The organism is Streptomyces sp. ICBB 8177 (assembly GCF_003144095.1).
Taxonomy (GTDB): domain Bacteria; phylum Actinomycetota; class Actinomycetes; order Streptomycetales; family Streptomycetaceae; genus Streptantibioticus_D.
Window position 1 is genome coordinate 89,996 of the sequence record NZ_NSKH01000024.1, and the last position, 44,257, is coordinate 134,252.

The 44,257-nt window shown below is 74.1% G+C and carries 41 protein-coding genes and 2 pseudogenes (1 of these 43 only partly in view); 27 read left to right on the forward strand and 16 right to left on the reverse strand.

Annotation, left to right across the window (positions count from 1 at the left end; translation table 11 throughout):
• On the forward strand, positions 1–515 hold the final stretch of the coding sequence (locus CK485_RS26610; RefSeq protein WP_109454491.1) for a deoxyribodipyrimidine photo-lyase. It extends 862 nt beyond the left edge of the window; the window shows 515 of its 1,377 coding nt (coding positions 863–1,377); its start codon lies beyond the left edge, outside the window; its stop codon occupies positions 513–515.
• A 12-nt stretch (positions 516–527) separates the two neighbouring features.
• Here the strand turns inward: CK485_RS26610 and CK485_RS26615 are convergent, their stop codons facing one another.
• The 3 genes from CK485_RS26615 to CK485_RS29890 all read right to left on the reverse strand — a co-directional run bounded on the left by CK485_RS26615 (position 528) and on the right by CK485_RS29890 (position 1,911).
• Complete coding sequence (locus CK485_RS26615) at positions 528–959, reverse strand: Immediate-early protein 2 (RefSeq protein WP_109454492.1); 432 nt, start codon at positions 957–959, stop codon at positions 528–530.
• A 51-nt stretch (positions 960–1,010) separates the two neighbouring features.
• On the reverse strand, positions 1,011–1,562 hold the full coding sequence (locus tag CK485_RS26620) for an inorganic diphosphatase (protein WP_109454493.1): 552 nt from the start codon (positions 1,560–1,562) through the stop codon (positions 1,011–1,013).
• 67 nt (positions 1,563–1,629) lie between these two features.
• Positions 1,630–1,911, reverse strand: coding sequence for a DUF2630 family protein (locus CK485_RS29890; RefSeq protein WP_275124681.1), 282 nt, complete (start codon positions 1,909–1,911; stop codon positions 1,630–1,632).
• 393 nt (positions 1,912–2,304) lie between these two features.
• Between CK485_RS29890 and CK485_RS26630 the strand changes: the two genes are divergently transcribed.
• Together CK485_RS26630 and CK485_RS26635 are read left to right on the forward strand one after the other, a co-directional pair.
• On the forward strand, positions 2,305–3,018 hold the full coding sequence (locus CK485_RS26630) for an amidase family protein (protein WP_241968629.1): 714 nt from the start codon (positions 2,305–2,307) through the stop codon (positions 3,016–3,018).
• Between the two features lie 128 nt (positions 3,019–3,146).
• A complete protein-coding gene (locus CK485_RS26635) occupies positions 3,147–3,539 on the forward strand; it encodes a rodlin (RefSeq protein WP_109454495.1) in 393 nt (130 codons plus the stop codon).
• Between the two features lie 189 nt (positions 3,540–3,728).
• Here the strand turns inward: CK485_RS26635 and CK485_RS26640 are convergent, their stop codons facing one another.
• Complete coding sequence (locus CK485_RS26640; protein WP_109454496.1) at positions 3,729–4,526, reverse strand: uracil-DNA glycosylase; 798 nt, start codon at positions 4,524–4,526, stop codon at positions 3,729–3,731.
• Positions 4,527–4,701: 175 nt separating this feature from the next.
• On the opposite strand from CK485_RS26640, the gene CK485_RS26645 reads away from it, so the two are divergent.
• The gene (locus tag CK485_RS26645) at positions 4,702–5,118 is read left to right on the forward strand and encodes a hypothetical protein (protein WP_146214591.1); all 417 of its coding nucleotides are present in this window, start codon (positions 4,702–4,704) and stop codon (positions 5,116–5,118) included.
• 230 nt (positions 5,119–5,348) lie between these two features.
• Here CK485_RS26645 and CK485_RS26650 read toward each other — a convergent pair whose 3' ends face one another.
• Complete coding sequence (locus CK485_RS26650; RefSeq protein WP_109454498.1) at positions 5,349–7,829, reverse strand: glycoside hydrolase family 15 protein; 2,481 nt, start codon at positions 7,827–7,829, stop codon at positions 5,349–5,351.
• Between the two features lie 223 nt (positions 7,830–8,052).
• On the opposite strand from CK485_RS26650, the gene CK485_RS26655 reads away from it, so the two are divergent.
• Positions 8,053–8,865, forward strand: a complete 813-nt coding sequence (locus CK485_RS26655; protein WP_109454499.1) for an SAM-dependent methyltransferase — start codon at positions 8,053–8,055, stop codon at positions 8,863–8,865.
• A 30-nt stretch (positions 8,866–8,895) separates the two neighbouring features.
• Here CK485_RS26655 and CK485_RS26660 read toward each other — a convergent pair whose 3' ends face one another.
• Positions 8,896–10,953, reverse strand: coding sequence for a SpoIIE family protein phosphatase (locus CK485_RS26660; protein WP_199239559.1), 2,058 nt, complete (start codon positions 10,951–10,953; stop codon positions 8,896–8,898).
• Between the two features lie 435 nt (positions 10,954–11,388).
• Between CK485_RS26660 and CK485_RS26665 the strand changes: the two genes are divergently transcribed.
• The 3 genes from CK485_RS26665 (at position 11,389) to CK485_RS26675 (ending at position 13,802) form a co-directional block, all read left to right on the forward strand.
• Positions 11,389–12,117 carry a 3-keto-5-aminohexanoate cleavage protein gene (locus CK485_RS26665; RefSeq protein ID WP_109454501.1) on the forward strand — a complete coding sequence of 243 codons (729 nt, stop codon included), beginning with the start codon at positions 11,389–11,391 and terminating at the stop codon, positions 12,115–12,117.
• Between the two features lie 51 nt (positions 12,118–12,168).
• On the forward strand, positions 12,169–13,179 hold the full coding sequence (locus CK485_RS26670) for a PHP domain-containing protein (protein WP_109454502.1): 1,011 nt from the start codon (positions 12,169–12,171) through the stop codon (positions 13,177–13,179).
• A gap of 116 nt (positions 13,180–13,295) precedes the next feature.
• Positions 13,296–13,802, forward strand: coding sequence for a methylated-DNA--[protein]-cysteine S-methyltransferase (locus CK485_RS26675; RefSeq protein ID WP_109454503.1), 507 nt, complete (start codon positions 13,296–13,298; stop codon positions 13,800–13,802).
• A gap of 42 nt (positions 13,803–13,844) precedes the next feature.
• Here the strand turns inward: CK485_RS26675 and CK485_RS26680 are convergent, their stop codons facing one another.
• From CK485_RS26680 to CK485_RS26690, 3 genes and pseudogenes are all read right to left on the reverse strand, one after another.
• The gene (locus CK485_RS26680) at positions 13,845–15,371 is read right to left on the reverse strand and encodes an APC family permease (RefSeq protein WP_241968665.1); all 1,527 of its coding nucleotides are present in this window, start codon (positions 15,369–15,371) and stop codon (positions 13,845–13,847) included.
• Between the two features lie 342 nt (positions 15,372–15,713).
• Positions 15,714–16,649, reverse strand: a complete 936-nt coding sequence (locus tag CK485_RS26685) for a L,D-transpeptidase family protein (RefSeq protein WP_342673505.1) — start codon at positions 16,647–16,649, stop codon at positions 15,714–15,716.
• Between the two features lie 52 nt (positions 16,650–16,701).
• Positions 16,702–17,859 (reverse strand): annotated as a pseudogene (locus tag CK485_RS26690) (ATP-binding SpoIIE family protein phosphatase); the annotation flags it as partial.
• Between the two features lie 495 nt (positions 17,860–18,354).
• Between CK485_RS26690 and CK485_RS26695 the strand changes: the two are divergent.
• Both CK485_RS26695 and polX read left to right on the forward strand, forming a co-directional pair.
• Positions 18,355–19,011 carry a phosphoribosyltransferase family protein gene (locus tag CK485_RS26695; protein WP_109454506.1) on the forward strand — a complete coding sequence of 219 codons (657 nt, stop codon included), beginning with the start codon at positions 18,355–18,357 and terminating at the stop codon, positions 19,009–19,011.
• A gap of 68 nt (positions 19,012–19,079) precedes the next feature.
• Positions 19,080–20,819 carry a DNA polymerase/3'-5' exonuclease PolX gene (gene polX / locus CK485_RS26700; RefSeq protein ID WP_109454507.1) on the forward strand — a complete coding sequence of 580 codons (1,740 nt, stop codon included), beginning with the start codon at positions 19,080–19,082 and terminating at the stop codon, positions 20,817–20,819.
• Here the strand turns inward: polX and CK485_RS26705 are convergent.
• Positions 20,816–22,645 (reverse strand): glycoside hydrolase family 15 protein, encoded by a 1,830-nt coding sequence (locus CK485_RS26705; protein WP_109454508.1) that lies wholly within the window; start codon positions 22,643–22,645, stop codon positions 20,816–20,818. The two genes, polX and CK485_RS26705, sit on opposite strands and share 4 nt — an antisense overlap.
• 224 nt (positions 22,646–22,869) lie before the next feature.
• Here CK485_RS26705 and CK485_RS26710 point away from each other — a divergent pair, with 224 nt between their 5' ends.
• The 8 genes from CK485_RS26710 (at position 22,870) to CK485_RS26740 (ending at position 33,957) form a co-directional block, all read left to right on the forward strand.
• Entirely contained in the window at positions 22,870–23,676 is an 807-nt protein-coding gene (locus CK485_RS26710) for an SAM-dependent methyltransferase (protein WP_109454509.1), read from the forward strand.
• Complete coding sequence (locus CK485_RS26715) at positions 23,673–25,814, forward strand: EAL domain-containing protein (protein WP_109454510.1); 2,142 nt, start codon at positions 23,673–23,675, stop codon at positions 25,812–25,814. The genes CK485_RS26710 and CK485_RS26715 overlap by 4 nt, the downstream gene beginning before the upstream one ends.
• Before the next feature lie 438 nt (positions 25,815–26,252).
• The gene (locus tag CK485_RS26720) at positions 26,253–27,083 is read left to right on the forward strand and encodes a glycosyltransferase family 2 protein (RefSeq protein WP_109454511.1); all 831 of its coding nucleotides are present in this window, start codon (positions 26,253–26,255) and stop codon (positions 27,081–27,083) included.
• Positions 27,080–28,450: a glycosyltransferase gene (locus CK485_RS26725; protein ID WP_109454512.1), complete on the forward strand. Its 1,371-nt coding sequence runs from the start codon at positions 27,080–27,082 to the stop codon at positions 28,448–28,450. The genes CK485_RS26720 and CK485_RS26725 overlap by 4 nt, the downstream gene beginning before the upstream one ends.
• 5 nt (positions 28,451–28,455) lie before the next feature.
• Positions 28,456–29,802, forward strand: coding sequence for a teichoic acid transporter (locus CK485_RS29895; RefSeq protein ID WP_241968630.1), 1,347 nt, complete (start codon positions 28,456–28,458; stop codon positions 29,800–29,802).
• Positions 29,799–32,753 (forward strand): glycosyltransferase family 2 protein, encoded by a 2,955-nt coding sequence (locus tag CK485_RS29900; RefSeq protein WP_241968631.1) that lies wholly within the window; start codon positions 29,799–29,801, stop codon positions 32,751–32,753. The genes CK485_RS29895 and CK485_RS29900 overlap by 4 nt, the downstream gene beginning before the upstream one ends.
• Positions 32,753–33,136 (forward strand): hypothetical protein, encoded by a 384-nt coding sequence (locus tag CK485_RS26735; RefSeq protein ID WP_109454513.1) that lies wholly within the window; start codon positions 32,753–32,755, stop codon positions 33,134–33,136. The genes CK485_RS29900 and CK485_RS26735 overlap by 1 nt, the downstream gene beginning before the upstream one ends.
• Positions 33,133–33,957 carry a polysaccharide deacetylase family protein gene (locus CK485_RS26740; protein WP_109454514.1) on the forward strand — a complete coding sequence of 275 codons (825 nt, stop codon included), beginning with the start codon at positions 33,133–33,135 and terminating at the stop codon, positions 33,955–33,957. Before CK485_RS26735 ends, CK485_RS26740 begins: the two co-directional genes overlap by 4 nt.
• Positions 33,958–34,005: 48 nt before the next feature.
• Here the strand turns inward: CK485_RS26740 and CK485_RS26745 are convergent, their stop codons facing one another.
• A complete protein-coding gene (locus CK485_RS26745; protein WP_158288250.1) occupies positions 34,006–34,842 on the reverse strand; it encodes a glycoside hydrolase family 16 protein in 837 nt (278 codons plus the stop codon).
• 225 nt (positions 34,843–35,067) lie between these two features.
• On the opposite strand from CK485_RS26745, the gene CK485_RS26750 reads away from it, so the two are divergent.
• Together CK485_RS26750 and CK485_RS26755 are read left to right on the forward strand one after the other, a co-directional pair.
• Complete coding sequence (locus CK485_RS26750; protein ID WP_109454516.1) at positions 35,068–36,300, forward strand: ATP-grasp domain-containing protein; 1,233 nt, start codon at positions 35,068–35,070, stop codon at positions 36,298–36,300.
• 80 nt (positions 36,301–36,380) lie between these two features.
• Positions 36,381–37,607, forward strand: coding sequence for an aromatic acid exporter family protein (locus CK485_RS26755; RefSeq protein ID WP_109454517.1), 1,227 nt, complete (start codon positions 36,381–36,383; stop codon positions 37,605–37,607).
• A 46-nt stretch (positions 37,608–37,653) separates the two neighbouring features.
• Here the strand turns inward: CK485_RS26755 and ligD are convergent, their stop codons facing one another.
• Positions 37,654–38,547, reverse strand: coding sequence for a non-homologous end-joining DNA ligase (ligD, locus tag CK485_RS26760; RefSeq protein WP_109454518.1), 894 nt, complete (start codon positions 38,545–38,547; stop codon positions 37,654–37,656).
• 241 nt (positions 38,548–38,788) lie between these two features.
• On the opposite strand from ligD, the gene CK485_RS26765 reads away from it, so the two are divergent.
• Complete coding sequence (locus CK485_RS26765; protein WP_109454519.1) at positions 38,789–39,106, forward strand: DUF3040 domain-containing protein; 318 nt, start codon at positions 38,789–38,791, stop codon at positions 39,104–39,106.
• A gap of 4 nt (positions 39,107–39,110) precedes the next feature.
• On the opposite strand, the gene CK485_RS26770 is transcribed toward CK485_RS26765, so the two are convergent.
• Entirely contained in the window at positions 39,111–39,395 is a 285-nt protein-coding gene (locus tag CK485_RS26770) for a hypothetical protein (RefSeq protein WP_109454520.1), read from the reverse strand.
• 196 nt (positions 39,396–39,591) lie between these two features.
• Here CK485_RS26770 and CK485_RS26775 point away from each other — a divergent pair, with 196 nt between their 5' ends.
• Together CK485_RS26775 and CK485_RS29180 are read left to right on the forward strand one after the other, a co-directional pair.
• Positions 39,592–39,948 carry a PRC-barrel domain-containing protein gene (locus CK485_RS26775; RefSeq protein ID WP_109454521.1) on the forward strand — a complete coding sequence of 119 codons (357 nt, stop codon included), beginning with the start codon at positions 39,592–39,594 and terminating at the stop codon, positions 39,946–39,948.
• 37 nt (positions 39,949–39,985) lie between these two features.
• The gene (locus tag CK485_RS29180) at positions 39,986–40,156 is read left to right on the forward strand and encodes a DUF2207 domain-containing protein (protein WP_146214592.1); all 171 of its coding nucleotides are present in this window, start codon (positions 39,986–39,988) and stop codon (positions 40,154–40,156) included.
• Between the two features lie 42 nt (positions 40,157–40,198).
• On the opposite strand, the gene CK485_RS26780 is transcribed toward CK485_RS29180, so the two are convergent.
• Positions 40,199–40,663 (reverse strand): MarR family transcriptional regulator, encoded by a 465-nt coding sequence (locus CK485_RS26780; RefSeq protein WP_241968632.1) that lies wholly within the window; start codon positions 40,661–40,663, stop codon positions 40,199–40,201.
• 337 nt (positions 40,664–41,000) lie between these two features.
• On the opposite strand from CK485_RS26780, the gene CK485_RS26785 reads away from it, so the two are divergent.
• Positions 41,001–41,375, forward strand: a complete 375-nt coding sequence (locus CK485_RS26785; protein ID WP_109454523.1) for a hypothetical protein — start codon at positions 41,001–41,003, stop codon at positions 41,373–41,375.
• 27 nt (positions 41,376–41,402) lie between these two features.
• On the opposite strand, the gene CK485_RS26790 is transcribed toward CK485_RS26785, so the two are convergent.
• Positions 41,403–41,636, reverse strand: a complete 234-nt coding sequence (locus tag CK485_RS26790) for a chaplin (RefSeq protein WP_109454775.1) — start codon at positions 41,634–41,636, stop codon at positions 41,403–41,405.
• 195 nt (positions 41,637–41,831) lie between these two features.
• Between CK485_RS26790 and CK485_RS26795 the strand changes: the two genes are divergently transcribed.
• The 3 genes from CK485_RS26795 (at position 41,832) to CK485_RS26805 (ending at position 44,053) form a co-directional block, all read left to right on the forward strand.
• Positions 41,832–42,794, forward strand: a complete 963-nt coding sequence (locus tag CK485_RS26795) for a helix-turn-helix domain-containing protein (protein WP_241968633.1) — start codon at positions 41,832–41,834, stop codon at positions 42,792–42,794.
• On the forward strand, positions 42,791–43,237 hold the full coding sequence (locus CK485_RS26800; protein ID WP_109454524.1) for a VOC family protein: 447 nt from the start codon (positions 42,791–42,793) through the stop codon (positions 43,235–43,237). The genes CK485_RS26795 and CK485_RS26800 overlap by 4 nt, the downstream gene beginning before the upstream one ends.
• A gap of 150 nt (positions 43,238–43,387) precedes the next feature.
• Complete coding sequence (locus CK485_RS26805) at positions 43,388–44,053, forward strand: transcriptional regulator (RefSeq protein WP_109454525.1); 666 nt, start codon at positions 43,388–43,390, stop codon at positions 44,051–44,053.
• A gap of 19 nt (positions 44,054–44,072) precedes the next feature.
• Here the strand turns inward: CK485_RS26805 and CK485_RS26810 are convergent.
• A pseudogene (locus CK485_RS26810) lies at positions 44,073–44,257 on the reverse strand (hypothetical protein); the annotation flags it as partial.

The window sequence follows — 44,257 nt, forward strand, 5'->3', positions numbered from 1 at the left end:
GGCCGCGGCACGACCGCTGGCGTTCACGGCGGTCGGCGCGCGAGGAGGTCGAGGCGTGGAAGGAGGGACGCACCGGGTATCCGGTGGTCGACGCGGCGATGCGCCAGCTTCTGCACGAGGGCTGGATGCACAACCGCGGCCGGCTGCTGACCGCCTCGTTCCTGACCAAGACGCTCTACGTGGACTGGCGGGTCGGTGCCCGCCACTTCCTCGATCTGCTGGTGGACGGCGACGTGGCCAACAACCAGCTCAACTGGCAGTGGGTCGCGGGCACCGGCACCGACACCCGGCCGAACCGGGTCCTCAACCCGGTCGCGCAGGGCCGCCGTTACGACCCCGAGGGCGCCTACGTGCGGCGGTGGGTTCCCGAACTCGCCGGGGTGGAAGGCCGTTCGGTCCACGAACCGTGGAAGCTGCAGGGCGAGGAGCGGGCGGCCTGCGGCGACTACCCGGAGCCCCTGGTCGACCTCGCCGACGGCCTGGCCCGGTTCCGGAAGGCACGGGGCAAGGTGTGATCCCGGGCGGCGTCACCCGGCCAGGAGTCTGCTCAGCACGCGACCGAACAGCAGTCGCCCCGACCACGCGGTCACGCCGTCGAGCGCCGCCGGCAGCGCGGCGACCCGCAGGTCCTCGCGCCACTGCACGGTCGAGCCGCTGGCACCGGGGCGGACCTCGATCTCGGCCCAGCCGGTGACCACGGAACCGCGCTTGTCCAGGCGGCACAGCCCCGGGCCGTCGCCCGGGGGCTGCCAGCGCGTCACCTCCATCGGGTCGTCGAACCCGACACGGCCGACGCAGGTCCGGGCGGTGAACCGGGTGCCCGGGCCGGTGGGCGGCGCGGTGGTCACCCTGATCGCGGTCAGCGGCACCGGGGCGGCGTGCCGCTCCCAGTCCGTCACCCGCAGCCACGCTTCGGCGGCGGTCAGCTCGGTACGGCGGGTGATCCGGAACAGGGCCATGGGCTGATCGTAGGCACGGTGCGTCCGTGGCGCGTGCGCTGGGATCGCCCCTCAACCCGCGCCCGGGCCGCCGCCTCCCGCCACCGCGCCCGGCTGGTGGTCCGTGCGGCCGCTGCCGGGGCGGTCCTGCGCGCGCCGGCGGGAGGCCGCTATCTCCTCGTAGGTGCGGTCCCGGCCCTCCCAGTGCGAGCCCTCGACCGACTTGCCGGGTTCCAGGTCCTTGTAGACCTCGAAGAAGTGGGTGATCTCCAGCCGGTCGAACTCCGGGACGTCGGTGACCTCCTGCACCCCGGCGTACCGGGGGTCGTGCGCCGGTACGCACAGCACCTTCTCGTCCGGTCCGTTCTCGTCCGACATGCAGTACATCCCCACCGCTCGGCACAGGATCGCGCAGCCGGGGAAGGTCGGCTCGCCGACCAGCACGAGCGCGTCGAGCGGGTCGCCGTCGCGGCCCAGGGTGCCGTCGATGAAGCCGTAGTCGGCCGGGTACTTGGTCGAGGTGAACAGCAGCCGGTCCAGCCGGATACGGCCGGTGTCGTGGTCCATCTCGTACTTGTTGCGGGAGCCCTGCGGGATCTCCACGATCACGTCGAAGTCGTCCATCGCGGCCTGACCGCCTCCTCGCGGGTCGTCGGTCCCCGTCGTCCGCGCGTGTGCGCCTGCCCGGTGCTCAGCCTTCGTACCCCTCGACCTGCCAGGACGGGCGCACCCGGGTCTCGTCGGGGTCCTCCCCGTACTGCGCCCTGGCCCGCCGCTGCCGCAGCAGGTCCCAGCACTGGTCGAGTTCCCGCTCCACCTCGGCGAGCCGCTCCTGTTCGGTGCGGCTGTCGATGCGGCCCTCGGCGAGCTGGTCGCGCAGGGACTTCTCGTCTTCGATCATCGAGCTGATCCGGCGCAGAATGCCCTCGTCCGTGGTCCTGCCGGGCTGCCGGAAGCTGTGCTCCTCGGACACGGGGCGCCTCCTCGGCTCGAGTCCGTGTGCCTCGGTTCCCATGCTTCCACCGTCGCCGGTCCCTCGCCTGCCGCACGGGCGGCGCGCGGCTTCCGCGACTGCGGCAGGGGCTACTGCGCGCGCCGGGCGGTGGATAACCTGCGGTCATGGACGATCTCGTACGGTCCCGGCCGCTGCTGGAGGAGACGCGGGACCTGCGGGCGGGGGGCGAGGCCGTCCTGGCGTCTGTGGCCCGCACCTGCGACCGGATCGATGCGGTCGACCAGCTGATCGAGGCGTTCGTGCCGGAGCCGGGCAGGCGCGAGCGGGTGACGGCCCGGGCGCGGGAGGTCGCCGAACGCTGGCCGGATCCCGCCGACCGGCCCGCGCTACCGGCCCGGGCACGACCGGGCGATGACGGACGGCATGATCGCCAATGCGCCCACGCTGGACACCGTGGGGTTCTTCGCGGCGCGCGTCGCGGACGTGGCGTACGCGGCGGAGGCGCTGTACGACGACTGGCGTCCGGCCGACGGCGGCCTCCCCGCGCCGGTGCTCGGCGTGCCGACCGGGGCGTACCTGCGGCGCGCCGAGCCGCTCGCGCTCGACGCTTTCGGGGCGCAGGTGAAGGCGCTGCGGGAGGCCGGGCTCACGGTGCGCGAGGTGCCGGTCCTCGACGACGTCGACGACATCAGGACGCAGCTGTTCACGGTCAACCGCTACGAGACGGCGCAGGTGCACGCGCGGTGGTTCGAGCGCTACGGCGACCTGTACCGCGAGCAGAGCGCCCGGGCGGTCCGCGAGGGGCGGGCGATCGGGCGCGAGCGGTACGAGGAGGCGCTGCGGTGGCGGACCGCCTTCCGCGCGCGGCTGGAGTCGGTCATGTCCGACGAGGGCGTGGACCTGTGGATCGCACCGAGTGCGACCGGCCCCGCCCCGCACGGCCTGGGCCGCACCGGCGACCCGGCGATGTGCGTGCCGTGGAGCCTGGCCGGCATGCCCGCCGTGAACGTCCCCGCGGGCCGCACCGCGCAGGGCCTGCCCCTGGGCGTCCAGTGCGTGGCGAGGGCAGGCGCCGACGAACACCTGCTGACCTGGACCCAGCACGTCGAATCGGCGCTGGGATGATCACGGCGGCGTCCACCCCGGGGGCGCGCTGATCCGGGAGAGTGAACGACCGGAACCTCCTCTTGCGTTGCGAGTTGTTCAGTTTGCTCCGACAAAGGAGCCCTTGGGTACCGGAAGGAAACACTCGCGTGATCAAGAAGATTCTCGCCACGGCTGCAGTGGTGGTCTCCGCCGCCGGCGTCACCGCCGCCCCGGCGATGGCCGTCGGCAACCATCACGGTCCCAGCTCGGCCAACGGCAACGGTTCCAAGCAGGCGTACGGGAACACGACCACCGGCGGTCAGCTGAGCCCGCAGGTTGGCCTGGTCCAGGGCAGCGCCAACAAGCCCTGCCTCGGCATCCCGGTGAAGGTCGACGTCGGCTCCGTGGTCGGCCTGGTCCCGATCACCGTCCAGGACATCCTGACCCAGCCGCAGATCCAGCAGTGCACCGAGAACTCCAGCCAGGTCAAGGGCGACGACCCGCTGTCGCACCTGGTCGACGACATCCCGATCCTGTCGGGCAACGGCGCCAACCGCTGAGTCCCACCCCGGGGAGCCCGCCGTCCGCGACGGGCCCCCGGGGCCGCTCCCGCGGCCGGCCCACGGCTGGCACCGATCCGTCGGGCGTGGTCTCGTACCGGATACGGGAGCGCGCCAACCGCACCTTCGAGTTGGCACCGGCCGGTCCCCGCTTGCGCGGGGGCCGGCCGTTCCACGTCTCGCCGCAGCTCACCGCAGGCCCGCCGCCCGCGCCGCGTCCGCGAGCACCTCGCGCAGCATGGCCGGGGTGAGAGTGCGGGTCGAGATGTTGCGCCGGCTCGGGTGGTAGCAGCCGAACAGCCGCAGAGCGGCGGCCGGTTCGCCCGGGCCCCGGGAGAGCAGGACCTGCCGCCCGTGCCCGAAGACCGGCCGGGGACGGGGCACCGCCCAGCCCGCCTCCCCGAGCACCGGCAGCAGCGCCTGCCAGCCGAAGCCGCCGAGCACGACGACCGCGCGCAGCGTCGGCCGCAGCAGTTCCAGGTCCCGGGCGAGCCACGGGCGGCAGGTGTCGCGTTCGGCAGGTGTGGGGCGGTTGTCGGGCGGGGCGCAGTGCACCGGCATCGCGATCCGCACGCCGTGCAGGCGCAGGCCGTCGCCGCGGTGCGTGGCGGTCGGCTGTGAGGCGAGTCCCACGTCGTGCAAGGCGGCGAACAGCACGTCCCCGGAAGGGTCCCCGGTGAACGCCCTGCCGGTGCGGTTGCCGCCGTGCGCCGCCGGTGCGAGGCCCACGACGGCCAGCGCGGCGTCCGGCGGGCCGAAGCCGGGCACCGGCCGGGCCCAGTACTGCCAGTCGCGGTACGCCCTGCGCCTGACCCGGCCGACCTCCTCGCGCCAGGCGACCAGGCGCGGGCAGGCCCGGCAGGTGGTGACCGCTTCGTCCAGTTCCGCCGAATTCCGTGCGCGAGGGGCGCGTTCGGCGGGGAAACCGGGATACTCGGTAGGGGGCGGCCCGGACGCGTCCGGGCCCTCGCTCGCACTCGCGTTCATCGCCACTGCCCTCCTCGCCGAGCACCACGCCCGGTCCCGCCCACCGATCCGTCGTGGCGCGGGTGCCGGACCCCAGGGCGACCCTAGGCCACGACCGCGGCCCGGGGCCGTGATCGACTTGCCGAGCCGGTCGGCCGGGTGTGCCCTGGTGGGAAGGGGAGAGAGGAGTTCCGCCATGCCCAGTCACACTTCGGCGCTCCGACACCAGGGGGCTCGTGCGTCGGCGCGGCCCGCTTCCGGCCGTTCCATGGCCTCCTGGGCGGTTCCGGCCTCCCTGGCCGTGGTCTACATGCTGTACACGGTCTTCCTGGCCGGGAACAACGGCTACACCGGTGGCCAGGGCTGGTTGATGGGCTTCATCTCCGCGATCGTCGTCTTCGCGCTGTGCTTCGCGATCGGGCGGCTCCAGCACCGGGTGCAGCCGGAGACGGCCTCGGCGCTGTACGCGGTCGTCTTCGGCTGCGCGATGGGCTGGCTGCTCAGCCTGAGCGGCCAGACCTGGCTCAAGGCGGGTCTCCTCGGCCTGGCCCTGGCGATCTCGATGGGGGTGGCGATCTTCTACATCGACCACTCGCACCGGCGCGCCGTCTGACCGGGGCGCGGCGCCCCGGATCCGGTCAGGACCATGTCGGCCCCGGCCGCCGCGCAGCACCCGGTCGAGGACGGAATCCCAGTGCTGACGACACCGTCGGCGTGCGTGCGCCGGACGGCCGGACGGGACGGCGCCCCGGTGATGGCATGGCCGGACGGCAGGCGCGCAAGGGGTCGGGGACGGAGTCGGCACCGCCCGGCCCGTTCACGGACCGGGCGGTGCCGACTCCCTTACCGCCAGGTGTCGTTGAGCGTGACGGATCCGGAAGCGCCCGTGGTGTACGAGCGGTTGGGGTCGCTCTCCCAGGTGATCGAGCCGTCCGGGTTCTTCTTGATGTACTTGTACTGGAACGCGGTGTTCGCCGGCAGACTCACCGTCCCGCTCCACACCGGGTAGCCGGCCGAGGACAGCGGCACGGCGGCGCCGGTGTTCCAGTCGCCGAGCGCGGGGATCGAGCCGACGACGTAGATGTTCTGCCCCCAGGTGGTGGTGGCGTTCTCGTCGAAGGTGACGGCGACCTGGGCGGTGGGGTTGCCGTTCGCGTAGCGCTGGGCCACGATCGCCGGGGTCTCCACCGTCTTGCCCGCCGAGATGTCGATCGCCAGGCGCACGTACTGCGCCATCGCCCACATCAGCGGGGTGGCGGAGTTGTCCGGCTTGCCCTGGGTGAAGCCGTCGGCGCTCGCGGTCGGCCATATCTGCTCGGAGATCTGGTAGCCGTCGTTCGCGGCGTTTGCCATGCTGGAGAGCATCGCCTTGGCGTCGGTCGCGTCGCCGGTCTGCACGTCGTACTCGCCGCGTTCACCGCTGAGCACCGGCCACACCCGGCCGATGCCCTGGCCGGTGTAGTCGCCGCCGGTCGAGGTCTCGCCGTAGCCGTCGTGGTTGTAGCGGCCCCAGTAGGTGCCCTCGCCGGGGATGGTGGTCTTGATGGTGGCGTCCACGGCCGCCAGCGAGTTGGTGATCCGGGAGGAGTCGGCGGGCTTCACGCCCAGCCGGGACAGCTCCAGGAACCCGGCGTCCACGATGGAGCGCTCGTCGTAACCCCCTCCGCCGTTGGCGATGTTGACGGTGTCGCCGTTGTCCGGGTTGCCGTTGGGCGTGATGCGCACGTAGTACGAGCCGCCCGCGAGGGAGCCGGTGGTCGTGTAGGTGTCGGTGTCCACGGCGGCCTGGATGGAGTCGGCCTTGGCGAGGTAGATCGTGGCCTTGGCGGACGCGCCGTTGGCGGTGGCGATGTTCGCGGCGCAGACCAGGCCCGCGACCTCCGCGGCCATGGTGGAGGGCGAGTAGCCGCCGTTCTCCTCCCAGCGCTCCTCACCGGTTGCGGGGCCGTTGGCGACGAGGTAGTCGGCGAGCAGCTGGACCTTCGACCAGGTGGCGGCGTCGGACCTGCCGAGCTGGTAGGCGAGGACGATGGGGAAGGCGACCTGGTCCTCCTGGACGCCGCCCCACTCCTGGGTGCCGTCCAGCCAGCTGTTCTGCTTGACGTAGCCGGTGGAGGTCTCCTCGTACTGGAAGATGTAGTTCAGCGCGTCGTTGGCGTCCGTGCTGTCGCCCGCGGCCAGCAGCGCGGTCGCCATCTGGTACTCGTCGCGTGTCCACACCAGGTGGTAGCCGTGCTGTCCCGCGCTGTCGGCGCTGACGCTCGCACCCCACGGCGTGACGGGCGCGGCGACGAAGCCTCCGGTGTACGTCTTGTCCTCGTCGGCCTTGACCTCCATCAAGGAGACCTCGTACTGCTCCTTGAGCTTGGGATCGCCGGTGACGGAGGACGGCGGGGCGTGCAGCCCGGACTGCCAGCTGTGCCAGCCGGAGCGGAAGGCGCTCTCGGCGGCGGAGAAGCCCGCGTTCAGCGAGGCGGTGGCGGCGGAGACCGCGGCGCTCTGGCTGGTGTCGAAGGCGAGCGCGAGCGTGAAGGTGGTCGTGCCGCCGGAGGCCACCGGGATGCGCGCGGTCTGCGTGATGTGCCCGGCGCTGGTCGCCGACTGGCCTGCCGTGGTCAGTTGATGACTGGCCGTCAGTTCCTGTGCGCCGTCGCCGGAGGTTCCCGCGTAACCGGTGGAGGTCTGGGTGAAGCCGGTGGAGGCGGCGAGCGCGCTCGACACACCGTTGCCGGAGGCGGTCAGGTCGCCCGAGGCGCTGTCGGTGCCACCGGTGTTGCCCATGCCGTCGTTGCCGAGCGCCGGGTCGTACTGCGCGTACAGCGACAGCGGGGAGGAGGAGAGGTTGTCGAAGGTGGTCCTGACCAGGATCACCGAGCGGGCCGGGTCGGCCACGTAGGTCTTGGTGATCGTGTAGGCGCCGTTCTTCGCGGTGTTGGTCTGCGTCCACTCCAGCGAGGTGGGGTCGGCCAGCGCGATGGCGTGGCTGGTGTCGGACACCTCGTCACCGGTGAAGGTGGAGCCGTCGGTGACGTAGTACTGGAGGCCGAACGTGTCGGGGTTGTCCGGCCGGGGGTAGAAGGCGTTCTCCAGTTCGCCGTCACCGACGGTGTACCAGACCTTGGAGGCGGTCGCGTTGCCGGACACCGCGTCGGCGAAGCCCTGAACGCTGGGTTCGTTCCAGTACGCGTCGGCGCCCGGCGCGCCGGGGGCGGAGGCCGCGGCGGCGGGTGCCGACGAGGCCACGAGGGCGGCGGCGGCCACACTGACCGCCGCCGTGAACAGGGATGTCGCGCGACGCCATTGCCGCGTCCCGTGTGTGGACATGGAGGGGTAAGCCATCCTCTCGGTCGCCGTGCTCGGCGGGGCTGCGGGCGTGAGCGTGCTCCGGCGGCGACCAACTGTCAAGGCTTGAAGCGAACATCACCCTGCGGCGAGGTCATGCGTTCACGAGATGGAGACAAGGGTCGGGGCCGCCGAGTGGTACCGGCCGGGCCGCCCCGGCTCCTATGATTGCGCCGTACAACACCGCGAGTCGAAGGGGCAGTTGATGGCTGACGAGCATTCAGAGGTGGACCAGACCCGGCCGAGCATCGCTCGCGTCTACGACTACCTGCTGGGCGGCAAGGACAACTACGCCGTCGACCGGGTGATCGGCGACCGCTTCAAGTACGACCTGCCGGGATCGGTGGCGATCGCGCACGCCAACCGCCAGGCGCTGGTTCGCGGAGTGCGGACCATCGCCCTGGAGACCGGGGTGCGGCAGTTCATCGACATGGGAAGTGGTCTGCCCACCGCCGACAACGTCCACCAGGTCGCCCAGCGGCACGCCCCCGGCTCTCGCGTGGTGTACGTCGACAGCGACCCGATCGTGCTCGCCCACGGCCGCGCGCTGCTGGTGCAGAACGACGACACCCGGGTCATCCGCGGCGACATCCGCGACTACGAGGCCATCCGCCACAACCCGGAGACCACCAAGCTCATCGACTTCGACCAGCCGGTCGCCGTCGTCCTCAGCGCCGTGCTGCACCACCTCAACGACGACGAGAACCCGAACGAGGTGGTCGCGTACTGGCGGGAGCAGGTGGTGCCGGGCAGTTACGTCTTCATCAGCCACTTCCGCAGCGGCCACAACGAGGAGACCGCCGAGGCGGAGCGGCTGCTCCAGGAGACCTTCGGGCGCGGCCGGTGGCGCACCGACGAGGAGATCAGGGACCTGTTCGACGGGTTCGAGCTGCTGCCCCCCGGCGTCGTGCAGGCGTCCCACTGGCGCCCCGACGAGGAGGCGGACATCCCGCGGATCGGCCAGGAGGCCTCCGTGTGGGAGCAGTTGATCGCGGCGGGACTCGCGGTCAAGCGGTAACGCCGCCGGGTGGTCACGCGGTAACCGGCGCTATTCCTGCGGCAGTCGTTCCATCCGGGAGACCAGCAGCGCCACGTCGTCCGGGTCCGCCGCGTGGCGCAGGCTGTGCAGCAGCACGTCGCAGGTGTCCTGGAGCGGGCGCCGCGGCCGGTCCAGCAGCCGCAGCAGTTCCGCGAGGCGGTCGTCGAGCGGCTGGTCGCGGGTCTCCACCAGCCCGTCGGTGTAGAGCACCAGCTGGTCGCCGGGGGCGAGTTGGAGTTCGACCGACTCGAACGGGACGCCGCCCACGCCCAGCGGCGCGCCGGTGGGCAGCTCCAGCAGCTCCGGGGGGCGTCCCGGCCGGGCCAGCACGGGCGGCAGATGGCCCGCGTTGGCGATGTGGCAGCACATGGTCCGCGGGTCGTAGACGGCGTAGACGCAGGTCGCGATGGGGCGTTCGAGGCCGTCGGTGATGCGGTCGAGGTGGGTGAGGACGGCGGCGGGCTCCAGGTCGAGTTCGGCCAGGGTCCTGGTGGCGGTGCGCACCTGGCCCATCGTGGCGGCGGCGCCGATGCCGCTGCCCATCACGTCGCCGACGACCAGCGCCGTGCGGTCCCCGGACAGCGAGATGACGTCGAACCAGTCGCCGCCGACCTGGCTCGGTCCCTGCGCGGGCTCGTAGCGGTAGGCGATCTCCAGGCCGGGCCGGTCCGGCGGCTGGTGCGGCAGCAGGTGCCGCTGGAGGGTCAGCGCGGCCTGCCGCTGGCTCTGGTACCAGCGGGCGTTGTCGATGCAGACGGCGGCCCGGGCCGCGAGTTCGCACGCGAGCGCGACGTCATCACTGGTGAACGGCAGCGGGTTGCGGGCCCGCTTCAGGTCGAGCGCGCCCAGCACCTCGCCGCGCGCGATCAGCGGCACCGCCAGGTAGGAGTGCACGCCCGCCTGCTCCAGCAGCGCCACCGCGTCCGCGTCGCGGGCGATGCGCCGCAGGTCCGCATCGGTCACCTGCGACACGAGCACCGGCCGGCCGGTCTTGGCGCACCGGGTCACCAGCCGGTCGGGACCGTACTTGGCGACCTCGCCCGGAGGGTCGGCGGCGCGCACGGCGAGGGTGGGGTGCGCGGCGGCCACCGCCAGCGCCCGGAAGACGGTGGCCTCGCCCTCCTCGGTGGCGTTCACCGCGAAGGTGCGCTGCCCGCCCAGGACGGTGTCCAGCACGTCCACCGCGGCCACGTCCGCGAGCGCGGGCACGCACAGGTCGGCGAGTTCGTGGGCGGTGCGGTCCAGATCCAGGGTGGTCCCGACGCGCTTGGAGGCGTCGGCGATCAGCGCGAGCCGCTGCCGGGCCTGGGCCGCCTCGGTGGCCGCCCGGTGCCGTTCGCTGACGTCGATGACGGAGGTGGCGAGGCCCAGGACGCGGCCGGTGGAGTCCTCCAGCCGGTAGTACGACACCGACCAGGCGCGGTCGCCGCCCGACGCCTCCGGGTCCATCCGGCCGACCGCGTACTGGTCCAGCAGCGGTGTGCCGGTGGCCAGGACGTGGCGCATCGCGGCCTCGATCGAGTCGACGTCCAGCCCGGAGAGCACCTCGCGCACGTGGCGACCGACGTGTGCCTCGGCGGGCTTGCCGTTGATGCGTTCCAGGGCCGGGTTGACGGTGACGTACCGCAGGTCGGTGTCGAGGACGGCGAGCCCGATCGGGGACTGGGAGACCAGCCGGACCGACAGCGCGAGGTCGGTCTCCACCTGGCGGACGGTGACCTCGGCGGCGGCCAGGCCCAGGGCGTAGCGGCGGCCGCCGGCGTCCTCCAGGCGCATGTTGCGGAACTCGGCGAAGCGGGTGCTGCCGTCCTTGTGGCGGATCGGGAAGACGCCGGCCCAGCTGCCGCTGCCGCCCATCACACGTTCGAACAGGCCGATGGCGAGCTGAAGGTGTTCCTCGCCGACCATGATCTTCCCGGCGAACTGGCCCAGCGCCTCCTGGGCGGTGTAGCCGAACAGGTCCTCTGCCTGCGGGCTCCACAGCTCGATCCGCCCGTCGGCGTCCAGCACGACCGCGGCGACGCCCAGGACGTCGAGCAGTCCTCCGGGTGCGTCGGTGCCGAGCAGCGGGGCCTCGGGGCTCGCGAGCGCTCCGGAGGCCGGGGGCCGTCCGCGGCCGGGCGGCGGGTTGTCGTCGCCCTCCCGGCCGGTCCGGAGCGGTTCGGTGGCACCCAATGTCCCAGGACCCCCATCCGTCTGCGGCGACGCCTGCGCGGATCGGCACGGACCGGCCCGGTCCGAACCGGTCGTCCCCCTCTCGGTCGCGCGGACGCGGGTGGGCCGGCGGGCCGGCGTGGCCCGCCGCCTCCCATGGTGCTCCGCGCCACGCCCGGACGCAGCCCGGGCGATCGGTAAATTCTGCGCATGGTGACCGTCCTGGTCAACGGTCCGTCCGGGGCGGGCCACCGCGCGCCGGACGGGCCGGGGGCCGCCGGGCCGCGCGCAGGCGTTCGTCCCCGCGCGCACTCGCAGCGCGTCGGGGCGCCTGGCATCGTCTGAGGCATGTTGCAGGTGTGTCTGAACGGTGCCCGTACCCGGGGCGACTTGCGGCGGCTGCCGGTGTCGGCGGACGAGCTGGCCGCGCAGGCCGCGCGGGCCGTCGCGGCGGGGGCCCGGGACGTCCACCTCCACCCGAAGGACGAGGACGGCGCCGACTCGCTCCAGCCGCGCGACGTGGCCCGGGCGGTCGAGGCGGTCCGGCGCGCCGTGCCCGAGGGCGTGCCGGTCGGCGTCACCACGGGCGCGTGGGCGGTACCGCAGCCGCAGGAGCGGGCGGCCCTGGTGCGGTCGTGGACCGTGCTGCCCGACCACGCCTCGGTCAACTGGCACGAGGACGGCGCGGAGCCGGTCGCGCGGGCCCTGCTGGAGCGCGGCGTGGGCGTCGAGGCGGGCGTCTGGTCCGGCGGCGACGCGGCCGATCGCTTCCTGCGCTCGCCGCTGGCCGGCCAGGTGCTGCGGGTGCTGGCCGAAGTCGTCGACACCGATCCGCGGACCGCGCCGCAGACCGCTTCGGCCCTGGTGTCGAAGCTCGCGGCGGCCGTCGCGGCGCCGATCCTGCTGCACGGTGAGGGGGCGGGCGCCTGGCCGGTGCTGCGGCTGGCGGTGCGCATGGAGCTGGACACCCGGATCGGCCTGGAGGACGTCCTCGAACTGCCCGACGGGTCGGTGGCCAAGGACAACGCGGCGCTGGTGGCGGCGGCCCGCGACCTGATCCGCACCGGGGGCCGCTAGCCCGGCTCCCGCGCGTCCTCGCCTGTCCTGCGGCACCCTGGGGGGATGGGCATGGACCCCGTCGACGCGCTGGACCGGATCGCCTTCCTGCTGGAGCGGGGGCAGGCGGCCACGTACCGCGTGAAGGCGTTCCGTACGGCGGCCAGGGCCGTGGCGGGCATCCCGCGCGACACCCTGCGCCGGCAGGCCGAAGTGGGAACACTGGCCGCGATGGAGGGGCTGGGGCCGAAGACGTCGCATGTCGTGGCGGAGGCGCTGGCCGGGCAGACGCCCGGCTATCTCGCCCGGCTGGAGGCCGACGCCGCCGAGCCCCTGACCGAGGACGGCCAGCGGCTGCGAGAGGCGCTGCGCGGCGACTGCCACACGCACTCCGACTGGTCGGACGGTGGCAGCCCGGTCGAGACGATGGCCCGGGCCGCGGCCACCGAGATCGGCCACGAGTGGACCGTGCTGACCGACCACTCCCCCAGGCTGACGGTGGCGAACGGGCTGTCCTCCGCGCGGCTGCGCGAGCAGCTCGCCGTGGTGGCCGAGGTGAACGAGAAGCTGGCGCCGTTCCGGCTGCTCACCGGCATCGAGTGCGACATCCTCGACGACGGCTCCCTGGACCAGGACCCCGACCTTCTCGCCGAGCTGGACGTGGTGGTCGCCTCGGCCCACTCCAAGCTGCGGATGGACCCGCCCGCGATGACCCGGCGGCTGGTCAGGGCGGTCAGCGATCCGCTGGTCGACGTGCTGGGGCACTGCACCGGGAGGCTGGTCACCGGCCGCGGCCGTCCCCCGTCCCGCTTCGACGCCGCCGAGGTCTTCGCCGCCTGCGCCGAGCACGGCACGGCCGTCGAGATCAACAGCCGTCCCGACCGGCTCGACCCGCCCCGCGCGCTCCTGCGTCAGGCGCTCGATGCGGGTGTGCTGTTCGCCGTCGACAGCGACGCCCACGCTCCCGGCCAGCTGGACTGGCAGGTCTTCGGCTGCGCCCGGGCAGAGGAGTGCGGGGTGCCGGCCGAACGCGTCGTGACCACGTGGGACGTCGACCGGCTGCTCGCCTGGACCGCCGCCTGACGCCACGCCGGCACCCGCGGACGCCAGGTCCGATTTCCGCCGGCGACGACCCCGCGCCGCCCGCAGGATGGTGAGTGCGGCACAGTGGACCACCTAGGACGGAAGAGGGACCTGCCATGACGGTCTGCACGACCATCGACAGCCCACTGGGCGAACTGACGCTGGTGGGCGAGGAGTCCGCGACCACGCGCGGCGGCGTCGCCGTCGCCTCGCTCTCCTTCGCAGGCCGCGCCCTCGCCCCGCCCGCCCACGCGCGGCGCGACGCCGGGGCGCTGGCGGAGCCGGCGCGTCAGCTGGCCGAGTACTTCCGCGGCGAGCGCCGCGTCTTCGACCTGGAGTACGCGGTGACCGGCACCGCGTTCCGCCAGCGGGTGTGGCGGGCGCTGGAGGAGATCCCGTACGGCACCACGGTGACGTACGGCGAGATCGCCGAGCGGATCGGCGCGCCGCGTGCGGCGGTGCGGTCCGTGGGCGCCGCGTGCGGCGCCAACCCGCTGCTGGTGCTGCGCCCGTGCCACCGCGTGATCGGCGCCGGCGGAGCGCTCACCGGGTACGCGGCCGGGCTGGAGCGCAAGGAGTGGCTGCTCACGCACGAGGGCGCGCTCCAGCCGGTCCTGGCCTGACCGAACGCGCGCCCGCCGCCTGAACGGGCCGGATCAGCCGGATCAGGCCGGTTCGGCCGGCGCCGAGCCGGCGAGGTGCCGTACGCCGGAGCGCACCGCCCACCAGAAGACGGCGATCGCGACGACGGCGACGGTCAGGGAGTCGTACGGGGCGGGAAGGCGGTCGGAGCCCTTGAAGCTGCCCAGCCAGGACAGCAGGGTGAGCACCGCGAGGTAGGCCACCAGCCAGGCGCCGTCGCGCAGTTCGTCGCCGAGGGATCGCGCGCCGGTCGCCGGGTCGCGGCGCAGCAGCAGGAAGAGCGGCAGCCCGGCGAGCACCAGGGGCAGCGCGAGCCGCAGGTCGTGCCAGCCGGACCAGTAGACGAACTCGCTCGCGATCACGAAGCTCACCGGCGCGATCCAGCGCAGGCCCGGCACCCAGCCGGTCGTGCGGGCGCCGGGCGCGGCGCGGAAGACGCCGGCGGCCACGGCGGAGGCGCCGTAGATCAGCAGGTACATGTCGCCCATGACGCTGACGATGTTCTGCCAGCCGCCGAACGGCAGGAGGAACACCACGATGACGGCGAGGTTGAGGGCGAGCGCGCGGTGCGGGATGCCGCGGTGCGGGTCCACCCGCATCACGGGACGCGGCAGCAGCCCGTTCTTGGCCAGCGCGTAGGTGTGCCGGGCGTCGATGGCCACGCCCACGTAGGCGGACCCGCCCGGGGACAGGACGGCGTCGGCGTACAGCAGGCTGGAGAGCCACTGGAGGTTGAGCAGCAGCGCGAGCTGGCCGAAGGGCGAGTCGAAGTCGACGCCCTTCCAGCCGTGCCCGAGCAGCGAGTCGGGGACGGTGAACAGGAAGGCCAGTTGCAGCGCCAGGTACATCAGCACCGCCAGGACGATGCCGGCCAGCACCGAGGCGGGCACGGTGCGGCGCGGGTTGCGGGCCTCGCCGGAGAAGTCCAGTGGCGCCTGGAACCCGTTGACGGAGTAGACGATGCCGCCGCCGGCCAGGGCGCTCAGGCAGGCGGCGTAGCCGTAGGGCGCGAAGCCGCCGTGCGCGGTGAGCCGTCCGGAGTGGAATCCGGAGGCGAACAGCGCGACGACGGTGACGAGCGGCACCACGATCTTGAAGACCGACACGACGTTGTTGAGCCGGGCGAAGACGCGCACCGCGAACCAGTTGAGACCGGTCAGCACGATGCTGAGGCCGAGCGCGACACCGAGGCCGGCGGCGGTCAGGGTATGGCCGTCGTAGACCCAGGGCAGGTAGTGCGCCGCGTACTGCATGATCGCGCTGATCTCCGCCGCGGTGCCGCCCACGGACAGCAGCACCGACCAGCCGATCATCGTGCCGACGAGCCGTCCGCTGGCGTACAGCGGCCAGCGCGCGGTGCCGCCGCCCTCCGGCCGGGACGCGCCGAGTTCGACCATGACGAGTGCCACCAGCGCGCACAGCACACCCGCGCCGATCCACGACAACAGCGCGGCCGGGCCCGCGGTCTGCGCCGCGTACAGGGCGGCGAACAGCCAGCCGGAGCCGACGATGTTGGAGAAGCCGATGGCCGTCAGGCCCCAGAACCCCAGGTCGTGGCGGAGCCTGCGCTCCTCGGTGTGGACGGCCGCCTGTCGGCCGGGTCGTGGCGACGCGGCGGCGTCGCCCGGCGGTTGGCCCTCCGGCACGCTGCGGCTCCTCGGTTCGGTGTGCGCGCTCCTGTGTCGGCACCAGCCTGCCACCGTGGCGCCCCGCGAGCCGGTCACCACGGCTCGCGGCGGGTGCCGTGTGTGGCGTCCGTCCGCTCCGACGGGGGTCGGCCTCGGCTCGTACGACGGAATGCCCATCAGCCCACGGACGTGGGTCGCGAGCGTGCCGGATGCGGTCGGGCGTTCGGTGGGTGTCCGGTGCGGCGCCGGGTTAACGGTGGCAGGTCAGGCCTGGAGCGAGGCGCGGTCGCCCATGACGATCACCGGATGATCGGCCGGGTTCAGCGTCCTGAGCAGGTCGACCATGTGGGCGCTGGAGAGCGAGACGCAGCCGTGGGTGGGGCCGCCGTGGTCGACGTGCACCCACAGGCCCTGGCCGCGACTGGGCCCGAGCGGGGCGCGGGGGTCGAGCGGCGAGGAGCCGGGGACGCGGTTGTAGTCGATGGCGACGACGTAGTCGAAGGCGCCGGTCAGCGGCTCGCCCTCGAAGCCGGTCCCGCCCGCCTGGAACGCGCTGGAGTGGTCGTAGGGCAGCTTGGTGCCGGGATTGGCCTCCAGGCCGCCCGCCGCGGTGAGGGTGAACACGCCGACGGGGCTGCGCAGGTCGCCCTCGTGGTGGTCGGTGCCCCAGCCGCGCAGCGCGTTGTGCGCGGCCCAGGTGGCGCCGGGCTGCCAGCGTCCGGAGGCGTCGCGCTGCCACAGAACTACCGTGGACGAGGAGGAGTTGGCCGAGGCGCCGGTGACCACGAGCGCCTGGCGGGCGTCGGCGGGGATGCGGGCGCCGAACTTCGGCCCGACACCGGGCAGCAGCGCGGCGCGGCCTGCCGGTTCGATGTCGCGGGCGGTCTGCGGACGCGGGCGCTGCGGCGCTACGGCGGTCGCCTGGACGTGGGTGTGCGGCAGGCCGCGCAGCGCTGCGGTGCCCAGCACGCCGAGGCCGACGCAGGCGAAGGCCGCCACCCGCAGCCTGCGCCCGTTGCCGCCCCTGCGCGGCGCGCGGTGCCGGGCGCGGTGCGCCCCGGGCTGTCTCGGCGCGGGCACCGCCGCACCGGGCGGCGCCGCCGTGCCGGGATGGTCGTCCTCACCCCCGGCGGAGCCGGACGGCGACTGCGAATCGTCCGCGGACAGCGGTTCGCCGACGACAGCGGCTGGTCGGGGCACGTCTCCTCCTTGGCGGTCCGGGTCGGTCCAACACCATAGACGTGCGGACTCGTCAGCTCCGAACCGCGTCCCGGCTGATGCCGTTTGACGAGGGTTCGCGTGAGGCGCCCGTTACACCCGCAAGTGACCGTTCCGCCCATATGGTCTTACCGCCAGAGCCGTAGCGGGTTCCCCAGCGGTCGGTGAGGCAGCCGACCAGGTGCAGTCCGCGACCGCCCTCGTCCATCAGCCGGGGGTGCCGCAGGTGCGGGGAGGTGCTGCTGGCGTCGGAGACCTCGCAGATCAGCGCGTGGTCGTAGATGAGGCGCAGCCGTACCGGGCCGCCGCCGTAGCGCACGGCGTTGGTGACCAGTTCGCTGACGACGAGTTCGGTGGGGAAGAGGGCGTCCGCCAGGTGCCAGCTGTCCAACTGCCGCACGGTGAGCGCCCGGGCGCGGCGTGGGGCCTCGGGCGTGGCGGGGAACTCCCAGCAGGCGACCCTGCGCGGGTCGACCACGCGGGTGCGGGCCAGCAGCAACGCGATGTCGTCGCGGGCGCGGTCCTCGGCCTCGCAGGACGGCAGCGCGGCCAGCACGCCGTCGCACAGGCTCGCCAGCGGCAGGTCGGTGCGCCGCAGCACCCGGGCCATCGCCTCCTGCGCCGCCTCGGGACCGCCGGCGCGCAACGCGAGCAGGCCGTCGGTGTAGAGCGCGAGGAGCGTGCCCTCGGGCAGCGTCAGTTCGGCGCACTCGAAGCCCGTGCCGCCCAGCCCCAGCGGGGGGTTGTCGGGCAGGCGGGGGAAGTCGGCGCGGCCGCCGGGGCGGACGACCGCGGGGGCAGGGTGACCCGCGCGGGCGATGGTGCAGCGGCGGGAGATGGGGTCGTAGACGACGTACAGGCAGCTGGCGCCGATGACGCGGTCCGCCTCTTCGTCGGCCAGCCGGACCACCAAGTCGTCCAGTCTGGCCAGCAGTTCGTCGGGGGCCAGGTCGAGGTCGGCGAGGGTGTGCACGGCGGTGCGCAGCCTGCCCATCGTCGCGGCGGCGTGCACCCCGTGTCCGGCGACGTCGCCGACGACCAGGGCGACCCGGGCGCCGGACAGCGGGACGACGTCGAACCAGTCGCCGCCGACGCCCGCGTCGCCGTCGGCGGGCAGGTAGCGGTGGTGCACCTCGACGGCGCTGGTGGACTTGACGTCGTGCGGCAGCAGGCCGCGTTGCAGGGTGAGCGCCACCGCCCGGCTCTCCGTCAACTCCTGTTCCCGCAGCCGGGCGCGGCTGATCAGCACGCCGATGAGGGCCGCGGCGGCGACGATGCCGAGTTTGACCAGCCACACCGCGGTGCCGCCCGCGGGCACCCGGTAGTGGGTGAGGGCGAAGAAGGCGACACAGGCCCCGCCGACCACCGTGGTGGTGCCGACGTTGTGCACCGCCGCCGACAGCAACGGGACGACGGCGAGCAGCAGGCCGTAGTGACTGTGCGGGTTGGACCCGAAGACCACGAGCACGCAGCCCGCCAGGACCGCGAACGGCGAGATCCACAGGAGGTTCACGCGCCAGTCCCATGCGGCCCCCGACGCGCGCGAAGCGGCGGCCATCTCAAGACCTCCTCTTGCTGTCATCTTACGCCGCATATGAGTACGAAACGGCACGTATCCTCATCCGTGACAGACGTCGTCCGGGACCCGCGCGGTTCCCGGCGGAAGCGGCGGCGGAAGGGGAGCGGCATGCGCTACCGGGACCGGGCGCAGGCGGGACGCGAGCTGGCGGAGCGGCTGCGTCAGGTGCGCGAGCGCGGCGGGCTGCCCGGTGAGGCGGTCGTGCTGGCCCTGCCGCGCGGCGGGGTCCCGGTGGCCGCCGAGGTCGCCCGGGCGCTGGACGCCCCGCTGGACGTGCTGATCGTCCGCAAGATCGGTGCCCCGCAGCACGAGGAGTACGCGATCGGCGCGATCGCGGGCGACGACCCGCCGTACGTCGACGAGGCCGCGGTGGCGGCGCTGCGCCTGGATCCGCGGGAGCTGGACGCACGCGTCGCTGCGGAGCGGGCCGAGGCGCGGCGGCGCGAGGAGTGCTACCGGCGCGGTCGCCCGGCACCGGACCTCACCGGCCGCTCGGTGGTCGTGGTCGACGACGGTCTGGCCACCGGCGCGACGGCCCGGGTGGCGGTGCGCCACGTGCGGGGCGCCCGGCCGCGGCGGCTGGTGCTCGCCGTCCCGGTGGGCGACGCGGGAGCGGTCGACGCGCTGGCCGAGGAGGCCGACGAGGTGGTGTGCGGCTGCCGGCCTCCGCGGTTCACGGCGGTCGGCGAGTGGTACGAGGACTTCCGGCAGCTCACCGACGCCGAGGTGCTGGACGTCCTGGGCGGCCGTCCGCCCGGCGGCTGAGGCCCGGCACGCACCGGACGGCGGCGGTCGTGTGGCCGGGCGGAGCCCCTCGGGCCGAGACTGGACCCATGGCCCGGCCCAACGACGAGGTGGCGGCGGTCCTGCAGGAGTACGCCGACCTGCTCGCCATCACCGGCGGCGACGCCTTCAAGTCCCGTGCCTACGAGAAGGCGGCTCGGGCGCTCGCCGGCCACCCGGCGGACGTCTCGCGGATGGACGTCAAGGCGCTGCGGGCGGTCCCCAACGTCGGCGCGTCGATCGCCGAGAAGGTGGTCGCGTACTTCCGCGACGGTTCCGTCCCGGAGCTGGACAAGGCGAGGAGGAGCGTGCCTGCCGGGGTGCGCGAACTGGTCGCGATCCCGGCGCTGGGCCCGAAGAAGGCCATGACGCTCTACCAGGACCTCGGCATCTCCTCGGTGGACGAGCTGGCCGAGGCGATCCGGTCGGAGCGGTTGCGCGGCCTGAAGGGCTTCGGGCCGAAGACCGAGGAGAACCTCCTGCACGGGATCGCGCTGCTGCGCCAGTCGGGGCAGCGCGTCCCGCTGGGAACGGCGATGGCGGTCGCGGAGGAGGTGGTGGCCGCGCTCACCGCGGTGCCGGGATGCGAGCGGTGCGCGTACGCGGGGTCGCTGCGCAGGATGCGCGAGACGATCGGCGACGTGGACGTGCTGGTCGCGGCCGAGGACTCCGGGCCGTTGATGGAGGCGTTCACCGCCCTGCCGTTCGTCACCGAGATCGTGGCGCACGGCGCCAAGAAGACCTCCGTGCGCACCACCGAGGGGCTCCAGATCGACCTGCGCGTGCTGCCCGCGGACGCCTGGGGCGCCGGAATGGTGTACTTCACCGGCTCCAAGGCGCACAACGTCCACGTCCGGCAGATCGCCGTGCGGCACGGCCTGAAGCTGTCGGAGTACGGCCTGTTCGACACCGAGTCCGGGGAGCGGGTCGCTTCCGCGACCGAGGAGGAGGTCTACGCGCGGCTGGGCCTGCCGTGGATCGCCCCGACGCTGCGCGAGGACCGTGGTGAGGTGGCCGCCGGGCTCGCGGGCGAGCTGCCCGACGTGGTGACGCGGAAGGACCTGCGCGGCGACCTGCACACCCACACCGATCTCACCGACGGCGTGGCCACGCTGGAGGAGATGGTCGTCGCCGCGTCCCGGCTCGGCTACGCCTACTACGCGGTCACCGATCACGCGCCGGACCTGTTCATGCAGCGGATGACCGACGCCAAGATGCTGGCGCAGCGGGAACGGGTGCGGGAGCTGGACGGCCGCCACCGGCGGATGCGGCTGCTGCACGGCACCGAGCTGAACATCGGGCCGGACGGCGCGGTCGACTGGCCGCCGGAGTTCCTGGCCGGATTCGACCTGTGCGTGGCGTCGGTGCACTCGCACTTCACCCTCTCGCGCGACGCGCAGACCCGGCGCCTGCTGCGGGCCTGCGAGAACCCGTACGTCAACGTCATCGGCCATCCGACCGCCCGCCGTCTCGGCAGGCGCTCCGGCATCGACGCCGACCTGGACGCGGTGTTCGCCGCCTGCGCCCGCACCGGCACCGCACTGGAGGTCAACGGCCAGCCGGAACGCCTGGACCTCGGCGACGAGGAGATCCTGCGGGCCAGGCAGCACGGGGTGAAGTTCGCCGTGGACAGCGACGCCCACTCCACGCCCGGGCTGGACTACGTCCGCTACGGCGTCGGCACCGCCCAGCGCGGATGGCTCACCGCCGACGACGTGATCAACACCTGGCCGCTGCGCAGGCTCAGGCGCTTCCTGCGCAAGGAGGGCCGCGAGGAGACCGCGCGCTAGGCGGCGGGAGCCGGACCGGTCGGCGGGGAGGTCGAGGCGAGGGCGAGGGCCGGCTCGGTCAGCGTAAACGCGGTGTTGACCAAGGCGACGTGGGTGAAGGCCTGCGGGGTGTTGCCCAGTTGGCGGCCGGCGGCCGGATCCCACTCCTCCGACAGCAGTCCCACGTCGTTGGCGGAGGCCAGCGCGCGTTCGAACAGCTCGTGCGCCTCGTCGCGCCGCCCGATCGCGGCCAGCGCGTCGGCGAGCCAGAAGGAGCAGGCCAGGAACGCGCCCTCGGCGCCGGGCAGCCCGTCGCAGGCGGTCCCGCCGGAGCGCGCGGGCGGATAGCGGCGCACGAAGCCGCCGTCGTCCAGCTCGTCGCGCACCGCCTCGACGGTGCGCACCACCCTGGGGTCGTCCGGCGGCAGGAAACCGGTCCTGACGACGAACAACGTGGCCGCGTCCAGCTCCCGGCCGCCGTAGTACGCGGTGAAGACGCCGCGCCGCGGGTCGTAGGCGCGGGCGCAGACGTCGGCGTGGATGGCGTCGCGCACCGCGCGCCAGCGGTCGGTGGGCGCGGGCAGTCCGGTGGTCTCGGCCATCCGCACCGCGCGGTCGGCGGCCACCCAGGCCAGCACCTTGGAGTGGGTCCAGTGCCTGCGTTCGCCACGCACCTCCCACAGGCCCTCGTCCGCGTCGGCCCAGTGCGCCTCCAGGTGGCGCATCAGGGTGCGCAGCAGTCCCCAGACCCGGCGTTCCATCGGGACACCGGCGCGCAGCGCGAGGTAGAGGGTGTCGACGACCTCACCGTAGACGTCGAGCTGGAGCTGTCCCACGGCGGCGTTGCCCAGCCGCACCGGCGCGGAACCGCGGTGGCCGGGCAGCCAGTCGGCCACGGTCTCGGGCAGCCGCCGCTCACCGGCGACGCCGTAGACGCTCTGCAGGTCGCCGGGCTCGCCCGCGACCGCCCGTACCAGCCAGTGCCGCCAGGCCTCCGCCTCGTCGCGGAACCCACCGCGCAGCAGGGCGGACAGCGTCATGCTGGAGTCGCGCAGCCAGCAGAAGCGGTAGTCCCAGTTGCGCACCCCGCCGAGGGTCTCGGGCAGCGAGGTGGTGGCCGCGGCGACGATGCCGCCGGTGGGCGCGTAGGCGAGCGCCTTCAGGGTGATCAGCGAGCGCAGGACGGCGCCGCGCCACTCGCCCCGGTAGCGGCACCCCTCGGTCCAGCGGCGCCACTCCCTCAGGGTCTGCTCCAGTTCGCGGTCCGGGTCGACCCGGTGCACGGTACGCAGGTGGGAGGGCTGCCAGGTCAGGACGAACGGCACGCGGTCGCCCGCCCGTACGGTGAACTCAGAGCGGGTGGCGCCGTCGTGCCCGAAGGTGTGCACGCCGGCCGGCACCCGCAGCCAGGCCGAGTCGGGGCCGGCGGTGGCGACGCGGTGGTGCTCGGTGCGCCGCACCCAGGGCGTCACGCGTCCATAGTTGAAGCGCGGGCGCAGGTCGCCGCGCATCCTCACGACGCCGCGCAGGCCTTCGACGATGCGCAGCAGTCGGGGCGCGCGGTCGCGGTGCGGCATGAAGTCGGTGACCCGCACGGCGCCGGTGGCGGTCTGCCAGAAAGTCTCCAGCACCAGGCTGTCGCCCCGGTAGGCGCGGCTCTCGCAGGTGTCCGCGCCGACCGGGGCGAGCCGCCAGCCGCCGTGCCGGTCGTCGCCCAGCAGGGCCGCGAAGCAGGCGGGCGAGTCGAACCTCGGCAGGCACAGCCAGTCCACGCCGCCGTCCCGTCCGACCAGGGCGGCGGTCTGCAGGTCGCCGATCAGGGCGTAGTCCTCGATGCTTCCCGGCATGCCGGCTCCGTCCGGTGCGGTGCGGCTTCGCCGTGCTCCATTCTCCCGCCGGGGCTCCCGGGTTCGCGAGCGGTCCCCGGCGCGATCAGGGCGGTACCCGGGCGGTGCCCCCGGTCGCGGCGGACCAGCGCCGCGCCCGTGCCCGTCCGGTTGCGGCGGGTGGGTGACGGGGGCAGGCTTTCTGTGGCCGAAGGTGGACCTGTCGGCCGAAAAGGGGTGCTCGTATGAAGCGACCGAGGTGGATCCCGGAAGGGACGGACCAGGAGACGCCGAACGTCGCCCGGGTCTACGACTGCTACCTCGGCGGGTCGCACAACTTCGCCGCCGACCGGGACATGGCCCGCAAGGCCGTGGAGCTGTGGCCCGAGCTTCCCAAGATCATGCGCGCCAACCGGGCGTTCCTTCGGCGGGCCGTGCAGTACCTGGCGGAGCAGGGCTTCACCCGCTTCCTGGACATCGGCTCCGGCATCCCGACCTTCGGCGCGGTCCATGAGGTCGCCCGCCGGACCCAGCCGGACGCGCGGGTGGTCTACGTGGACATCGACCCGGTCGCGGTGGCGCACAGCACGCTGATCCTGGAGGGCGACGATCGGGCGGCGGCGATCGAGGCGGACATGCGCGACCCGCGCGCCCTGCTCGCGGATCCGGAGGTGGCGGCCCTGCTGGGGGCCGGCGAGCCGGTGGCGGTGCTGCTGGTGGCGGTGCTCCACTTCGTCAGCGACGAGGAGGACCCGGCCGGTATCGTCCGCGTGCTGCGCGACGCCATGCCGCCGGGCAGCGCGCTGGTGCTCTCCCACGCCTCGTTCGAGGGCCGCCCGGACCAGGCGGGCCCGCACCAGGACCTGTACGCGCGCACCCCGACCCCGTTGACGATGCGGTCCCGGGACGACGTCGTGCGGCTCTTCGACGGCTTCGAGCTGATCGAGCCCGGCGTGGTCTACCTGCCCGAGTGGCGCCCGGAGCGCCCGGAGTCGGTGGGGCCGCACCCCGAGCGCATGACCGGGCTGGCAGGGGTGGGGCGTCTGCCGTGAGTGCCGCATCGACGGCGGACCGCGCCGCCGCGCAGGCCGGATTCGAGGAGGCGTGGGCCCGGTTGCTGCGCGAGGGCCATGGGGCCGCGGTCCATCCGGGCACCCTCGGTCGCCTCGTGGCGCGGACCATCGAGTTGCTGGGGCGGGCGCGCGATGCCGACCCCTTCGACCCGGCACCCGCCGAGGAGGCCGGAGCGCTGCTGGTGGAGGCGCACTTCACCGACTCGGCGGTGCTGTCCCGGGCCGTGGAACTGCTGCTCGGCCACCCGGCGGGCGACCACGCCCCCAAGGTGGCCGGCGCGTTCGCGTCCGGCTGGACCGTTGCCCTGCGCGACCGCACCCTGCGGGAGCAGGAGGCGATCCGGCTCGCCGCCGAGCTGGCCCGCAAGGGCGCGGAGAAGGCGCTGTACGCGTCGGAGGCGAGGTTCCGCGCGGTCTTCGAGAGCGCCGCGATCGGCATCGGCATCGGCGACGTGGACGGCAACATCCTGGCCGTCAACCGGGCGTTGCAGGAGATGTTCGGTGCCCGGCCGCAGGACATGCGGGACCTGCGGGTCCCCGAACTGGTGCATCCGGAGGACACCCCCGGGGTGTGGGAGGCCTACGACGACCTGGTCAACGGCAGGCGCGAGCACTTCCAGTTCGACAAGCCGTACTACCGCCGCGACGGCGGTGTGATCTGGACGCACCTGACGGTCTCGCTGATCCGGGACGAGGAGGGCGTGCCGCGCTACCAGGTGGCGATGCTGGAGGACATCACCGACCGGCACCGGCTCCAGGAGCGGCTGCGCTTCCAGGCGACCCACGACCCGCTGACCGGGCTGCCGAACCGGTCGGAGTTCTTCGAGCGGCTGGAGCGGATCTTCGACTCGCCGGAGCCCGGCGCCCGCTTCGGACTGTGCTCGGTGGACCTCGACGGCTTCAAGGCGATCAACGACAGCCTCGGGCACGAGACCGGCGACCAACTGCTCGCCGCGGTCGCCGAACGGCTCGCCTCGACGGTGGCACCGCTGGGGCACCTGGTGGCCCGGCTCGGCGGCGACGAGTTCGTGGTGCTGCTGGAGAGCTGCCTGGGTCACCAGGAGAGCGTCGCGGTGGCGAAGACGGTGCTGGACGCGCTCTCCCAGCCGTTCCTGATCGGCGATCAGAAGCTCGCGGTGCGCGCGAGCGTCGGCGTGCTGGAGCGGCCGGTCGCGGCGACCACGCCCGGGGCGGCCATGCGCGCCGCCGACCTGACGCTGTACCGGGCGAAGAAGGAGGGGCGGGGGCGCTGGACGCTGTTCGACCCCAAGCGCAACGCGGTGGCGGTCAGCCGGTACGCGATGTCGGTGCGGATGCCGATGGCGCTGGACCGCGGCGAGTTCTTCATCGACTACCAGCCGTTGTGCTCGTTGCGGGACGGTTCGCTGGCCGCGGTCGAGGCGCTGGTGCGCTGGCGCCATCCGGAGCTGGGGGTGCTGGGACCGGACGAGTTCGTGGCGACGGCGGAGGAGACCGGGCTGATCATCCCGCTGGGCCGGTGGGTGCTGGAGCAGGCCTGCGAGCAGGCGGCGCGGTGGGCGCGGCGGTTCGGCTCCGGGGCGCCGAAGATGAACGTGAACCTGGCGGTGCGTCAGGCCAGGAACGCGGCGCTGGTCTCGGACGTCGACCGGGTGCTGCACGGGACCGGTCTCGATCCCTCGGGGCTCCAGCTGGAGATCACCGAGAGCGCGGTGCTGGGGCCGCGTGACCACGCGTTGCAGGCGATGCACGCGCTGGTGGACATGGGCGTGTCGCTGACCGTCGACGACTTCGGCACCGGGTGGTCGAACCTGGCGTACCTGCGCGACCTGCCGGTATCCGGGCTGAAGATCGCCGGATCGTTCATCTCCGACGTGAACGACCGGCCGAGCCCGCGCGACGGCGGGGACGGCGAGCTGCTCGGCTGGCGGATCGTCAGCGGTCTGGTGTCACTGGCGCACACCCTGGGCCTGACGGTGACGGCCGAGGGCGTCGAGACCGCGGCGGACGCCGAGCGGCTGCGCGCGATGGGGTGCGACTGGGCGCAGGGCTGGTACTACGGCCGGCCGACCCGGCCGGAGGAGATCACCCGGCGCATCGCGGAGGGCCCCGGCGATCCCCGCGGGCGGCGCGCCTGAGACGCGCCGCGTCCTTCGTTCGCGACACGCCGCACCTTTTCGTAAACAAACGGCAAAATAGCCGCAAATCAGACAATCTCCCTTGACCTGACTCAACTGCCCTGCCAATGTGGGGGTCCTGGCACCGCGATCGGTACGAACACAAGATCGTATCCTCCGCGAAGAGCACATTCGCCAGCTGTGGTGGTCGACGCATCCCGCGTCCGAGTCCGACAGACGCACCTGCGCGTCCGGGGCGAACCGCCGGGGCCCATCCCCGCCCCCGCCGCCCCGTAGGTCGCACTCCCTTTCCGGTCCGGGGGCCGGCGCACGTCCTCGCGGCGCACGCCGAGCGCCGGCGAACGTCTTCGTCGCCGGCCCGCCCCCCGTCACGTGTCCGGGCCCGCCCGCGCCCGACAGCGGACGGGGCCCGTGAGCCTCCTGTTAGGCAGCCCTCCCATGAGCACGACCCTGCCCTCCGGCGCGATCCAGCGCGCCGCCGACGACGGCCGGCCCCGGCGCCGCGCGAGCGACCGCGTCGACGACCACCAGCCGCTGCGCCGCGCGACCGACGCCGCCCTGATCCGACACACCGTCAGCCTGGTCATCCCCGCCCACAACGAGGCCCGCAACGTGCCGTGGGTCTTCAACCAGATCCCGTCCTGCGTCGACGAGGTGATCCTCGTGGACGGCGGTTCCGAGGACGCCACGGTGCGCATGGCCGCGCACTGCCTGCCGACCGTGCGCAGCATCCAGCAGGACGGCCCGGGCAAGGGCGCCGCGCTGCGCACCGGATTCCGGGCGGCCACCGGCGAGTACGTGGTGATGATGGACGCGGACGGCAGCATGTGGCCGGGCGAGATCCCGCACTACCTGCACTTCCTCGACAACGGCTACGACTTCGTCAAGGGCTCCCGCTTCATCGGGGGCGGCGGTTCGCTCGACCTGACGCGCGTCAGGTCGCTGGGCAACCAGTTGCTGCTCACCGTCGTCAACCGCGTCTACCACGCCACCCTCACCGACCTGTGTTACGGCTTTTGTGCCTTCCGGCGCAGCTTCCTCGGCGAACTCGACCCGCGTTCCGCCGGGTTCGAGATCGAGGCGGAGCTGGTCGCGCACGCGCTGCGCTCCGGCCTGCGGATCGCGGAGGTGCCGAGCCTCGAACTTCCCCGCCGCAGTGGGCGTTCGCATCTGCACGCGGTCTCCGACGGCCGCCGGGTGCTGCGCACCCTGATCGCCGAACGCCCCGGCGCCCGGCGCTCCTCCCCCCTGCGTGCGGGGAAGCGATGACCGGCTCCGGCCGGCGCGTTCCGGCGGCCTGCCCCGGCCTCGCCGCCCGCGACTCGCTCTACACCCCCGCCCACGTCGTGGACGTGGACCTGGAGGCGCCCGGTGAGCCCCGCTCGCCCGGCGGGGCCAGGACCGGCGCGCCGGGCGGGCGCGTGTTGGCGTTGGTGCGGCTGCACGGGCACCCGCTCGGACTGGTCAGCGTCGACGGTGACTTCACGGACACCGCGCGGCTCGGCCTCGCGCTGGCCGACGCCGCCCATCGCCGCCTGGCCGCACCGCTCGCGCCGCGGGTCGTGCGCCGGGCCGCACCGCCGCGACCGCACACCGCATCGGGCGCGCCCGTCCCGGCGGCGCCCACCGTCAGCGTGGTCGTCGCCACCCACGACCGGCCCTGGATGCTGCGCCGGTGCCTGGACACGCTGCTGCGCTGCGACCATCCCTCGTACGAGGTGATCGTGGTCGACAACGCCCCGTCCGGCGACGCCACCCGGCGGCTGGTCGAAGGGAGGTACCGGGGCCGGGTGCGCTATCTGACCGAACCGGTGCCGGGCCTCGGCCGCGCTCACAACCGCGGTCTCGCGGTGGCCCGCGGCCGGATCTGCGCCTTCACCGACGACGACACCCTGGCCGACCCCGGCTGGCTGTCCGCGCTCCAGGACGCCTTCGACGACCCGGCGCACCGCGAGGCCGACGGCGGCGGGCCGGGCTGCGTGACCGGACTGATCCTGCCCGCCGAGCTGGAGACGCCCGCGCAGTCCGCGCTGGAACGGCACGGCGGCTTCGGCAAGGGCTTCGTCCCGCGCGCCTGGTCGCTGCGGGACCCGCCGCCCGACCCGCTCTTCCCGTTCACCGCCGGGCGGTTCGGCTCCGGCGCCAACATGGCGTTCCGCACCGACGTCCTGCGGTCCCTCGGCGGCTTCGACCCCTCGACCGGAACCGGGACACCCGCCCGCGGCGGCGACGACCTCCTGGCGTTCTTCCAGGTGATCGTCGCCGGGCGCCGCGTCGTCTACCAGCCGGACGCGGTCGTCTGGCACCGGCACCGGCGCACCGACGACGCCCTGGCCTCCCAGGCGTTCGGCTACGGCGCCGGGTTCGGCGCGTTCCTGGCCGCGGCGATCCGGCACCGCCCCGGCGCGCTGCCCGGTCTGCTGCGCCGCCTGCCGCGCGGCGTCGCCCACGCGGCGGCCAGGGCACGGGCGCGTTCCGCGCAGGCCGGCCCGCTGCCGGGCCCGGCGGACGCCGCGGTGCTGACCCGCCTGGAACTGCGCGGGCTGCTGTACGGGCCGTTCGGCTACCTGCGCAGCGTGCTCGCCGCCCGCCGCGCCGACCGTCTCCCCCGCTCCGCGGACCCGGCCGGGCCGTGATGCCGATGGCCTCGCGCACCGCTCCCCCGGCGCCGCCGCACGGCACCACGCCCGCGCGCTCCCGCCCGGCCGCGCTGCGCGGGCGGGTGCGCGCCGCGCTGTCGTACGAGCCGCTGCTGCGCAACGGCCATGTGCTGACGCTCAGTTCGCTGATGACCGCGGGGCTCGGCGCGATCTTCTGGGTGCTGGCCACTCACTGGTACAGCGCGGCGACCGTGGGCCGCAGCTACGCGGCGATCGCCGCCGTGTCGCTGCTGGCGGGCGTCGGACAGCTCAACCTCGCCGACGTCCTGGTGCGGTTCGTCCCCACCGCGGGACGCCACACCCGCCGGGTGGTGCTGCGCTGCTACGCGGCGGCCGCGGGGTGCACCGCGCTGGTGGCCGCGTTTTTCCTGCTGGTGGCTCCCGCCCTCACCCCGGGGCTCGACTTCCTGCGCGGGCCGGTGGCCGGGCCCTGCTTCGTGGCCGCCACCGCCGGGTACGCGCTGTTCATCCTCCAGGACGGCGCGCTGACCGGTCTGCGCCGCACCCACTGGGTGCTGGGCGAGAACGCGTTGTTCGCCGTCGTCAAGACCGCGCTGCTGCCGCTGGCCGCCGGTCTGGTGTTCGCCTCCGGCATCCTGCTGTCGTGGGCCGGGGCACTGGCCGTCTCCCTGGTGGTGACCAACGCCTATCTGCTGCGGTACGCGGTGCCCGCGCACGAGCGCGCCGGCCCCGAGGGCGGCGCGCCGCCGGCCCGCCTGCTGGGGTACGCGGCCGCCGACTACGTGGGCGCGTTCTTCCGGCTCGCCGCGTACAACGTGGTGCCGCTGCTGGTCCTCGACGAGTTGGGGGACGCCCAGAACGCCTACTTCTCGATCGCCTGGGTCATCGCGTACACGCTCTACCTGGCCGCGTACAACATGGGCAGCTCGCTCGTCGTGGAGGCCGCGCACGCGCCGGAGCGGCTGGCCGAGCAGGCCCACCGGGTGCTGCGGCACTGCGGCGGGCTGCTGGTCGTGGGCGTGGCGGCGCTCTGGTTCTGCGGGCCGTGGCTGCTGTCGTTCTTCGGCGCCGCGTACGCCCGTGAGGCGACCGGGCTGCTGCGGCTGCTGGCGCTGTCCGCGTTGCCCAACCTGCTGCTGAACGTGGCCATCGACGTGGCGCGGGCCCGGCGGCGGCTGGCATGGGCGGTGGCCCTGCAGGCGGTGCTGTGCGTGCTGGTGCTGGGGCTGACCGCCTGGCTGCTGCCCGTGATGGGACTGAACGGGGTCGGCGTGGCGTGGCTGGTGACCGAGTCCTGCATCGGCCTCGCGCTGCTGCTCACGCTGCCGCGCTGGCTGCCGCTGCCCGCGAGGAGGCGGTCGTCGTGACCGCCACCGTGGTCCGGGCCCCCGGCGACGACCGCCCGCGCGGGGTGCGCGGGGCGATCCGGCGGGCGGTCGCCGGGTTGCGCGGCGGCAGGCCCGGGCGGCCGGAGGCGAGGGAGGAAGTCCCGGGCACGCCCAGCCTGACCGTCGTCATCTGCGCGTACACGCTGGAGCGTTGGGACGACCTCACCGACGCAGTGCGCTCGGTGCTGGAGCAGCGCCACCGGGCCGACGAGATCCTGCTCGTGGTCGACCACTGCCCGCGGCTGGCCCGGCGCGCCGCCGCCGAACTGCGCGGCGTGCGGGTGCTGGTGAACGCCGAACGCCAGGGCCTGTCCGGTGCCCGCAACACCGGTGTGGCCGCCGCGCGTTGTGACATCGTCGCGTTCCTCGACGACGACGCGGCGGCCGAACCCGACTGGACGGCGCGGTTGCTCGCCCCCTACCGCGACCCGGCGGTGCTGGGCGTCGGCGGCCTGGTCCGCGCCCGGTGGGAGACCGGGCGGCCACCGTGGTTCCCGCCCGAGTTCGACTGGGTGGTCGGCTGCTCGTACCGCGGCCTGCCGCGCACCCGCGGCGGCGTGCGCAACCTCATCGGCGCCAACATGTCCTTCCGCCGTGCCCACCTGCTCGCCGCGGGCGGCTTCCGCACCGACCTCGGACGGGTCGGCACCCGGCCGCTGGGCTGCGAGGAGACCGAACTGTGCCTGCGTGTCGCCGCCCGCGACCCCGCCTCGACCCTGCTGTACGAACCGGCCGCGGCGGTCCGTCACCACGTGCCCGCCGCTCGCACCACCCGCCGCTACTTCCGGGCCCGTTGCTACGCCGAGGGGCTGTCGAAGGCGGCCGTCGCCCGGCTCGCGGGTCCGCGCCGGGCGCTGTCCAGCGAACGCGCCTACCTGCGCTCGGTGTTGCCGCGCGCCTTCGCCCGCGCGCTGACCCCGGGCTCCGACGCCGGGCCGCGCACCCTGGGGGCGCTGACCACCGGAGTCGGCGCCACCGCGCTCGGCTACGCGGTCGGCCGCCTGCGCCGCCCGCGCCCCACCTGGCCCGGCGAGCAGGCCCGACCGGTCTCCCGGGCGGGGCGGTTCGCCCGCGTCGCGCTGCCGCTCGCGGTACTGCTGTGGCTGGTCTCGCTGCGCCACGTCGACCTGGGCGCGATGCGCGACCTGGGCCTGGTGCAGGTGCTGCCGGTCAGCTACTGGGCCGGGCTCGTGGTGCTGGCGGCAGGGTTCTGCGCCGCGCTGCGCGACCGCCGCACCTCGGGCTGGACGTACGCGGCCTTCGTCCTGGTGCTCATCGCGTTCCTGCACGCCACCCCCGCGCTGCTCTATCCCGAACTGCGCTACGCCTGGGCCTGGAAGCACGTGGCGGTCACCGAGGAACTGCTGCGCCACGGCGCCATACCACCGTCGTTCGGGCCGCTGGCGGTCTACGCGCAGTGGCCGGGGTTCTTCGCCCTCAACTACCTGGTGCTGCGTGGCACCGGGCTCGCCTCACCGCTGTCGTACGCATCCTGGTGGCCGGTGCTGACCAACGTCGCCCTCATCGCGCCGCTCCTGCTGCTGTACCGGTCCTTCAGCCGCAGCCGCAGGCTGGCCTGGGGCGGGGTGTTCGTCTTCTTCTGCTGCTCCTGGGTAGGCCAGGACTACTTCTCGCCACAGGCGTTCGCGTACGTGCTCTACGTGTGCGTGATCGCGCTGGTGGTGCGGCGGCTGCCGAGGCCCTGGGCGTCGCGGGCCGCGCCGGCCGTCGCCTACGCGGGCGACGCGGTGGCCGCCCGGCACGCCCGCTCCCGCACCGACCGCCTGGGCCGCGCGGTGGGCCGGGGCGCGCAACGGGCACCAGGGGCGGGCTGGCTGCTGGCCCTGGCCCTGCCGGTCGCCGCCATCGTCTGCTCGCACCCGCTGACGCCGGTGATGCTGATCGGCACCCTGCTGGCGCTGGCGATACCGCGCCGCAACCGCCGCGTGGTGCTGCCGGTCCTGCTGTCGGCCACGGCACTGACGCTCGCCTGGGACGCGACCGAGGCCCGCTCCTACCTGTCGCAGAACTTCCACGCCATGCTGCTCGGCCTCACCCAGCCGGAATCCAACGCCGGTTCCGGCCTGCTCGGGCTGACCGGGGTCTCCACCGGCCAGGTCGCGGTGGCCTGGGCCGACCGGGCGCTGTCCGGCGGCGTCCTGCTGCTCGCGGCGCTCGCGCTGCTGCTGCGTCCGGCGCTGCGCCGCACCCCGCTGGCCCTGCTGGCGCTTGCGCCACTGCCATGGGTGGTCGCCAACAGCTACGGCGGCGAGATGATCTTCCGGGTCTACCTGTTCGCGCTGCCCGCGACGGCGTACGCCACCGCGACGCTGCTGCTGCGTCCGGCGCTGACCACCGCGGCCAGGGCCGGGGCCGTGCCGCGCGGCAGGCTGGGGCGGGTGCGCGGGGCGAGCGTGCCCGTGCTGGTGGTCGCGCTGCTGGCGGCGCTGTCGCTGGCGTACTACGGCAAAGAGGACTCCAACTACTTCACGCCTTCGGAGACCGCCGCGGCCCGGTGGCTGTACGCGCACGCGCCACGCTTCTCGCTGATCGTCGCCGCGTCCGACAACTTCCCGTACGCGTACACCGATTACGGCTACCACGACCGGCTGTGGCTGGACGAGGCGGCGCCGGTCGACCAGCGGCTGCTGCTGCGCGACCCGGCCGGCGAACTGCGTGTGCTGACCGGCGGCGGAGCCGTCCGCCCGGTCTACCTGATCCTCACCCGGGCCCAGGAGGCCCAGGTGACCTCGACCGGTGCGCTGCCCCCCGGCACCGTGCCCAGGATCGAGAGCGCGCTCGCCGCCGATCCGGCGTCCTACCCGGTCCTCTACCGCGGCTCCGACGCGATCGTCTACCGCGTCCTGCCCCCGGTGGCACCGGGTGGCGCGCCGGGGCACGGGACCGGCGGCTCACCGGGAGGTCCGTGATGCGTCCCGCCACGCGTCCGCTGCTCGCCGCCGCCTGCTGGATCGGCCCGGCCGCGATGACGCTGCCCGCCGGATCCGGGCTGCGGATCGCCGCCGTGACGCTCGCCGTGCTGACGGTGCCCGGCGCGGCCGTGGTGCTGCGGATGGCGCCGGAGCGGACCGCGGCGGGCCCCGATCCGGTCGGCAGGCGCACGCGCGGGCTCGTGCTGACCGTCGCGGTGAGCCTGGCGTACGCGGTGCTCGCCGGCCAGGTGCTGCTGCTCCTGGGCCGGTTCGCCCCCGAGCGCGCCCTGATGGCCGCGGCGGCGCTCGGCACGCTGGTGGCGCTGTGGCCCGCCCGGCACGGCACGGCCGCCCGCAGCGGACAGGGGGCGGGAGAATGACCCCGGTGCCCGTCTTCCTGTACCACGCGGTGACCGACGATCCGCCCGGCTGGATCGCCCCCTACTCGGTCACGCCCCAAGTCTTCACCGAGCAGTTGGACCGGATCGCCGACGCGGGGCTGACCGTCGTCCCCCTGCGACGGCTGGTGACCGCGCTGCGCGGCGGGACCCGGCTGCCGCCGCGGTCGGCCGTGCTGACCTTCGACGACGGATTCGCCGACTTCTACTGGACGGTCACCCCGCTGCTCACCGACCGCGGCCTGCCCGCGACGGTGTACGTCACCACCGGCGCCGTGCACACCCCCGGCACCGGGCCCAACGGCAGCCTGCTGCCGCCCGCCGACATGCTCAACTGGCGGCAGATCGGCACGCTGGACACCTTCGGCTTCGAGATCGGCGACCACACCGTCACCCACCCCCAGCTGGACACCCTCTCGGCCCGGCAGGTGTGGCACGAGGTGTTCGACAGCAAACGCAGGCTGGAGGACGCCCTGACCCACCCCGTGTACTCCTTCGCCTACCCGCACGGCTACTCCAGTCCCTCGGTGCGCCGGGCGGTCCGCGAGGCGGGCTACACCTCGGCGACCGCGGTCGGCAACGCGTTCAGCTCCACGACCGACGACCCGATGCGCGTCGCCCGGCTGATGGTGCGCTCCGACACCACGGCCGAGGCCTTCACCCGCTGGACCCGGTGCGCGGGCGCCCCCGTCGCCCCGCTGCACGAGTCGCTGCGCACCCGGGGCTGGCGGATGTACCGCAGGGCGCGGGCGATGACGGGGCGGCCGGTCGGCGGCCCGCCCGGCCCGAACACGTTGAGGTGAAGCCCTTGCGCGGCACGTCATTTGACGTCCCGTCAGCCACTTGCGTCCTCAGTGCTGCCACACGCCCACCCAGCCGACCGACATCTCCGCCGAGTCGACGCCCCGCGGCGGCGGTGACGGGTAACCGACCGCCAGGGTGAGCAGGACCTCCATCGGCACGCGGGGGATGCGCGGCGCCGCGGTCACCCGGAACCGGGGCGTGCCGTCCACGTACCAGGTGAGCGACGCGGGCTCCCAGTCGAGGGCGAAGACGTGGTAGCCGGCGGGGAAGTCCACCGGACCGTAGCGTCCGGCCGCGGACTGCTCGGTGCCGTCGGGCCCCTTCCAGTGCGTGGTCATCCGCACCGTGCTGGTGCTGCCGAGACCCTCGGCGACGTCGAGCTCGGGCGGTGTGCGGCGGGAGGCGGGCATGAGCCAGAAGGCGGGGAGCATGCCGCCCTGGGACGGGATGCGCACGGCGGCGGCGAAGTAGCCGTAGGTGAAGGTGGCACGCGGCCTGGCGTTCCAGGAGTCGCGGCCGGTGGAGACCATGCCGGAGGTCCACGGGTAGGTGTGGCCGTCCGTGCCCTTGGTGGTGCGCCGCTGCGCGGTGAGGGTGAGCTTCCCGCCGCCCACGGCGACCTGGCCCGGCAGGTACCACTGGAGTTCGTGGTTGGTGCTGTTGGTGCAGCCGCCGCGGTTCCAGTCGTAGCAGGTGGCCCACTTCGCGGCGTCGAGCCTGCTGCCGCCGAAGTCGTCGGCGAACACCCGGTGCCAGTGCCCCGGGGCGGCAGGGGCGGACGGCACCGGCGGGGCGGTGGCCGCGGGAGCCCCGCATCCGGCGGCGACCACCAGCAGGCAGGCCGCCAGAGCCCGGGGCACGTACCGCGCGCGTCGCACGCTCACCGCCGCCGGCGCACCGCGGTCACGCGTGGCGTCGAGGCACCGGCGCGCGTGGTCATCGCCATCAGCCGTCCTCCCCTGCTTCCGCTGGACACACTGTGCGGGGGCAGGAAAATCCTCCCGCAACGCGGCGGGTGGCGCGACCTGCCGGGGCCACCGCTAGCGGCGGGCCCGTGGGCCACGGAGAATCGTGCTGACGGGAGGCCGCCGCTCCGGATCGAGGCCGTCATGCACGACTGCGCGCCCAGTCTTGACCCCAGGGTTCCGGCGCTGCTGGTGAAGGTCGGCCGCTATCCGCAGCACCACGGCGCCGTGGGGGCCGCCCGCAGCCTGGGACGGGCGGGTGTGCCGGTGTACGCGATGGTCGAGGACCGCTACACCCCCACCGCGCTGTCGCGTTACGTCACCGGTCGTTTCGTCTGGCCGACCAGCGGGCTCGAACAGCCCGGGCAGCTGGTCGCCGCGCTGGTGATCATCGGCCGGGCGATCGGGGTCCGCAGCGTCGCGGTGGCCACCGACGACGAGGCGGCCGTGCTGCTGGCCGAGCACGCGCCCCGGTTGTCCGAGCACTTCCTGCTGCCACCGGTACCGCGCGACCTGCCGCGCAGTCTGGCGGGAAAGGCGGCGCTGTACGAGCTGTGCGTGCGGCACGGCGTCCCGGCGCCGCGCACATGGGCACCGGCCGATCACGGGGAACTGCTGGCGGTGGGCCGGGAGTGGGGCTATCCGCTGGTGCTCAAGAACCGCGACCCGTGGACCAGGCTGAGCGACCCGGCGGTGCCCGGCACCGTCCTGGTGCGCAGTGAGGCCGAACTGCTCGCCCGCTGCCCGCACGAGGCGCGCGCGCCGCTGCTGGTCCAGGAGTACCTGCCGGAGCGCAGTTGCGAGGACTGGATCACCCATCTGTACTGCGCGGCGGACGGCGCGGCCCGGGTGGTCTTCACCGGCGTCAAGGTGCGCTCCTGGCCGCCGAGCGCCGGGGTCACCACGCGGGCCCGCGCCGTCGCCAACCCCGAGCTCGCAGCGCTGGCGATCCGGCTGTGCCGCCGCATCGGCTACAGCGGTGTCGCCGACCTCGACTGGCGGCTGGACCTGCGCGACGGCCGCTACAAGCTGCTCGACTTCAACCCGCGCACCGGGGCGCAGTTCCGGCTCTTCGAGTCGGAAGGCGGAGTGGACGTCGTGCGCGCGCTCCACCTGGACCTGTCCGGCCGCCCGATCCCGGTCTCCCGGCAGGTGCAGCCGAGGTCGTACGCGGTGGGCCAGCTGGACCTGCCCTCCGCGCTGGTGTGGGCGGCCCGTGAACACCGGCTGCCCGAGTCGTTCCTGCCCCGGCGGCACACCGAACGGGCCTGGCTGTGCCGCGACGACCCGGTGCCGGCGCTGGCCGAGGCGGTGCGGTTCACCGGCACGGTGGCCGGCCGGCTCGCTGCCGAGTGGCGGCGGCGGGCGCGGGCGTGAGGGACGGCCGGGCGCGGAAGTGACGGCGCACCCGGACGGCGGGGGCGCCCGGGCGGTACGGAGGGGCGCCGGGGGGATATATGACCACAGTGCGCGCTGTTCCCTCCCGCCTCGTCGGGCTCATCAAGCGGCGGAACGAACCGGTCGTCGTCCAGCTGATCCGTTCGACCGTCGCCGCCGTGATCAGTTATGTCGTCGCGCTCAATCTGGTCAGCTACCCGAGACCGCTGACCGCGCCGCTGACCGCGTTGCTGGTCGTCCAGGTCACCCTCTACACGACACTGACGACCGGCGTGCGCCGGGTGCTCGCGGTGGTCGCGGGGGTGCTGATCGCGGTCGCGTTCAGTGAGCTGTTCGGGCTCAGCTGGTGGAGCCTGGGCCTGATCATCCTCACCTCGCTGCTGATCGGCCACGCCATCCGGGTGGACGAGTTCGTGGCCGAGGTGGCGATCAGCGGCATGCTCATCCTGGGCGTCACCGGCCCCGGCAACCAGGCGCTGGACCGGGTGGAGGAGACCCTGATCGGCGCGGTGGTGGGCGTCGCGCTCAACACGGTCTTCGCTCCCCCGGTGTTCGTGCAGACGGCCGGCGAGGCGGTGGAGGAACTCGCCGACTGGATGCGCCGGTTGCTGCTGCGCATCGGGGAGGAGCTGCGGCGCGGGGCCAGCGCGCAGGAGGCCGCGTCCTGGTTGCAGGAGGCCCGCACCCTGGACAACGAGATCGCCCGGTTCGACGAGTCGCTGCGCCGGGCGGAGGAGTCGACCCGCTTCAACCCGCGGGTGCGGCAGGGCGCGATGGCCCGGCTGATCCTGCGCAGCGGGCTGGACACCCTGGAGGTGTGCGCGGTGGTGATGCGCACCCTGTGCCGCTCGCTGCGCGACCTGGCGCAGAACGTGGAGCAGGACGAGTCGCTGTACGCGGGCGAGATCGCCGACGCCCTCGACCAGCTGCTGATCCACGTGGCCACCGCGGTGGACAGCTTCGGCAGGCTCATCACCGCGCAGGTCACCGCAGGCGCCGAGCGCGCCGAGGAGGAGCTCGCGGAGGCGCTGCACCGCGGGCGGGAGGACCGCCACCGCATCTCCGAACTGCTGCGGGAACGCAGCGAGCGGGAGTGGGAGAGCTGGGAGCTGCACGGCGCGTTGCTGGCCAACATCGACCGGCTGCTGAACGAACTCGACGTCGAGCGGCGGTCGCGCTGGCTGGCCTCGCAGATCGGCGCCGACGAACCGGTGCCCGGTTCACTGGTCACCCGGCTGCGCAGCGGTGCCCGCTCGGCGTCCCGGCGACTGCGCCCGAGCCGGTGAGGCACCCACCGTAACGGGGGCTGGGACGGCCGGCGCGGGGGCCTTCTCAGGGCAGGGCGACCGGATCGCCGAGGGCGTCGAGCAGGTCGCCGTGCCGTTCGACGCGGTCGAGCACCTCGCCGGGGGTGAAGACGAGCCGCCCCGGATCGCGGCAGGCCGCCACCTCGTCCCAGGTGACGGGTGCGGCGACGGCCGGGCGGTCCTTGAGCCGCAGGGTGTACGGGGCGGCGGTGGTCTTGGCGGTGGCGTTCTGCGACCAGTCGATGAAGACCCGGCCCGGCCGGGCCGCCTTCGCCATCACGGCGGTCACCCGGCCCGGGTCCTGCGCGGCGAGGCGTTCCGCCAGCTTCTTGGCGTAGCCGCTCACCACGCGCTGCGGGGCGGGCTCGACGCACGCGTACAGATGCAGGCCCTTGGAGCCGGAGACGACCGGGCACGCGGTCAGCCGGTCGCCGTCCAGTTCCTCACGCAGCCGCAGCGCCACACGGCAGCAGTCGGTGAGGTCCGCGCCGGTCCCGGGATCGAGGTCGAAGACCACGCGGTCGTGCGCGTCCGGACCCGCGTCGGCGGTCCACTGAGGCACGTGGACCTCGTACGCGCCGAGGTTGGCCACGGCCACCAGCGAAGCGGTGGAGTCGACCACGACGTACGGCGCCGGGCCCTCGCTGCCGGTCACCTCGACGGTGCGCACCCATTCCGGCAGCCCGGCGGGCGGCGTCTTGGCGTACCAGCGCTGCCCGCCCGGCCCCTCCGGCGCACGCACGAAGGACGCGGGGCGCCCGGCGGTGTGCGGCACCATCACCGGGGCGATCCGCGCGTAGTACTGGAGGGCGGCGGCCTTGGTCTCCCCGGTGCGCGGGAACAGCACGCGGCCGAGGTGGGTGAGGACCAGGCGGCGCCCCTCGACGTCCACGGCCTGGCGGTCGGTCGGCTCTGACATGGGCGGGAACCCCGTTCGGTGCTGTGCGCTTCCCTTCGGATGCTAAGGGCCTCGGCCGCCCTCGGCCCGCCGGTGGGCGGCGGCTTTCCGGCATCGGGCGGACCACCCTCTTTCGGCCGTGTGTCGGTGCTTGATCCGCGCCGGGCAGGGGCACACAAGGGATAAGGAAGACCGAGGTCCGGTCCCTCCCCGCCCCGGCGGGCCGACGCGGGCCCTTGGGCGGCGGAAGCGGGTGAGAGCCATGGCTCTGTCGGAGAAGGAAGACCGGCTGCTGCGCGCCATCGAGGCGACGCTGGTGGCAGACGATCCGGACTGGGCCCGGCAGTTCGCCGACTCCCGTCCGCTCCGGCCGCGTGGCGCCGACCCCCGCGGCGGTCTGCTGCGCGGCCGGGTGCGTCCCCGGCACCTGGTCTGGGCGCTGCTGCTCACCGGCTGGGTGGCGATGCTGCTGCTCGGTCTGGTGCTGGGCTCCACCGGGCTGACGCTGGCCGCCGTCGGCATCCTGCTGTGGGGCCCGCTGGTCTGCGTGGTGGCCGGGTCGTACCGCTCGTCGCCCTAGCCCGTCAGCCGGAGGGCAGCTTGGCGCGCACGGCGTCCACGTAGTCGTCGTAGCTGGCGGCGACGTCATCGAGGTCGACCAGTTGCGGGAGTTCGTCCGCCGACTTCTTCTCCCGCAGGAAGTCCATCGTGGCCTCGATGACCCGGCGCTCGTCGCGGGCGCCGGCTTTCAGGTCCGCCATGACCCGATCGGTGGCCTGGAAGCGCGACTCCACCACCTCGGAGCGGTGGTGGACCCGTACCAGGTACTCGTGGCCGCCCAGCGGTTCGATATCGCACTGATCCGACATGGACCGCGCATACCCGGCCTCCCGGGCTTCATGCTCTCCGCACCGCCGGGCCCACCGCGTTCGGGCCGGCGCCGCCGTCGAGCGCCCGTACGAGTGGCACGGCGGAACGGCAGGCCTTAGGAGGGTACGACCGGGTAGGTAGACCGGAAAAGCCGGAAAAGGAGGGCGCCTGCCCTCGGGAAGAGAGCGCGCAGCGATGTTCGAGGCCGGAGACATCCGCGAGTGGCGCGGACACGACGTGGTCGACGACAGCGGCAAGAAGATCGGCACCCTGGAATCGGTCTACGTGGACACCACGACCGACCTGCCGTCCTTCGCCACCGTCACCATCGGCATGCTCAAGGGCAAACGCCTCGCCTTCGTCCCGCTGGCCGGGGCGACGGTCGGACCCGGGTACCTGAAGGTCCAGTTCGACAAGAGCCTGGTCAAGGACGCCCCCGCGATCGACACCGACGGCGAGCTGCCCGCGCAGGACGAGGAAGCCGTCTTCAAGCACTACCAGCTGCCCTACCAGCCGGGCAGCTCCGGCGAACGCAGGCTGGCCCGGCGCTGAGCCGCCCGGCCGAACAGGCTCCTAGGAGGAACCCGGGATGGCACTCTTCCTGCTGATCGTCCTGGTCGCCATCGCGCTCGGCATCGTCGGCGCGGTCGTCCACGGACTGCTGTACCTGCTGGTCATCGGCGTGATCGTGTTCCTGCTCAACCTGGTCTTCTTCGGCCTGCGCCTCGGCCGCAGAACGCACCGCAAGCCGAGCCGCTGAGCTGAGCGCCGGGCCCGGTCGCGGGCGAGCCGGAGGGTGCTGTCAGCCGCCCTCCGGCTCACCCGCGAGTGCCTCCAGGACCGGGAGCGCGGCCAGGAGCGCGTCGCGCTGCCGCGGGGTGAGTCCGGCGGCGCGGTCGGCCAGCAGCTGGGAGCGCTCGCGCCGGATGTCGGCGATCATCGCGACGCCGCTCGGGGTGATCCCGATCAGCCAGGACCGTCCGTCCTGCGGATCCGGCGCCTTGCCGACCAGCCCCGCGGCGGTCAGCGGCGCCAGCGTCCGGGTCATCGAGGGGGCGGCGACGCCTTCCCTGGCGGCCAGCTCCCCCAGCCGCAGCGGGCCGAACTGCTCGATCCTGGCCAGCGCCGAGACCTGGGCGAAGGTGAGGTCCTGTCCGGCGGAGGCACGGACCATCTGCCGGTTGAGCCGGGCGATCGCCAGCCGCAGGCGGGAGATCACCGCCGGATCCAACGCGCCGGCCGCCGCCGGGGCACTCCGGTCGGTCATGGTGGTGCCGGCCCTCCTCACGTACGACCGCCGACGGACGTTCACGGCGGCGTGCTGCACCCTCCACCGTATCCGGCACGGGGGCCCGACCCGGACGGACGTTCGCCGGACGGGCGCGGTTCCGCCATGAGTCCACGGCTGACGCACCGCCATCTCACGACCGCCGCTCCGGTGGCATGTCCGGGGCGGCGGGGGTGGCGGGCGGTGCGTCAGTCTCCCGTCGGCACACGCCCTCGATCAGGTGGGGCTTGCCCCCCGGGCGGGTGGCGGCGGCTCCGGCGACCGCCACGACCGCAATACGGTGCTCGCCCGTACTCCGCCCGAAGGACGTCTGCCCGTGACCAGCGCTCACCTGTTCCGTTCCGCCCGGCTGCCGGGGGCGGCCGTCGCCTTCGCCGCGCTCGCCCTGGGCGCCCTCGGCCCGTCCGCCCCGGCGCGGGCGCTGGTCCCGGCCGCCGCCGGCTGCGCGGCGGCCCGGCTCGACGTGGACGCCAACTCCGGCTGGGCCCAGATCGTGGCCTCCGCCCCGGTGGTCCGCCAGGACCCCACGGCCGACTCCGAGTCCCTTGGCACGCTGCGCCGCTGCGCGCTGGTGCCGTTGCGCTACCGCACCGAGGGCGGCGGCGGCCGCCAGTGGTACCGGCTGGACGACCGCGCCGGCTGGGTCAGCGACCAGGCCCTGCACGTACTGCGCCCGGCACCGCACATCTGAGGCGGTGCCGGGCGCGAGGCGCGAGCGTCAGCGGTTGGCGCAGCTGTTGCCGAACGCCGGGTTCAGCAGCGCGATCAGGTTGACGCTGTTGCCGCAGACGTTGATGGGAACGTCGACCGGGACCTGGATCACGTTGCCGGACAGGACGCCGGGCGACCCCACCGCGGCGCCGCCCGCCCAGGAGTCGGCCGAGGCGACACCGGCGGTGCCGACCAGGGCGAGCGCGGCCGCACCGGCGACGACGAGTGCCTTACGGATCATGACGGTCTCCTTGAGGGAGAGGACGGATCGTGTCGACCGCATCCTTGTCCGCTCCTCGCGCCCTCCGGTGGCCCGCCACGCGGTGGAACGCCGCAACGACCCGCGAAGACCACCCGCACAGAGCACCCGCCGGCGCACGGACGGCCCCGCCCGCGCGGCCGGGCAGGTGTCGGTGGCGGTGCCGATACTGGAGGCGTGGACAGCCCGGACAGCGTGGTGAACGAGTACGCGCAGGCCCGCCCGGCGCCCCCGCTGCGCCCGTACGTCGCCTGGTACAGCGGCTACCGCCAGCGTGGTGTGGCGCCCGCCCGCCACCGCGGGCTGCCGTCGCCGTACCTGACGGTGATCTTCACGCTGGACGAGCCGCTCACCGTGGCCGCCCACCCCGACGCCCGGCAGGCGGCCCAGACATACGACGCGCTGGTCGGCGGGCTGCACACCACGCCCGCGCTGATCACGCACGCGGGGGCCCAGTCCGGCGTCCAGCTGGCGCTGGGCCCGCTCGGGGCGCGGGTGCTGCTGGGGCTGCCCGCGGGTGAGCTGGGCGGCCTGGACCTCCCGGCGGACGCGGTGCTGGGCCGGTTCGCCGGCGAGGTGTGCGACCGGCTGCGGTCGGCGGGCGACTGGCGCGACCGGTTCGCCGTGCTGGACGCGGCACTGCTCGCCCGGCTACGGCCCGACCGCGCGGTCTCGGAGCCGGTGGCGCGGGCGTGGCGGGCGCTGCTGCGCGGAGGCGGCGCGGTTCCGGCCGGGGCGCTGGCGTCCGAGGCGGGCTGGAGCGGCCGTCATCTGGCCGACCGGTTCCGCGCGGAGATCGGTCTGACCCCGAAGGCCGCGGCCCGGGTGGTCCGCTTCGACCGGGCGCGGCGGCTGCTGGCGGCCAGGGCGGCGGCGAGCGGCTCCGTGCGCGGCGTGGACGACGGGCTGGGGCTCGCCGCGCTGGCCGCGGAGTGCGGGTATTTCGACCAGGCGCACATGGCCCGCGAGTTCCGCGCCCTCGCGGGTTGCCCGCCGAGCCGGTGGCTGGCGGAGGAGTTCCGAAACGTCCAAGTCACCGAGGTGCTGGGGGCGGAAGGCTGGGAGGACGAAGGGCCGGCGGGACCAGGACAGTGGCCCGCCGCCACCGACCACGACCCCGAGGAGGCCAGGTCCCCATGACCGACACCGCGCACACCACGCAGGACGGCGCCGCCGCAGCCGCACCGCCGCCGCAGGTCTGGCCGACGCTGCGGGCCACCGACGCCCCGGCGCTGATCCGCTTCCTGGTCGAGGCGTTCGGCTTCCGGGAGACGGCGGTCTACGAGGACGGCGGCCTGGTCGTGCACGCAGAGCTGAGCTGGCCGCTCGGTGGCGGCGTCATGCTGGGCTCCAGCCGCGGTTCCGGCCCGGACGAGGAGTGCGGCCTGCGGCCCGGCGTCTTCAGCGCGTACGTCGTCACCGACGCGCCCGACGAGCTGTGCGCCAGGGCCAGGGCGGCGGGCGCCGAGATCGTCGCCGAGCCGCACACGACCGACTACGGCTCCCGCGACTTCGCCGCCCGCGACCCGGAGGGCAACCGCTGGTCCTTCGGCACCTACGCGGGGGCGCCGCGCAAAGCCTGAGCGCGGGGGCGCGGAGACCGGCCCGCGGGCCCGCGTCGCCGCGCCCACGTCGCCACGGACTGAGCCGCGCGCCGAACCCGCCCGCCGCCGGGCCCGCCGTGAGACCGTGGCGGAAGGGGCGGCTCCACGGCCAGAAGGGATGGGCGGGCGATGACGCGTGCCGCACGTGAGGTACTGGACACCGCCGCCGCTGGGACGGTCCCGGACGAGGACGAAAACCGCCTCGTCCCGCGCGTCGTCGGCGGCACCGCGCCCGTCGAGGCGCTGGCCGTGTTCGCGATGGAGCAACGGCACGTCATCGACTCCGACCGGCGCGCCTTCCTGCGGCTGGCCGAGCGTTCCGCGGGCCGTCCGGCGACCGCGCGGTTCTTCGCCTCGCTGGCGGCCGGCGAGACGCTGGCCGCCGAACGGCTGACCGCGCTCATCGAGGCCCTCGGCCTGGACGACGAGACCGTCCGCGACCACCAGCCGCACCCGGGCTGCCAGGCCTATCCGGCGTACGTGGCCTGGCTGGCGCTGAACGCGGAGCCGGTGGACGCCGTGGTGGCGCTCAGCGCGAACTTCGCCGCCTGGGGCCGCTGCTGCGCGGCCGTCGGACGGGCCCTGCGGACCTCGTACGGCTTCTCCGATACGGCCTGCGGCTTCTTCGACTTCTTCGCGGAACCGGCGCCCGCGCTCGAAGCGCAGGCGCTGGAGGCCGTTCAGGAGGGACTGGACGGCGCAGGTCTGAACACCGGTGAGGCCGACCGCTACGCGCGACTGGCTCAGGCGTACGAGCTGATGTTCTGGAACACGCTGGCGGACCTGTCCGGTTGACGGGCCTGCCGGGACGGACCTACGGCGCGCCCGCCGCGATGGCGGCGACCACGACGGCGTGCAGCGTCTCGATCCCCTCGGGCGGTACGGGGAAGGGACTGCCCGCGAGGGCGTGCCAGTCGTCGGCCCCGGCGCGCCGCACGCTGACCTCGGCCCGCCCGTCGCGCAGCGCGGCGGTCACCACGGTGAGGTCCCCGGTGAGGG

Bases quoted from the DNA above. Each gene is read 5' to 3' on its own strand.
- CK485_RS26615 (WP_109454492.1), bottom strand. From the start codon at position 959: ATGGCCCTGTTCCGGATCACCCGCCGTACCGAGCTGACCGCCGCCGAA.
- CK485_RS26620 (WP_109454493.1), bottom strand. From the start codon at position 1,562: ATGGACGACTTCGACGTGATCGTGGAGATCCCGCAGGGCTCCCGCAAC.
- CK485_RS26630 (WP_241968629.1), top strand. From the start codon at position 2,305: ATGACGGACGGCATGATCGCCAATGCGCCCACGCTGGACACCGTGGGG.
- CK485_RS26640 (WP_109454496.1), bottom strand. From the start codon at position 4,526: ATGAACGCGAGTGCGAGCGAGGGCCCGGACGCGTCCGGGCCGCCCCCT.
- CK485_RS26645 (WP_146214591.1), top strand. From the start codon at position 4,702: ATGCCCAGTCACACTTCGGCGCTCCGACACCAGGGGGCTCGTGCGTCG.
- CK485_RS26650 (WP_109454498.1), bottom strand. From the start codon at position 7,829: ATGTCCACACACGGGACGCGGCAATGGCGTCGCGCGACATCCCTGTTC.
- CK485_RS26655 (WP_109454499.1), top strand. From the start codon at position 8,053: ATGGCTGACGAGCATTCAGAGGTGGACCAGACCCGGCCGAGCATCGCT.
- CK485_RS26665 (WP_109454501.1), top strand. From the start codon at position 11,389: ATGTTGCAGGTGTGTCTGAACGGTGCCCGTACCCGGGGCGACTTGCGG.
- CK485_RS26670 (WP_109454502.1), top strand. From the start codon at position 12,169: ATGGACCCCGTCGACGCGCTGGACCGGATCGCCTTCCTGCTGGAGCGG.
- CK485_RS26675 (WP_109454503.1), top strand. From the start codon at position 13,296: ATGACGGTCTGCACGACCATCGACAGCCCACTGGGCGAACTGACGCTG.
- CK485_RS26695 (WP_109454506.1), top strand. From the start codon at position 18,355: ATGCGCTACCGGGACCGGGCGCAGGCGGGACGCGAGCTGGCGGAGCGG.
- polX (WP_109454507.1), top strand. From the start codon at position 19,080: ATGGCCCGGCCCAACGACGAGGTGGCGGCGGTCCTGCAGGAGTACGCC.
- CK485_RS26705 (WP_109454508.1), bottom strand. From the start codon at position 22,645: ATGCCGGGAAGCATCGAGGACTACGCCCTGATCGGCGACCTGCAGACC.
- CK485_RS26710 (WP_109454509.1), top strand. From the start codon at position 22,870: ATGAAGCGACCGAGGTGGATCCCGGAAGGGACGGACCAGGAGACGCCG.
- CK485_RS26720 (WP_109454511.1), top strand. From the start codon at position 26,253: ATGAGCACGACCCTGCCCTCCGGCGCGATCCAGCGCGCCGCCGACGAC.
- CK485_RS26725 (WP_109454512.1), top strand. From the start codon at position 27,080: ATGACCGGCTCCGGCCGGCGCGTTCCGGCGGCCTGCCCCGGCCTCGCC.
- CK485_RS29895 (WP_241968630.1), top strand. From the start codon at position 28,456: ATGGCCTCGCGCACCGCTCCCCCGGCGCCGCCGCACGGCACCACGCCC.
- CK485_RS26735 (WP_109454513.1), top strand. From the start codon at position 32,753: ATGCGTCCCGCCACGCGTCCGCTGCTCGCCGCCGCCTGCTGGATCGGC.
- CK485_RS26740 (WP_109454514.1), top strand. From the start codon at position 33,133: ATGACCCCGGTGCCCGTCTTCCTGTACCACGCGGTGACCGACGATCCG.
- CK485_RS26750 (WP_109454516.1), top strand. From the start codon at position 35,068: ATGCACGACTGCGCGCCCAGTCTTGACCCCAGGGTTCCGGCGCTGCTG.
- CK485_RS26755 (WP_109454517.1), top strand. From the start codon at position 36,381: ATGACCACAGTGCGCGCTGTTCCCTCCCGCCTCGTCGGGCTCATCAAG.
- ligD (WP_109454518.1), bottom strand. From the start codon at position 38,547: ATGTCAGAGCCGACCGACCGCCAGGCCGTGGACGTCGAGGGGCGCCGC.
- CK485_RS26765 (WP_109454519.1), top strand. From the start codon at position 38,789: ATGGCTCTGTCGGAGAAGGAAGACCGGCTGCTGCGCGCCATCGAGGCG.
- CK485_RS26770 (WP_109454520.1), bottom strand. From the start codon at position 39,395: ATGTCGGATCAGTGCGATATCGAACCGCTGGGCGGCCACGAGTACCTG.
- CK485_RS26775 (WP_109454521.1), top strand. From the start codon at position 39,592: ATGTTCGAGGCCGGAGACATCCGCGAGTGGCGCGGACACGACGTGGTC.
- CK485_RS29180 (WP_146214592.1), top strand. From the start codon at position 39,986: ATGGCACTCTTCCTGCTGATCGTCCTGGTCGCCATCGCGCTCGGCATC.
- CK485_RS26780 (WP_241968632.1), bottom strand. From the start codon at position 40,663: ATGACCGACCGGAGTGCCCCGGCGGCGGCCGGCGCGTTGGATCCGGCG.
- CK485_RS26790 (WP_109454775.1), bottom strand. From the start codon at position 41,636: ATGATCCGTAAGGCACTCGTCGTCGCCGGTGCGGCCGCGCTCGCCCTG.
- CK485_RS26800 (WP_109454524.1), top strand. From the start codon at position 42,791: ATGACCGACACCGCGCACACCACGCAGGACGGCGCCGCCGCAGCCGCA.
- CK485_RS26805 (WP_109454525.1), top strand. From the start codon at position 43,388: ATGACGCGTGCCGCACGTGAGGTACTGGACACCGCCGCCGCTGGGACG.